This window comes from Shewanella vesiculosa, assembly GCF_009994065.1.
GTDB classification, from domain to species: domain Bacteria; phylum Pseudomonadota; class Gammaproteobacteria; order Enterobacterales; family Shewanellaceae; genus Shewanella; species Shewanella vesiculosa.
Genome location: NZ_JAACSD010000004.1, coordinates 264,529 through 322,199, shown reverse-complemented (window position 1 = coordinate 322,199; position 57,671 = coordinate 264,529). Strand labels below are relative to the sequence as shown.

At 42.0% G+C, this 57,671-nt stretch carries 58 protein-coding genes (2 of these 58 only partly in view); 32 read left to right on the top strand and 26 right to left on the bottom strand.

Features of this window, described 5'->3' with window-relative positions; genetic code table 11:
* Nucleotides 1–54, bottom strand: the 5' end (the start) of a protein-coding gene (locus tag GW828_RS03695) for a DUF1852 domain-containing protein (RefSeq protein ID WP_124015165.1). 921 nt of this gene lie to the left of the window's left edge; only the first 54 of its 975 coding nucleotides appear in the window; it begins with the start codon at nucleotides 52–54; the stop codon falls past the left edge of the window.
* Between the two features lie 795 nt (nucleotides 55–849).
* A complete protein-coding gene (locus GW828_RS03690) occupies nucleotides 850–1,341 on the bottom strand; it encodes a protein tyrosine phosphatase family protein (protein WP_273057866.1) in 492 nt (163 codons plus the stop codon).
* A gap of 568 nt (nucleotides 1,342–1,909) precedes the next feature.
* On the opposite strand from GW828_RS03690, the gene GW828_RS03685 reads away from it, so the two are divergent.
* Together GW828_RS03685 and GW828_RS03680 are read left to right on the top strand one after the other, a co-directional pair.
* Nucleotides 1,910–2,665 (top strand): substrate-binding periplasmic protein, encoded by a 756-nt coding sequence (locus tag GW828_RS03685; protein WP_124015163.1) that lies wholly within the window; start codon nucleotides 1,910–1,912, stop codon nucleotides 2,663–2,665.
* 455 nt (nucleotides 2,666–3,120) lie between these two features.
* The gene (locus GW828_RS03680) at nucleotides 3,121–3,915 is read left to right on the top strand and encodes a transporter substrate-binding domain-containing protein (RefSeq protein ID WP_273057867.1); all 795 of its coding nucleotides are present in this window, start codon (nucleotides 3,121–3,123) and stop codon (nucleotides 3,913–3,915) included.
* 80 nt (nucleotides 3,916–3,995) lie between these two features.
* On the opposite strand, the gene GW828_RS03675 is transcribed toward GW828_RS03680, so the two are convergent.
* From GW828_RS03675 to GW828_RS03660, 4 genes are all read right to left on the bottom strand, one after another.
* The gene (locus tag GW828_RS03675) at nucleotides 3,996–4,430 is read right to left on the bottom strand and encodes a dCMP deaminase family protein (RefSeq protein WP_124015161.1); all 435 of its coding nucleotides are present in this window, start codon (nucleotides 4,428–4,430) and stop codon (nucleotides 3,996–3,998) included.
* Nucleotides 4,431–4,641: 211 nt separating this feature from the next.
* Nucleotides 4,642–6,576, bottom strand: a complete 1,935-nt coding sequence (locus GW828_RS03670; RefSeq protein ID WP_182741220.1) for a B12-binding domain-containing radical SAM protein — start codon at nucleotides 6,574–6,576, stop codon at nucleotides 4,642–4,644.
* Between the two features lie 315 nt (nucleotides 6,577–6,891).
* On the bottom strand, nucleotides 6,892–7,569 hold the full coding sequence (gene mtgA / locus GW828_RS03665) for a monofunctional biosynthetic peptidoglycan transglycosylase (protein WP_273057868.1): 678 nt from the start codon (nucleotides 7,567–7,569) through the stop codon (nucleotides 6,892–6,894).
* A 205-nt stretch (nucleotides 7,570–7,774) separates the two neighbouring features.
* The gene (locus GW828_RS03660; protein WP_273057869.1) at nucleotides 7,775–8,413 is read right to left on the bottom strand and encodes a DsbA family protein; all 639 of its coding nucleotides are present in this window, start codon (nucleotides 8,411–8,413) and stop codon (nucleotides 7,775–7,777) included.
* Between the two features lie 163 nt (nucleotides 8,414–8,576).
* Between GW828_RS03660 and GW828_RS03655 the strand changes: the two genes are divergently transcribed.
* The 4 genes from GW828_RS03655 (at nucleotide 8,577) to GW828_RS03640 (ending at nucleotide 13,699) form a co-directional block, all read left to right on the top strand.
* Nucleotides 8,577–9,854 (top strand): glycerophosphodiester phosphodiesterase family protein, encoded by a 1,278-nt coding sequence (locus GW828_RS03655; RefSeq protein ID WP_182722408.1) that lies wholly within the window; start codon nucleotides 8,577–8,579, stop codon nucleotides 9,852–9,854.
* 329 nt (nucleotides 9,855–10,183) lie between these two features.
* Nucleotides 10,184–11,137, top strand: a complete 954-nt coding sequence (locus GW828_RS03650; protein WP_124015156.1) for a TAXI family TRAP transporter solute-binding subunit — start codon at nucleotides 10,184–10,186, stop codon at nucleotides 11,135–11,137.
* 100 nt (nucleotides 11,138–11,237) lie between these two features.
* Entirely contained in the window at nucleotides 11,238–13,295 is a 2,058-nt protein-coding gene (locus GW828_RS03645) for a TRAP transporter permease (protein WP_273057870.1), read from the top strand.
* Nucleotides 13,295–13,699 (top strand): DUF1850 domain-containing protein, encoded by a 405-nt coding sequence (locus tag GW828_RS03640; RefSeq protein WP_273057871.1) that lies wholly within the window; start codon nucleotides 13,295–13,297, stop codon nucleotides 13,697–13,699. Before GW828_RS03645 ends, GW828_RS03640 begins: the two co-directional genes overlap by 1 nt.
* A 93-nt stretch (nucleotides 13,700–13,792) precedes the next feature.
* On the opposite strand, the gene GW828_RS03635 is transcribed toward GW828_RS03640, so the two are convergent.
* On the bottom strand, nucleotides 13,793–14,716 hold the full coding sequence (locus GW828_RS03635) for a manganese-dependent inorganic pyrophosphatase (protein ID WP_273057872.1): 924 nt from the start codon (nucleotides 14,714–14,716) through the stop codon (nucleotides 13,793–13,795).
* A gap of 219 nt (nucleotides 14,717–14,935) precedes the next feature.
* Nucleotides 14,936–15,397, bottom strand: coding sequence for a NanQ anomerase/TabA/YiaL family protein (locus GW828_RS03630; protein ID WP_182696771.1), 462 nt, complete (start codon nucleotides 15,395–15,397; stop codon nucleotides 14,936–14,938).
* Nucleotides 15,398–15,502: 105 nt separating this feature from the next.
* On the opposite strand from GW828_RS03630, the gene GW828_RS03625 reads away from it, so the two are divergent.
* The 3 genes from GW828_RS03625 to GW828_RS03615 all read left to right on the top strand — a co-directional run bounded on the left by GW828_RS03625 (nucleotide 15,503) and on the right by GW828_RS03615 (nucleotide 18,442).
* The gene (locus GW828_RS03625; protein WP_273057873.1) at nucleotides 15,503–16,558 is read left to right on the top strand and encodes a patatin-like phospholipase family protein; all 1,056 of its coding nucleotides are present in this window, start codon (nucleotides 15,503–15,505) and stop codon (nucleotides 16,556–16,558) included.
* A 213-nt stretch (nucleotides 16,559–16,771) separates the two neighbouring features.
* Nucleotides 16,772–17,350: an LON peptidase substrate-binding domain-containing protein gene (locus GW828_RS03620; RefSeq protein ID WP_273057874.1), complete on the top strand. Its 579-nt coding sequence runs from the start codon at nucleotides 16,772–16,774 to the stop codon at nucleotides 17,348–17,350.
* Nucleotides 17,351–17,461: 111 nt separating this feature from the next.
* Nucleotides 17,462–18,442 carry a pseudouridine synthase gene (locus GW828_RS03615; RefSeq protein ID WP_273057875.1) on the top strand — a complete coding sequence of 327 codons (981 nt, stop codon included), beginning with the start codon at nucleotides 17,462–17,464 and terminating at the stop codon, nucleotides 18,440–18,442.
* Between the two features lie 92 nt (nucleotides 18,443–18,534).
* On the opposite strand, the gene GW828_RS03610 is transcribed toward GW828_RS03615, so the two are convergent.
* The 5 genes from GW828_RS03610 to metJ form a co-directional block, all read right to left on the bottom strand.
* Nucleotides 18,535–19,929 (bottom strand): tetrathionate reductase family octaheme c-type cytochrome, encoded by a 1,395-nt coding sequence (locus GW828_RS03610; RefSeq protein WP_182696768.1) that lies wholly within the window; start codon nucleotides 19,927–19,929, stop codon nucleotides 18,535–18,537.
* A gap of 62 nt (nucleotides 19,930–19,991) precedes the next feature.
* Complete coding sequence (locus tag GW828_RS03605) at nucleotides 19,992–21,704, bottom strand: DUF3373 domain-containing protein (protein ID WP_182755626.1); 1,713 nt, start codon at nucleotides 21,702–21,704, stop codon at nucleotides 19,992–19,994.
* Nucleotides 21,705–21,855: 151 nt separating this feature from the next.
* Complete coding sequence (locus GW828_RS03600) at nucleotides 21,856–22,185, bottom strand: c-type cytochrome (RefSeq protein ID WP_124015148.1); 330 nt, start codon at nucleotides 22,183–22,185, stop codon at nucleotides 21,856–21,858.
* A 309-nt stretch (nucleotides 22,186–22,494) separates the two neighbouring features.
* The gene (locus GW828_RS03595) at nucleotides 22,495–23,232 is read right to left on the bottom strand and encodes a sulfite exporter TauE/SafE family protein (protein WP_182696767.1); all 738 of its coding nucleotides are present in this window, start codon (nucleotides 23,230–23,232) and stop codon (nucleotides 22,495–22,497) included.
* 193 nt (nucleotides 23,233–23,425) lie between these two features.
* Nucleotides 23,426–23,740, bottom strand: a complete 315-nt coding sequence (gene metJ, locus GW828_RS03590; protein WP_011638970.1) for a met regulon transcriptional regulator MetJ — start codon at nucleotides 23,738–23,740, stop codon at nucleotides 23,426–23,428.
* 207 nt (nucleotides 23,741–23,947) lie between these two features.
* Between metJ and metB the strand changes: the two genes are divergently transcribed.
* The 10 genes from metB (at nucleotide 23,948) to GW828_RS03540 (ending at nucleotide 35,936) form a co-directional block, all read left to right on the top strand.
* Nucleotides 23,948–25,117, top strand: a complete 1,170-nt coding sequence (gene metB, locus GW828_RS03585) for a cystathionine gamma-synthase (RefSeq protein WP_273057876.1) — start codon at nucleotides 23,948–23,950, stop codon at nucleotides 25,115–25,117.
* A gap of 140 nt (nucleotides 25,118–25,257) precedes the next feature.
* Complete coding sequence (locus GW828_RS03580; protein ID WP_124015145.1) at nucleotides 25,258–27,651, top strand: bifunctional aspartate kinase/homoserine dehydrogenase II; 2,394 nt, start codon at nucleotides 25,258–25,260, stop codon at nucleotides 27,649–27,651.
* A gap of 480 nt (nucleotides 27,652–28,131) precedes the next feature.
* A complete protein-coding gene (locus GW828_RS03575; protein WP_273057877.1) occupies nucleotides 28,132–28,728 on the top strand; it encodes a 3'-5' exonuclease in 597 nt (198 codons plus the stop codon).
* 362 nt (nucleotides 28,729–29,090) lie between these two features.
* Nucleotides 29,091–29,576 (top strand): VOC family protein, encoded by a 486-nt coding sequence (locus GW828_RS03570; protein ID WP_273057878.1) that lies wholly within the window; start codon nucleotides 29,091–29,093, stop codon nucleotides 29,574–29,576.
* A gap of 540 nt (nucleotides 29,577–30,116) precedes the next feature.
* On the top strand, nucleotides 30,117–31,001 hold the full coding sequence (gene metF, locus GW828_RS03565) for a methylenetetrahydrofolate reductase (RefSeq protein WP_124015142.1): 885 nt from the start codon (nucleotides 30,117–30,119) through the stop codon (nucleotides 30,999–31,001).
* A 331-nt stretch (nucleotides 31,002–31,332) separates the two neighbouring features.
* Nucleotides 31,333–31,956, top strand: a complete 624-nt coding sequence (locus GW828_RS03560; protein ID WP_273057879.1) for a c-type cytochrome — start codon at nucleotides 31,333–31,335, stop codon at nucleotides 31,954–31,956.
* Between the two features lie 10 nt (nucleotides 31,957–31,966).
* A complete protein-coding gene (locus GW828_RS03555; protein WP_273057880.1) occupies nucleotides 31,967–33,064 on the top strand; it encodes a c-type cytochrome in 1,098 nt (365 codons plus the stop codon).
* A gap of 169 nt (nucleotides 33,065–33,233) precedes the next feature.
* Nucleotides 33,234–33,488 (top strand): cysteine-rich CWC family protein, encoded by a 255-nt coding sequence (locus tag GW828_RS03550; RefSeq protein WP_273057881.1) that lies wholly within the window; start codon nucleotides 33,234–33,236, stop codon nucleotides 33,486–33,488.
* Nucleotides 33,489–34,077: 589 nt separating this feature from the next.
* Nucleotides 34,078–35,442: an alanine/glycine:cation symporter family protein gene (locus tag GW828_RS03545; RefSeq protein WP_124015138.1), complete on the top strand. Its 1,365-nt coding sequence runs from the start codon at nucleotides 34,078–34,080 to the stop codon at nucleotides 35,440–35,442.
* Between the two features lie 95 nt (nucleotides 35,443–35,537).
* Nucleotides 35,538–35,936, top strand: a complete 399-nt coding sequence (locus GW828_RS03540; protein ID WP_259395240.1) for a hypothetical protein — start codon at nucleotides 35,538–35,540, stop codon at nucleotides 35,934–35,936.
* Between the two features lie 128 nt (nucleotides 35,937–36,064).
* On the opposite strand, the gene GW828_RS03535 is transcribed toward GW828_RS03540, so the two are convergent.
* Nucleotides 36,065–37,417, bottom strand: a complete 1,353-nt coding sequence (locus tag GW828_RS03535; protein WP_124015137.1) for a flavohemoglobin expression-modulating QEGLA motif protein — start codon at nucleotides 37,415–37,417, stop codon at nucleotides 36,065–36,067.
* A 234-nt stretch (nucleotides 37,418–37,651) separates the two neighbouring features.
* Here GW828_RS03535 and GW828_RS03530 point away from each other — a divergent pair, with 234 nt between their 5' ends.
* Nucleotides 37,652–38,629: a PDC sensor domain-containing protein gene (locus GW828_RS03530; RefSeq protein WP_182696761.1), complete on the top strand. Its 978-nt coding sequence runs from the start codon at nucleotides 37,652–37,654 to the stop codon at nucleotides 38,627–38,629.
* Nucleotides 38,630–38,713: 84 nt separating this feature from the next.
* Here the strand turns inward: GW828_RS03530 and GW828_RS03525 are convergent, their stop codons facing one another.
* From GW828_RS03525 to GW828_RS03505, 5 genes are all read right to left on the bottom strand, one after another.
* Nucleotides 38,714–38,890 carry a PA3496 family putative envelope integrity protein gene (locus tag GW828_RS03525; protein WP_165870035.1) on the bottom strand — a complete coding sequence of 59 codons (177 nt, stop codon included), beginning with the start codon at nucleotides 38,888–38,890 and terminating at the stop codon, nucleotides 38,714–38,716.
* A gap of 320 nt (nucleotides 38,891–39,210) precedes the next feature.
* The gene (locus GW828_RS03520) at nucleotides 39,211–39,897 is read right to left on the bottom strand and encodes a TorF family putative porin (RefSeq protein WP_124015135.1); all 687 of its coding nucleotides are present in this window, start codon (nucleotides 39,895–39,897) and stop codon (nucleotides 39,211–39,213) included.
* A 334-nt stretch (nucleotides 39,898–40,231) separates the two neighbouring features.
* Entirely contained in the window at nucleotides 40,232–40,504 is a 273-nt protein-coding gene (locus GW828_RS03515; protein WP_101033991.1) for an HU family DNA-binding protein, read from the bottom strand.
* Nucleotides 40,505–40,660: 156 nt separating this feature from the next.
* Complete coding sequence (locus GW828_RS03510; protein WP_182696760.1) at nucleotides 40,661–41,458, bottom strand: response regulator; 798 nt, start codon at nucleotides 41,456–41,458, stop codon at nucleotides 40,661–40,663.
* Nucleotides 41,459–41,576: 118 nt separating this feature from the next.
* Nucleotides 41,577–41,975, bottom strand: a complete 399-nt coding sequence (locus GW828_RS03505; protein ID WP_235781736.1) for a hypothetical protein — start codon at nucleotides 41,973–41,975, stop codon at nucleotides 41,577–41,579.
* 66 nt (nucleotides 41,976–42,041) lie between these two features.
* Between GW828_RS03505 and GW828_RS03500 the strand changes: the two genes are divergently transcribed.
* Both GW828_RS03500 and GW828_RS03495 read left to right on the top strand, forming a co-directional pair.
* Nucleotides 42,042–42,551 (top strand): DUF4240 domain-containing protein, encoded by a 510-nt coding sequence (locus GW828_RS03500; protein WP_124015132.1) that lies wholly within the window; start codon nucleotides 42,042–42,044, stop codon nucleotides 42,549–42,551.
* A gap of 219 nt (nucleotides 42,552–42,770) precedes the next feature.
* Nucleotides 42,771–43,295, top strand: a complete 525-nt coding sequence (locus GW828_RS03495) for a DUF3016 domain-containing protein (RefSeq protein WP_273057882.1) — start codon at nucleotides 42,771–42,773, stop codon at nucleotides 43,293–43,295.
* Nucleotides 43,296–43,523: 228 nt separating this feature from the next.
* Here the strand turns inward: GW828_RS03495 and GW828_RS03490 are convergent, their stop codons facing one another.
* Complete coding sequence (locus GW828_RS03490) at nucleotides 43,524–43,832, bottom strand: prephenate dehydrogenase (RefSeq protein ID WP_182696758.1); 309 nt, start codon at nucleotides 43,830–43,832, stop codon at nucleotides 43,524–43,526.
* 52 nt (nucleotides 43,833–43,884) lie between these two features.
* On the opposite strand from GW828_RS03490, the gene GW828_RS03485 reads away from it, so the two are divergent.
* Nucleotides 43,885–44,793 carry a TraB/GumN family protein gene (locus GW828_RS03485; protein WP_182755398.1) on the top strand — a complete coding sequence of 303 codons (909 nt, stop codon included), beginning with the start codon at nucleotides 43,885–43,887 and terminating at the stop codon, nucleotides 44,791–44,793.
* A 48-nt stretch (nucleotides 44,794–44,841) separates the two neighbouring features.
* Here the strand turns inward: GW828_RS03485 and GW828_RS03480 are convergent, their stop codons facing one another.
* Nucleotides 44,842–45,615 (bottom strand): methyltransferase domain-containing protein, encoded by a 774-nt coding sequence (locus GW828_RS03480; protein ID WP_182742305.1) that lies wholly within the window; start codon nucleotides 45,613–45,615, stop codon nucleotides 44,842–44,844.
* Between the two features lie 296 nt (nucleotides 45,616–45,911).
* Here GW828_RS03480 and GW828_RS03475 point away from each other — a divergent pair, with 296 nt between their 5' ends.
* The gene (locus GW828_RS03475; RefSeq protein WP_124015364.1) at nucleotides 45,912–46,745 is read left to right on the top strand and encodes a MaoC family dehydratase; all 834 of its coding nucleotides are present in this window, start codon (nucleotides 45,912–45,914) and stop codon (nucleotides 46,743–46,745) included.
* Nucleotides 46,746–46,844: 99 nt separating this feature from the next.
* Here the strand turns inward: GW828_RS03475 and GW828_RS03470 are convergent, their stop codons facing one another.
* A complete protein-coding gene (locus tag GW828_RS03470) occupies nucleotides 46,845–47,735 on the bottom strand; it encodes an aldo/keto reductase (RefSeq protein WP_273057883.1) in 891 nt (296 codons plus the stop codon).
* A gap of 271 nt (nucleotides 47,736–48,006) precedes the next feature.
* Nucleotides 48,007–49,647 (bottom strand): mechanosensitive ion channel family protein, encoded by a 1,641-nt coding sequence (locus GW828_RS03465; protein ID WP_124015126.1) that lies wholly within the window; start codon nucleotides 49,645–49,647, stop codon nucleotides 48,007–48,009.
* 124 nt (nucleotides 49,648–49,771) lie between these two features.
* On the opposite strand from GW828_RS03465, the gene GW828_RS03460 reads away from it, so the two are divergent.
* Nucleotides 49,772–50,101, top strand: a complete 330-nt coding sequence (locus GW828_RS03460) for a hypothetical protein (RefSeq protein WP_182696753.1) — start codon at nucleotides 49,772–49,774, stop codon at nucleotides 50,099–50,101.
* Nucleotide 50,102: 1 nt separating this feature from the next.
* Here the strand turns inward: GW828_RS03460 and GW828_RS03455 are convergent, their stop codons facing one another.
* A complete protein-coding gene (locus GW828_RS03455; RefSeq protein WP_259395238.1) occupies nucleotides 50,103–50,228 on the bottom strand; it encodes a hypothetical protein in 126 nt (41 codons plus the stop codon).
* Between the two features lie 212 nt (nucleotides 50,229–50,440).
* Here GW828_RS03455 and GW828_RS03450 point away from each other — a divergent pair, with 212 nt between their 5' ends.
* From GW828_RS03450 to rraB, 6 genes are all read left to right on the top strand, one after another.
* On the top strand, nucleotides 50,441–50,731 hold the full coding sequence (locus tag GW828_RS03450) for an ABC-type zinc uptake system zinc chaperone (RefSeq protein ID WP_273057884.1): 291 nt from the start codon (nucleotides 50,441–50,443) through the stop codon (nucleotides 50,729–50,731).
* A gap of 89 nt (nucleotides 50,732–50,820) precedes the next feature.
* Nucleotides 50,821–52,020 carry a porin family protein gene (locus GW828_RS03445; RefSeq protein WP_273057885.1) on the top strand — a complete coding sequence of 400 codons (1,200 nt, stop codon included), beginning with the start codon at nucleotides 50,821–50,823 and terminating at the stop codon, nucleotides 52,018–52,020.
* Nucleotides 52,004–52,909: a metal ABC transporter solute-binding protein, Zn/Mn family gene (locus GW828_RS03440; RefSeq protein ID WP_273057886.1), complete on the top strand. Its 906-nt coding sequence runs from the start codon at nucleotides 52,004–52,006 to the stop codon at nucleotides 52,907–52,909. Before GW828_RS03445 ends, GW828_RS03440 begins: the two co-directional genes overlap by 17 nt.
* 4 nt (nucleotides 52,910–52,913) lie before the next feature.
* On the top strand, nucleotides 52,914–53,687 hold the full coding sequence (locus GW828_RS03435; RefSeq protein ID WP_273057887.1) for a metal ABC transporter permease: 774 nt from the start codon (nucleotides 52,914–52,916) through the stop codon (nucleotides 53,685–53,687).
* Between the two features lie 168 nt (nucleotides 53,688–53,855).
* A complete protein-coding gene (locus tag GW828_RS03430) occupies nucleotides 53,856–54,587 on the top strand; it encodes a 1-acylglycerol-3-phosphate O-acyltransferase (protein WP_124015122.1) in 732 nt (243 codons plus the stop codon).
* Nucleotides 54,588–54,687: 100 nt separating this feature from the next.
* Nucleotides 54,688–55,125, top strand: a complete 438-nt coding sequence (gene rraB / locus GW828_RS03425) for a ribonuclease E inhibitor RraB (RefSeq protein WP_124015121.1) — start codon at nucleotides 54,688–54,690, stop codon at nucleotides 55,123–55,125.
* Nucleotides 55,126–55,207: 82 nt separating this feature from the next.
* On the opposite strand, the gene GW828_RS03420 is transcribed toward rraB, so the two are convergent.
* Both GW828_RS03420 and GW828_RS03415 read right to left on the bottom strand, forming a co-directional pair.
* Entirely contained in the window at nucleotides 55,208–56,164 is a 957-nt protein-coding gene (locus GW828_RS03420; RefSeq protein ID WP_182696748.1) for a sensor domain-containing diguanylate cyclase, read from the bottom strand.
* 15 nt (nucleotides 56,165–56,179) lie between these two features.
* Nucleotides 56,180–57,175 carry a response regulator gene (locus GW828_RS03415; protein WP_124015119.1) on the bottom strand — a complete coding sequence of 332 codons (996 nt, stop codon included), beginning with the start codon at nucleotides 57,173–57,175 and terminating at the stop codon, nucleotides 56,180–56,182.
* 434 nt (nucleotides 57,176–57,609) lie between these two features.
* Here GW828_RS03415 and GW828_RS03410 point away from each other — a divergent pair, with 434 nt between their 5' ends.
* Nucleotides 57,610–57,671, top strand: partial view of a crotonase/enoyl-CoA hydratase family protein gene (locus GW828_RS03410; RefSeq protein ID WP_273057888.1) — the start only. Its footprint extends 745 nt past the window's final position; 62 of the gene's 807 nt are visible here — the first part of the coding sequence; its start codon is at nucleotides 57,610–57,612; the stop codon falls past the right edge of the window.

The window sequence follows — 57,671 nt, the reverse complement described above, 5'->3', positions numbered from 1 at the left end:
ATAATTTTCATCGAGACAAATGCTCTTAATCGTAAATGTGAAATCTTTATTCATGATGATCTGGTATCCAATTTTGTGATTTAAAAGCCGGAATGTATGTTTTGCTCTTTATCGATATGTTCTATTCGTACTGATTTTCTGAGCAAGTCGCTGTTACAGCTTTGTTTGCTTGGTGCCTGATGGCTTACTTAGGGAGCAGCTGTAATATTGTTTGGCGCTAAAAGCATGAGTTATTTATACGTGGGTCGGAACATGAAGAAAAACGGTTTTATTTCACCTGCTACATGAGCAGGATTCATGATTATAATTAAGCGTGATTACCTAGACATAGTTTACGGTGTCGGATGACAATTTTGGATAATATGAGCATTGAATAACAGGCTATCTGACCTTGTTAGCCACTGCTTATTGAAGAGACTGGAGATATTTTTGTACTAAAACCTGCAACATTTTCACTATCTAACCAAACAACAGCAGCGAAAAAATGGTGACGAAATAGATCCCGCTTTTAACTTCATTTGTAGTCAGCTTCGGTCCATCTGATTTGTAAAGAGTGAAAATTCTAACGTTTTCCACGGGGAGCTGATGTGAATGGAATCACGAATGTCGTGGCGGCATGGTCAATAATGTTCTCTACATCAACTGACATTCCCCATATCCATATGGGTCAGGTGCCAAAGAGCGACCCTGCCACCGAAAACTAGCCTGACGTCTTGTCATTCTCAAGTATTCTTTTCTTTTATAAATAGTCTTCAATCCATTGTATTTTCATAGGTTTGAAGTTAAGAACTCTCAAAGAGGTAATCGAAAAGTTTGTCGGTTTCAGCTAATGTGCTCGCAATATTTACATTACTGTTGTTCGGCTTGATATTGCTGTTTAACGTCTTCAATCAGTTTTTGCCACTGAGGATATTCAGCAAAGCTTTGTTGTAAGTCGCCCCAAGGCGTTAGCGCATCGGCCATTGAAGGTGCTTTAGATTGTGTGGTTTGGTATAAATAATAAAATGCTGACGCACGATAATTTGCTGCGCAATGGACTAGCACTGGAGCGTCGCCATTTTGCTTCATCAGGCTAAAAAACTGCTCAACATCTTCTTTTGTAGGATGCTGCCAGTCCACGCTAATATTGTGATAATTCATCCCTAGCTGAGTCACTATTTGCTGCTCATTTTTTAATGCATTTGGGTTGTCATTAGGAATGAGATTAATCACCGTTTTGATACCTGCTTGAGCGAGTAGTGCAAATTGCTGCTCTGTGGGCAAACCCGCGGTAATCACTTGTTGGTTATTAAATTTAACCGCTTTTATGTCGCCAAGTTTACTGGTGTCAATATGAGTCATGCTACCTCCTTTGTTCATATCCGTACTGAACACTTGCGCACTAAAAAAGAAACAACAGATCAATAAGCTAGCTGACAGTACGCAATAGCGTTGCAGTATATTCATGTGGATCCCTCAGATTGATTGAATATGTAATAACACGTTTCGAATTTCCGCTAAGCTGGTTAATCATTGATGATAGTTAAGCGTGTCGGATATGCGCAATTATCTGCAATTAATACCAGTGATAGTAATCCTTAAATTGACAGTTAACGGGCACAGGCTATTTTTGTTGTCACTGCTGCTGAATCTCATTATTGAGCAATTGTTGTGTGAATAGTTGTATAAATTGCTCGGTATTTCAAGTTGTCCTTTCGCTTGAGTAACAATCCGTTCAGGGTTGGTTTTCTAATCAGTATCAAGGCTGTTTAATGTATTTTTCATCGTTAAACACAGTGAAATAGATATCGATTGGTTAAATATCATTGTCGAGTTAAAACTTGTCTATATCGACTCCAAATTGCTTAGTGTCACTATCCAGTCTACTTTTAAAGTAAGACAAGACAAAAAACTCATCAAAGGACGTGTTATGCAGACATTTACAAAGTCATTTATCTTAGTTTCTGTGCTTAGCAGTAGTGCAGTATTGGCGGATACCATTAGCATCCGAGCCGACAATTGGTTTCCCATGAATGGCCAACCCAATGCTAAGCAACCAGGTTACATGATTGAGTTAGCAACCAATATTTTTACTGCGGCAGGTCATACGGTGGATTACAAATTAATGCCTTGGGAGCGCGCTGTTGATTCAGTACGTAAGGGCGAATTTGACTGTGTGGTGGGTGCCTACAAAGATGACGCGCCAGATTTTATATATCCTCAGGTACCGTGGGGAATGGACAGTACGGTATTTTTTGTTAAAGCAGGAGGTAGCTGGACTTACACTGGACTGTCATCACTACAAGGAAATAAGATTGCGATAATTAAAGGTTATGCCTACGGTGATGAATTTGATAAATATGTGACAGAGAACCCCAGTGTGTTTGATGCCATAGGTGCCAATAATGGCCTTGAAAACAACATTAAGAAACTCCAGGCAGGAAGGGTAAATGCTGTTGCCGAATCTCCCAGTGTCATGGGGGCAAAACTTAAAGATATGGGCGTTAGTGGCATAGTTGCGGCGGGCTCTTTGGGCGAGGCGACAGAAATGTATATTGCCTGCAGTCCGGCAAAGGCAACGTCTGCTGGCTACATCAAGTTGATTGATGAGGGAACGGCAAAACTGAGGGCATCGGGCGAATTCAATAAAATATTATCATCTTATGGGATCAGTGATTGGCAGTAATTGTGTGCCGCTATAGTTAGTCATTCTACATCCATTCAGCCTTGTGCGAGCAAGATACTGAAGACAATATATAGTCACTCAAACATAGACGCTTTCGGTGAATTAAGACCATCGTCTCTCACCGAAGGCTCTTGATCTAAGACTATTGCCTAAGCTATCTATTTAACGGTTCTCCCTTGTTGTTACGTTTGATGCGACTCATCCTGCTATAAGCGATTGTACTGCGCTGATGTTCATCAAAGAGGCAGGCTATGCATGCATTCTTTTGAATGGGGTACCCCAATGAAATCCGTACCACTGTGCCTGTCAATTGTCACCCCCATGCGGATAACCTTATCCTTAGCCCATTCGGGCTAGTACGGGTTGGACTGTGTCACTTATTCATCGTAAACAGCAACCTTAGTGAGTTTGCAAAATTATACCGAGTTACCCTAGCTTGGTTTCTATTTGCGAAAATGAGCATTGTCGTTTATTGTTCAACGACTCTCCTCACCTTCGATTTTCTATATATGCGAAAGCTCGCACTTCTAATTCTTGTTTGCTCTACTCTGGAAGCTTGGGCTACGCCAGGGGTAAGAGTTGAGTATCGTGATAAGCCTCCTTACACTTATAGCGAAAGTGGTCAACCTCGCGGCTTTATTATCGATATGACCCAGGAGATCTTCCGCCGTGCCGGTGTTGCAGCAACTTATTCAGAAGTCCCGGTGAAGCGTATTTTTGCTAATATTCAGAACGACAGTGAAGCTATCTGCTCCCCCAGCTGGTATAAGCTGGCCTACCGGGAGTTATATGCAAATTTTTCTCTGGTGATCCATAAAGATAGGCCGCATATGGTGCTAGTGGCCCCCAGGGTTATCGAGCTTGTAAAACAACACCAGAGCTTAAGTTCATTGTTCGAAGATCCACGACTCAAGCTCGGCGTGGTTGCCCACGTGTCCTATGGCCCTGAGCTTGATCTGGTGATAGAGAGTAAAAGTCATTCTGTAACAGATTCGGCGCGATCCGTGGAGAGTTTGGCTAAGATGGTGTCACTCAATCATGGGGCCGACTATATGCTTATAGACAGGGAAGATTATGATTATATCAACCGAATGGGTGAAATCAGTGCCATGGGTTTGTTGCCAATGTATTATTCTGACATGCCGCCAGGACTTAATCGTTACCTTATGTGTTCCAAAAGCGTAGATGCAGAGACTATGGCTCGTCTGAATCAGGCAATACGTGAGTTGTTACCCGAACTCAACGACTGATGCATCGAGCTACCCACGGTTAAGTTTATTCACTTGGCTCATTCGTTCTGCCCCCACTTATGAGCATAGTCCCTGCTTAGTTAATCTAGCTGCATCCAATCGACTTGAACGCCAGCTTGCTCAAACATATCTTGGCTGACTTTAATCTTATCTCCCCAGCGTGACAGGTAATCCTCATTGGGTTGTGGACTATGCACGGCGCGCAATCCAGTTTGGATAATCTTGGCGGCGCAGTTTGGACAAGGGAAGTGGGTCACCCAAATCTCACAGCTACTGAGATCTCGTTTTGCATGGAGAATGGCATTTTCTTCTGCATGAAGCGTCTTTAGCAGTTTCATTTCACGGTTATCGGTTTCAGCACTATCAGATATTCCGTGAGGATAGCCATTAAAGCCTAAAGAGACGATGCGATTGTTTTCGGTGATTACTGCGCCAACTCGGGTGGAGGGATCTTTACTCCAAGATGCTACGAGCTCGGCCATTTGTAAAAAGCGTATCGCCCATTTTGTCATCATCTTATTGCTATTCCTATGCTTTATGTATCGCTTTAATTGGCAGCTATTCTCTATGCAGAACATTGATAAATCAACCTTCAACCTTCAATATTCTAATCTTGGACCCACTTATCCTTTGTTACATAAGTAGGGTCATAGTGCGCCTGTAAAGCTGAATTTGACTGCCAATTCTTTAGGTTGCGTTGACTTATTCCAATGAGAGAGCCCGAACTTACTCTTCATGGCTCAAAATAAAATTATTCACAGCTTTTGATATCAGGTCTTTTTTCATCGTAGTGCGTGCGAGAGGCTGGTTAAACCAAAAGCTCATCGGCTGATCAAAACCGATACCGTGCATATAGTTGTAAAGCGCTTTACGTAGCCCTTCGCCAAGCATGTCATGATCGGTACCTGTTGGGTCGGTGAAGTCGACATCGTTTTCAGCGAATAAGATTTCAGGACGTTCAGCAAGGGTGATGCCAAATTGCTCTGGGTTGATGCCGATAGGGCTGTGGATCGTGGCGACAAAACGGTGCCAGTAGGCGGACTGGAAACAACCTTGCTGCATCAACTGACGCACCATTTCCAATGAATCTATGGTTTCTTGTTCGGTTTGTGTGGGAAAACCATACATTAAATAGGCATGCACCAGAATACCCGCGTCACTGAAGGCTTTAGTCACGTGGGCGACTCGTTCAACACTCACGCCTTTTTTCATTAGTTTCAGTAGTCTGTCTGACGCCACTTCAAGGCCGCCGCTGACCGCGATACAACCAGAATCTGCCAGTAACTGGCAGCGGTCTGGGCTAAAGGTGCGCTCAAAACGGATATTGCCCCACCAACTGATCACGACCCCACGTTCTATAAGGCGTTTTGCAAACGCAAATAAGGTTTTTGGCGGTAAAGCTTCATCGACAAAATGAAAACCTGTTTGTCCGGTTTCTTCGATAAGCTCTACAATTCGGTCAACCAACACATCGGCGCCTGCGGTATCGTAGCGGTCGATGTAGTCCAAGCTAACGTCGCAGAAGCTGCATTTGCGCCAGTAACAGCCATGGGCTATGGTCAGTTTATTCCAGCGGCCATCACTCCAAATTCGGTGCATCGGGTTGAGCATTTCACACAAAGACAGGTATTCGCCCAGTGGCAGGCCGTCGTAAATCGGTGCGCCGACTTCGCTTTGCGGAATATCGTGCAGCTGATCATTCTGATTTAAGTGGACATAAGGTTGGCCATTTTCATCTTCGGCGAGAAAGTAAGTTCGCACTAACTCGTCTATCTCACGCTTACCTTCAAAGTACTCCAGCAGGGTGATTAAGGGACGTTCGCCGTCGTCTAGACAGATATAGTCGACAAACTCAAATACCCGAGGGTCTTTGAGTGCGCGCAGTTCGGTATTAACAAACCCGCCGCCCATGACGATAGGGATATCAGGGTTAATGGCCTTACAGGTTTGCGCAATCCGTAACGCGCCGAGCATATTACCGGGAAACGGCACGGTTAGTGCGACTACGCTTGGTTGTGTGTCTTCCAGATACATCTCGACCAACTGCTCTAAAATTTCAGAGCTGAAACTCGGTTCGCCCATTAGGGTGTCGTAAAGGTTGTCAAAGCTTGGGTTGGCCGCTGCTAATTTCTCGCCATAACGGCTGACTTCAAAATACGGGTCAACACCTTGGGTGATGACGTTCGACAGATCATTGATAAACAGGGTGGCGAGATATTTAGCTTTATCTTGTACGCCTAAATTACCAAAGGCCGCTTGCAACACATCGCCAGATACGGCTTCCATTTGAGCAATTGCATCAAACGCTGGGCCTTCAGGTAAGAAGCGGCGCGAGTTAATCCGCATCGCTAGGCTGGGGTCTTTACCCTGTAAAAAACGAATCGCGGGCTCTACGGTCAGATGATAACGCTCAAACTCAGCCAGAAAATTGAAGATAACATCAGGCAGTTCATCGTCTTCAAAATGCTCGAAGTTTTCTTCCACGTGCTGACGAATAATCTCTAGCGCAGGCGCCGTCATCATCTCAAGAAACAGCTCAATCGCAGGATCTCGTTGCACCGCCTCATAGCCTCGTGAGCGTAAAAAACCGGTCAAATACGCTGTTGCTGGATACGGTGTATTCAGCTGAGTCATAGGTGGAGTCATTAGAAGAACGGTCATAACCTGCCTTTAAATAGTAAAACCTGAATGCTTATTGCGAAGCAGAATAATGGCAGCAAACACTGCGGCCACAACATAATAATGAATTCTAACAAATGGCCTGTAAAAAAGCCCCGTAAATTAGATAATGGTTGATTGAGCATCAGCTCTTTAATTCATCAGGATTGACTCTGTGCAGCATCACTCAAGGATGAATAGTCGTCAGTGTCAACTTTATAGTTTGCGAATCATGCGATTAGGATACTGAGGCTTGCCGATAAAGTGTTCGAGTCAGATGGACTCAATCTTCATCTGACCCTTTTTAAGGTGTTAGCGTTAATCAAGAATAGGGCGTAAATAGCCTGCGCCAAGTTGTTTCATTTGTCGTTCAACCCAGACGACTCTCTGGCGAAGGTAAGGGGTTAAATTATTGGGATCGCGTTTGCGAGGGCTTGGTAGTAGCACTGCCAGCCGCGCGGCTTCATTACTGGTGAGATTGCGTGCCGATTTATGAAAGTAATGCTGGCTGGCTGCTTCTACGCCGTAAATTCCTTTGCCAAACTCAGCTACGTTTACATACACCTCTAAGATACGTTTTTTACCCCAAATCACCTCAAGGCTCAAGGCTAAACCCGCTTCCAGACCTTTACGAATAAAGCTTCGCCCCGGCCATAGCAAAAGGTTTTTGGCCGTTTGTTGGGTTATAGTGCTAGCCCCGCGAAGGCCTTCGCCATCGTCTGACTGGTTAAGGGCTTTACTGATAGCAGTGAAATCGACACCGAAGTGCTCTGGAAAACGCTGATCTTCTGAGGCAACCATCGCTAGCGCTATTTGCGACGGCAACTTATCAATGCTGACCCAGTGCTGGGTAACTGGATAAGGGCTTTGCAGCATAAATGACGTAGTCGGTGGTGGCACAAATCGTAGCAGCAATAATAATAGCGTCAGTAATAGCAACAACCGCCACATGACAAACCATGTCCAACCGAAAAAACCTCGTTTACGATTTGCCATTCACTGCCTCTTGTTATCATTAGCCTTTTGGGCTGTGTCGTTTTCGACGTGCAAGAGTATAGGATATTAACCATCAATACCAAATGCTAATCAATGTCGTGCAGATTATATATCTAAAAGGCAGATTATCTGGTCTCAGTGTACCGATTGGATTAAGCCACAACAGTAAGCCATGGCATAAAAATGTGTTCTTATGACAACCTCATCAAGCTGGAGGATTTGCTAAAATAGTACGGATGTCGGCTAAACTCGTTTGCCATTGTTGGTAATCAAGCCTAATAGGATAGGCGTTGTTAGCAGCCATCAATACTAACGAGGGGAATCCTTGAATAGGCAGTTGGCGGGCAAGGTTAATTTCTGTGATTAATTGCTCTTCTGTTTCACTGGCGTTTAGTTGCTGGTTAAAAAGATCTGCCGGGATGCCTAATTGAGTGGCGATAGATGTTAAGGTGCCAATATCAGATGGATTCCGCACGTGCAGGTAATAAGCCTGTTGGATTGAGTTGATCATTTGCTGCTCAAGTCCATATTGGCGTGCAACTATAGTGGTTCTGCAGGCTAGATAAGTTGATCGTCTAGGTTGGCAGTGCTGCCAAAAGTCGTGATTAAATTGAGTCCCCAATTGTTGAGCTATCTTGTGCCAAGTTTGTTGGAGCATTTGCTGCATGGATTGTGGCATAGGCAGTTCAGAATCGGGTGCTAAACCGCCAACTAAGTATTTTATTGTCAGTTGTTGGTTAAATTGCTGCAGCAGTTGGGCTTGGAGGGTGTCCCATGTTGGGCGATATCCCCAACACCAGCTGCACATAGGGTCGTGCACATAATAGAGTGTTGTATCTGACATTATGGTTCTCTTTATTAATTGCTTTGCAGCCTAGCAACTCAATCTATCTTAAATACAGTAGATACTAATATTGTCATATTAGTTCGCTATTTTAGTCATATTCATTGCGTAAGATAATTTTAACAAACAATGCATTACAGCATTACTACACGGAGGTACTAAAATGACAGGGCAAAAAAGTATAACACTGGGCATTATTTCTATTTTAACCAGTATGTTATGGGTCTCAGGCTGTAACAGTAACGACAATAATGACACGGCTTCAGCAGTGGTAGATAAAAGTGTTGTCGCGCAAGTCGGCCCTAGGCCGTTATTTTTAGTCGATCAAATGCAAGACAGTGAATTAAAAACTCAATTAGCCCAATGCGAGACCGGACCATTTTACCGCACTGACTTTGCCATTGGCCATCGTGGTGCCTCGATGCAATTTCCTGAGCACACCAAAGAATCTTATCAAGCAGCTATTGATTCCGGTGCCGGTATTGTTGAGTGTGACGTCACTTTTACAGCCGACAAAGCGCTGGTATGTCGCCATTCACAGTGCGACTTAGCAACGACGACGAATATTCTCGCAATCCCTGAGCTTGCCAATAAATGTTCGGTGCCGTTTTCACCTGCCGATGCCGCTAACGGCGTGAGTGCTACAGCAACCTGTTGTACAAGTGATATTACGCTGGCTGAATTTAAAACCTTAAAAGGCAAAATGGATGGCTTTAATCCTAAGGCCACCACGGTTGCAGAGTTTATTGATGGTACACCAAACTGGCGCACCGATTTATATGCGGGTAATGGCACCTTAATGACCCATGCTGAGAGTATAGCCTTGTTTAAAGCCGCAGGTGTAAAGATGACCCCTGAGCTTAAATCGGCCAGTGTGAGCATGCCTTATGATGGATTTACTCAGCAAGATTATGCCCAAAAAATGCTAGATGAATATGCCGCCGCAGGTGTCGATGCATCACAGGTATTCCCGCAGTCATTTAATTTAGACGATGTAAAATATTGGATAGCCAATGCGCCAGAGTTTGCCGAGCAGGCGGTTTACCTTGATGGACGTGATGAGCAGGCTGGATTTGATCCGCAAAACAGCGCGACTTGGTCACCGAGTATGGATGCCTTAGCCGCTGATGGCGTGAAAATTATCGCGCCACCTTTATGGATGTTAGTCACCTTAGATAATAACAAGGCCATCATACCTTCTGAATATGCTAACGCGGCTAATGCAGCAGGCTTAAAAATTATCGCATGGTCTCTTGAGCGTTCCGGCCCACTGAGTCAAGGTGGGGGCGGTTGGTATTATCAAAGCATTGCTGATGCGATAGATAACGAAGGCGACACTTTTGAGTTATTAGATGTACTGGCTAAAGATGTTGGTGTTATTGGTGTGTTTTCCGATTGGCCTGCAACGGTAACTTATTATGCAAATTGCATGAATATGTAATGTTTAACAGCATGCTTATCCCGCGTTTAAATGGGGTAAACAGGATTGACTTAAAAGGTGCCAACATTGTTGGCACCTTTTTTATTCTATTCACTATACTCGTTATGGTGCGGTATTAATCACTCACGGTTCGATTAGCGATACACAATGGGTGATGATCATTGCCTAGGTTACGTGTCGAAGCATTATTGAAGTGACTGAAATAGTAAATAAATTCAATCTACAACCATGTTGTTAGCCTTTAGTCTATATAGGCAGTATTGGATGACAGTGGTAGTGTTACAGCACAATAATACTGATAACAATATAAAAAATAAGGATATTGCAGGATGAAATTAACCAAACGTTTTTGCATGATTGGCGCAGCTGCTGCGCTGTCTATTAGTACCGCTGTTATGGCTGCGCCGACATTTATTAACATCCTCACCGGCGGAACCAGTGGTGTGTATTATCCTATTGGAGTTGCACTTTCACAACTCTATAGCAAGGGTATTGAGGGCTCTAAAACTTCTGTTCAAGCGACTAAAGCTTCTGTTGAAAATCTTAACTTATTACAAGCTGGACGAGGTGAGTTAGCCCTTGCATTAGGTGATTCTGTGTCTGCAGCATGGGCTGGTGATGCTGACGCTGGCTTTAACAAACCACTGGATAAGTTACGTGTGATTGCGGCAACCTATCCAAACTTTATTCAAATTGTCGCCAATAAAGACGCTGGGATTAATAGCCTTGCAGATTTAAAAGGTAAACGCATTTCTGTCGGCGCCCCTAAATCAGGTACTGAGCTAAACGCACGCGCTATTTTCAGCGCTGCCGGCCTAAGCTATGACGATATGGCTAAAGTCGAGTTTTTGCCTTATGCCGAATCTGTTGAGTTGATTAAAAACCGTCAATTGGATGCGACGTTGCAATCATCTGGCCTAGGTATGGCAGCCATTCGAGATTTAGCAGCAACAATGGCGATTAACTTTGTTGAGATCCCTGCTGATGTGGTGGCTAAAATCAATAATCCTGCTTACCAAGTCGGAGTGATTACAGCCAATACTTATGAAGGTCAAACGGAAGATGTCAGTACCGTTGCGATTCAGAATTTACTTGTAAGCCACAGTAAGGTCTCTGATGAAATTGCTTATCAAATGACTAAGCTGATGTTTGAAAACCTTGACCGTTTAGGCACAGCGCACTCTGCGGCAAAAGATATAAGCTTAGAAACGGCTACTAAAAACTTACCCATCCCATTACATCCAGGTGCTGAACGTTACTACAAAGAAGTGAATGCACTGTAATCTTATGCTTCTTTTTGTGAGCGCTTGCTTAACCTTAAGCAAGCGCTTAGTTGTTTTTTAGACACACCGATTTTAGCTGTAGTAAGTGTAGAGGCGTACCATGAGTGATCCATCCAATAACCAGACTACTATGTCTGAACATGGCTTAAGTGCAGATACCCGCGATTGGCCAAAAGCATTGTTTTTTGTGGCGCTGATTTTTTCAATTTTTCAAATTACCACAGCTGCATTTCATCCGGTTTCAACCCAAGTATTACGCGCAGTGCACGTGGGTTTTTTATTATTAGTGGTGTTTATAAGTTACCCCGGTATGGGCAAGAGTCAGCCATGGCAACCTTTGGCGTGGCTACTCGGTTTAGCGGGTATGGCAACTGCTGTGTATCAATGGGTGTTTGAAGCAGACTTAATTCAACGCTCTGGTGACTTAACCCAAAATGACATGATAATTGGTGTGGTATTAGTTGCGTTAGTGTTTGAAGCGGCTAGGCGAGTGATGGGCATTGCACTGCCTATTATCTGTGGTTTGTTTTTAGCTTATGGTTTATTTGGTGAATATTTACCGGGTGAATTAATGCACCGGGGCTATGGTTTTGACCAAATAGTTAACCAGTTAGCCTTTGGTACAGAAGGCTTATATGGCACACCAACCTATGTTTCAGCGACTTATATTTTCTTATTTATTTTGTTCGGTGCCTTTTTAGAACAAGCCGGAATGATCCGTTTATTCACCGATTTTGCCATGGGCTTATTTGGTCACAAAGTCGGTGGGCCAGCAAAAGTGTCTGTGGTGTCATCGGCACTCATGGGCACCATTACCGGGTCGGGGGTTGCTAATGTTGTCACCACTGGACAGTTTACTATTCCGCTTATGAAACGCTTTGGCTATCGTTCAGCTTTTGCCGGCGGGGTCGAGGCCACGTCCAGTATGGGTAGCCAAATTATGCCGCCGATTATGGGCGCTGTGGCTTTTATTATGGCCGAAACCATTAACGTGCAATTTATTGAAATTGCTAAAGCGGCGATGATCCCTGCGGTATTGTACTTTTGCTCAGTATTCTGGATGGTGCATTTAGAGGCCAAACGCGCCAATTTATCTGGCTTACCCAAAGATCAATGTCCTGATCCATGGGCGGCGATTAAGTTACGTTGGTACTTACTCATTCCGTTATTTATTTTGATTGGCTTGTTGTTCTCTGGGCGTACGCCACTGTTTTCAGGCATGGTAGGTTTAGCACTGACCGCCATTGTGATTTTAGGTTCGGCGATAATTTTAAATGTGTCATCTGCTGTGATGCGTTTTGCTTTTTGGATAGCACTTGGCGTGTTATGTGCTGGCTTCTTTCAATTGGGCATAGGGGTGATGTTTGGCATCATTGCCATACTGATGGTGATGTGTTGGTTTGTTAAAGGCGGCAAAGAAACCTTAGCATTATGTTTACATGCATTAGTTGAAGGTGCCCGTCATGCCGTGCCTGTAGGTATTGCCTGTGCGCTGGTGGGGGTGATTATTGGTATCGTCTCACTTACGGGTATAGCCTCTACTTTTGCTGGATATATCTTGGCGGTGGGCCAAGATAATCTGTTTTTATCGTTAGTATTGACCATGGTAACTTGTCTTATTTTAGGCATGGGGATCCCCACGATTCCTAACTACATTATTACCAGTTCAATAGCTGCTCCAGCATTACTCGACTTAGGTGTGCCGTTAATTGTGTCGCACATGTTTGTGTTTTATTTTGGCATTATGGCTGACCTGACTCCACCGGTTGCGCTAGCGTGTTTCGCGGCCGCGCCAATAGCAAAAGAGAAAGGCTTAAAAATCAGTTTGTGGGCTATTCGTATTGCGATTGCTGGGTTTATTATTCCTTTTATGGCGGTATACGACCCCGCGTTAATGCTCCAAAGTGGCGGTGTGCTAGAGACTATTTTTGTAGTGCTTAAAGCAACCGTTGCTATTGGTATTTGGGGGGTGATTTTTACTGGCTACTTATTACAAAACCTTTATTGGTGGGAACGTATTTTAGGCTTTGTTGCTGGTGGCTGTTTGATTTTAGCAACGCCATTAAGTGATGAATTAGGCTTTGGTTTAGCTCTGGCATTTATTTTACACCACGTATGGCGCGCTCGTAAGCTCAAACGTTTAGCGCAGGACCAATAATGCTAGGGTTATGTTTAGGGCTAGCTGGTACTATTTGGGCGCAAGTGCCGGCTGAACAAATGACTCTGTCTTGGACGCACACGATTGAAAAAATTCGTTGGGCCGAAGATTATCGTTTAACGAATGAAGGTTTTATTTTAGAACAAGCCAGGGTAAAAGGCAGTGGCGCAGGGATGGAAATTCCTGCCGATGCGGTGTTAAAAGATGGCAGTTGGCACTACAAACCCAATTTACCTATTTTGCCAATCCTAAAGTTAGGCCGAACTCCAGAAGCGGGGGATTATCAGTTATGTGTTTCATCGGCTCAGGCTGGGCAACAATGCCACCCAATGAGCTTTTGGGTCGGTGAGCCTACCACTAAACAGCCCTCCATTGAGCTATGGGGCTGTGATATACCTGTATGAGTTTGGTGTGTTAACCATGCCGATAAGATGTATTAGACATAAAAAAAGCTGAATCAATTGATTCAGCTTTTTTATTGAATTTTTTACCACGACTTACTTTGCAAACGCATCTTGTAGTGCAGGTACAACTTGTTTTTTACGGCTTAATACGCCATCTAACCATACGCGGCCATCAACGGTAGGCTTACCGTAAGCACGCTCGGTTAAATCTGCTGAATCAGAAACCACTAACATTTCTGAACCTTCTTTCATGATATCGGTTAACAGTAATAATACGCTGTGACGATTGCCTTCAACTTTCAATTTAGCTATATCAGCTTCTAAATCAGCTTTGATGTCGTCAAATACAGCCAAGTCGATCACTTCTAATTGGCCAATACCAACCAAGTTACCGTTCATGTTGAAGTCTTTAAAATCGCGCATAACTAGGTCACGTGCTGGCGTGCCTTCAACTGCTGATTTTACTTTAAACATGTCCATGCCGACTTCTTTAAAGTCTTCAACACCCGCTATTTCAGCTAATGCTTCGACACAACGAATGTCTGCAGTGGTACAGGTTGGTGATTTGAAAATGACAGTGTCACTTAAAATGGCGCACATCATGATGCCAGCGATGTTTGCTGGAATTTTTACTTGGTAAAAATCGTACATCATTTTGATCACTGTGTTGCTACAACCCACTGGGCGAATCCAACATTCTAGCGGAGTAGAAGTGGTGAGATCGCCTAATTTGTGGTGGTCAACAATACCGACGATAGTCGCTTGAGCAATATCATCTGGTGCTTGAGTAATTTCTGAATGGTCAACAATGTAGACTTCTTCACCAGCATAGCTGGTTTTGTATTCAGGTGCTTCAAAACCAAATTTCTCTAAAATAAATGCGGTTTCTGGTGATAACTCACCTAAACGGGCAGCAATAGCTGGTTCACCGATTTGGTTTTTTAAATATGCTAATGCGATTGCACCACAAATTGAATCTGAATCAGGGATCTTGTGACCCACTACATACATTGCCATTGAAACACTCTCCTATAAAGTTACCATGATTTTAACAAGGATTAATCCTGATAGCATTAAAAAATACCACTTGAGTTGTTTAGCGCATCACCGGAGTATTATTACTAATGATTTGAGTCATCCATTAATAAAAAGCCCCAAGCTAAGAGTCTCAAGGCCTATTGTATTCTATAACCTAAAATAGCACATATGAACTTAGCTATCTTTTATGTAAGGCCATTAAATTCGAACTTTAATGACTACTTTGCGAACTTTCTGTGGGGTTGCGCTCGTACCAGGCATATGAATGTCACCAGGGAAAAATAGCGCAAACATCCCCGCCTTTAGCGGAATAAATGCTGCGTCATCTTGGTTCGATTGAAAATCGAATTCGGCGTAATCATGCTTATCAAAATATGGCTTAGAAGGGGTTTGATTGGCTAAAGGTAAATAGCCAAACTCTTCTTCACCGCTAACCACATATTGCACATCAATATATTGACGATGAACTTCAAATGGCTCTGTTTCTTTGGGTTTAGTTTCATAATCATTAATGATAACGAAAATATCTTTGCCTTCGATTGGGTAGTTTCCTACCTCAAGTTGGCTAAAGTCGGTCTCGGCAAGATGGGCTAAGGCTTTGGCTAATCTCGGGCTGAGTGACGTATATAGGTGACGGTTAGTTAAAGTATCAACAATCATAAAAATTCCGTAAGATAATAATCACAAAAACATCATAGCGTGTTAGCGTTAAAGCATACAGTTTTAGCAAGATATCAGCATTACAAATATAAGAAGGATTGTACATTGCCTGCATTACGTTTACTTGCTGGACCAACTGCTTACGAACAACTTGAAGCGAACGGCTTGCAACAATCATTATTTACCCAGATTTTTGCTGCTTCAGGCGGGCCTAAATGGTTGGCGATAGCGGGTTTAGATAAATATTTATTTAGTGAGTTTTTTAAACAACGCCAAGATCCGCTCTATACCATGGGCGCCTCGTCGGGCGCATGGCGCTTATCTTGTATGGCACAACAAGACCCCATAGCGGCTTATGAAAGATTAGAACATTTTTATATCCATCAAGATTACCAAAAAAAACCAACGCGTGAACAAGTCAGTGCCCAAGTATTGCACATTGTGGATGGTATTCTGGGTGAGCAGCAAGGCGCTGATATTATTGCTAATCCGTTAATTCGCCATCATATGGTGGCGTGCCGCGCTCGGCATTTAAATCGCATTCAGGCCAAGTTTGGCTTAATGATTGGGCTGTCGATGGCGGCTGTGAGTAATGTGGTTAATCGTAAAAGCTTAGGTTGGCATTTTGAGCGGGTCATTCTGAGCCATAAAGATGATGCATCACCTTTTAGGCGCTTAAAAGATTTGCCGACTAAGCATGTTGAATTAACTCAAGACAATATTCGTCATGGACTATTGGCCAGTGGATCGATCCCGTTGCTACTTGATCCGGTTAAAGATCTGCAAGGATCGCCAAAAGGCCATTATTACGATGGCGGCATTACCGATTACCATTTTGATATGCCATTACCCGCAGCAACTGGCTTGAGTTTATATCCGCACTTTTATCCTTATATGAGCCCCGGCTGGTTTGATAAATCCCTGTTATGGCGCAAGGCCAAAGCCAATTACCACAATGGCTTAATTTTAGCACCGAGTAAGCAATTTATTGCCAGTTTACCCTTTAGTAAAATTCCAGACCGTGAAGATTTTAAGCATTTAGATACCCCAACTCGTATTGCTTATTGGCAGCAAAGTGTACAACAAAGTCAAATATTAGCGGATGAATTTGCCGAGATAGTCGCCTCTGGCACGATAATGGATCGTATTGAACGTTTGTAAAGTGGCCACTCTTTGAGTGTTTTTTGTGCCGTTTGTGAAAGATAGTCTTATTGAACTAGGTCTATTGAAATAAGATCAAGTGTAAATGGCTGGTGACGTCGGTAATAAGCATTATTTACACTGCTTAAGTTGTTGAAATATTAACCACTGCTACACTTGTCTTATTGATTTGACTTTAGTTCAGTAACTTCACCTATGGTGTAGGAGGCTGTTATGCAAACAAAAGAAGTGGCATTACTTATCCAAGATGGAGTGTTATTGCCAGGTGGTCGACTTGAAATTCGAGTGGTGACACCGAGCGATTTACGCATGGTTGCCGATGTACTCAAAGGCCACTATGGCTTAGCATTCGCGCCATTGAAACTCAATAGTGAGCCGCCTTGTTACATTGCCGTTACCCAATGTAATATCATTGATTTCAACCAGTTAGATGATGGCTCTTTAAGCATTATTATTGAAGGTTTACAGCGGCTTAAAATATTATCTGCAGTAAAAAAACGCGACGGTTGCTGGATAGCCCGCGCGCTTCCTTGCGCTAATTGGGATCATGAACCCATTGCGGGCGAGTTTGAAATTATCAGTGCCGCACTGGACCAATTTTATCAAGTGAATCCAGATTTACTGGAATTGTATTCACAAACTCATTTAGAAGATGCTACTTGGGTTAGTCAGCGTTGGTTAGAAGTCTTACCTATGTATAATCGCGATAAGTTGATTCTTGTCGAGCAACCTAACTGCCATAAAACCATGGATTTTGTCCTGCAGTTGCTCAAATCGCATGTGGATGTATGACGCATGACGTGGCTTATTGAGATAGTGATAATCAAGATACAATCTGGGCCTAGCCTGATAAGATAGCGTTATCATTTTGCCATTTGTTATCTTCATATAGCCAAGTTATTTATGCCTAATTCAGCAAACTATAGCAAGAGTCACACTCAATCAGCCTCCAAAACAGCAACCGCCGCCATTGCCGCTCAACCTTCGTATATTGTGTTACCACGCGCGACTGAGTTAGCGGGCAAGCAATACCAAACTGTGTTGGAGTTTTTGGTTGATCATTTTCAGCAAATCGATATCAGCGTATGGCAACAGCGGATTAACGATGGCAAAGTGCATTGGCTAAATGGTGAATTAATTACCGCTGACAGTGCTTATCAAGCTACTGCGCGGGTATATTATTACCGTGAAGTGTTAGCCGAAACGCAAGTGCCGTTTGCAGAGCAAGTACTGTATCAAGACAGTCATACCATTATCGTCTACAAGCCGCATTTTTTACCTGTAACGCCAGGTGGTAATTACGTTAACGAATGCCTAGTACATCGATTACGTATTTCGACACAAATTGACACTGTTGCACCCGCTCATCGGCTCGATAAGGACACCGCAGGGGTGATGTTAATGACACTCAATCCACAAACTCGGCATGCTTATCATCAATTGTTTTTAGATGGCAACATCACTAAAAACTATCAGGCCATTGCAAAGATAACCCCGCAATTATTGACTCAATTAGCTGATAATAGCTGTGCATTACCTATCCACTGGACGGTGAAAAATCGTATCGCCCCAGCTAACCCAAGCTTTACTATGCAGGTGATTGAAGGTGAGGCCAATAGCCATTCTGAAATAAGCTTAGTGGCAGTAAAAGGTGATTTAGGATTATTTGAGTTAAGCCCGATTACTGGCAAAACTCATCAATTACGAGTACATATGCTGAGTCTGGGCATGCCTATCATCAATGATCGCTTTTATCCGGTGTTACAACCTAAAGGGCCGGATAATTTTGATAAACCATTACAGTTATTGGCTAAACGCTTGCGTTTTATTGATCCTGTCAGTGGTATTGAACAAGATTTCCAGTGCCAAGGTTTAGCTTTTTAGTCCATTTTTAACGACTAAAAAAACCGCCATCAATATGTTGATGGCGGTTTTAGGTTTGATACTCGTCTTTTACACTAGAGATTTATGCGACTTTATTCTGCTTTAGCGTGCTTAATCCCTTTGCTGTTTTTCATTGGGTCGCCATCATAACCAAGGGCTTGCCAGTTTAAACGTTGGCCTTTGTTATGGCAGTCATTACACTGTAATGCTTTATCTTTTGGTGACACCATATGGTTGATACGCCACCACATTTCGGTTTCAACAAAACCATGTTTACCGCTGTACTTAAGTCCTTTTTCTACCATGGTTGGGTTCGCTTCCATACCCAGTTTGGCCGCTAAGTCCCAATCAAAGTCAGTCCAGTAACCACCTTTACCGTATGTTTTAGGGGTCAGTAATATGTTGAGTTCGGTGTCGTATATTTGCTTACCTGTATGCACTTTAAATGGATAGATTTTAGCTTTAGGGTCTTTTATATCACCTAATGGAAAAGCTAATTTTACCACTGTAGTTGGATCAATTTTGTCGCCCGCCATGTAGGCATCTGCGTGACCGTTAAACCAAGCGTATTGTGGTGGAACGTCTTTTTGCCAAATAAAGCTGCCTTTCTTTTTCATAAAGGTGTGCTTGCCATATTGGTCTGTAGTTTCAGGAAGATCTTGTCCTGCCTTTGACCAGTCCCAACGCATTTTAGTGGGTTCATTTTTAGCAAATGACGGTATATGACAGGTCTGACACGCTACTGTTGCAGTATGTGTATTAAGCTTTTTATTTTTGTGAGGCGCGGCATCATGGCAGTTTTCACAGCCAATTTTGTTTTCACCACCAGGTGATACGCCCATAGCGTTACCGCTGATTTGATGATTTTCAGTGACGTGACAAGTTTGGCACTGGAAGTCATTACCGTCGGTGTCCATGTGGACATCGGTTGCCTTGTCTGGGTAAGCCATTGATGAGTCTAAATCACCATGTTTAACGGCATCACCACCGCCGCCGTAGAAGTGGCAACTGCCGCAATTATCACGTACGGGCGCTCCCACATTCTGTGCTACGTTCGTTAAATTGACTTTGGCTAACGGTTCACCTGCACCAGCTGGATCTTTAATGTACGTCCCTGTTGTGTCATGACATACCAAGCAATCGACTTTGGTCATGTCTTTAAAATCAAATGTAGAATCTTTCCAACCATAACCCGCATGGCAACTGGTACAACGTGGTTCATTGCCAGAGATCGACACACAAAAGTTGTTGATGCTATTTTTCTTGCCTCTTTTAACTGTGCGACCTGGCAGTTTTTGTTCTAACTCCCAAGTCCAGTGCGAAGATTTCATAAATTCTTCGGCATGTTCTTGATGGCAAGTTAAGCATTGTGTTGTCACCTCGGTGCCGCTGGTAAAAGGCCCTTGTAACGCCTCTTTGTGGTTAAAGGCAGCCTGCGCACTACTGCTTAATAACAATAATACAGCCAGTGCTGATAATAGTTTCATGGTGTTTGTCCTTACCCCTGAGCTTGTGATCAGGGGGGCCAAGTTAGAAGGTTAAGTGAGTGTTAGAAGTTAACGGTCAGTGAGGCATTGACGTCATAAGCAGTGTCAACCACAGGCAACATTGAGTAGGCACTACCGGCAATCACATCGTCAATTTTCTGAGGAGCACCCACTGGTGAGCCACTTCCGGTATATTCATAGTCGTAATACAAACCGGCTAACTTGATAAACATTTTTGGATTAATATCAAAGATATAATAGGCTTCGGCAACATGACCGCGGGTGGCTAACTTACTGCCGATTGGGTCGTCTTGTGCTTGGGTGAAGGGACTCCAGTATTTAGAACCATAGTTATATTCCAAGCCGAATTTACCGAAGGGGGCAGGGATTTGCATACCCACATAAATGCCATAACCGTCTTTGGTGTCGCTATCAACGGTTTCTTTTGGCACCATAATGATTTCAGTACCTGTGCTATTAAGTTCGGCTTCAAATACCGCATCGCTTAACATGCCGCCGAATAAACCGGCATTGCCGTTAGGTTCTGCACGAGTCCAGCCGAGTGAAGCAAACACTTTCATATCGTCATCGGATTCATAGGCATAACCAAGTCCACCTAAGTACATATCACCAATCACACCGCTTGGTTGCACGCGGGTGACGAAGTTAAAGTTGTCAAATTTTTGCATGTCTTGATACATGGTTGGGGCAAAGATGCCTGCCAGTTGAGTTGGGAATGCCATGGTGCCTGTAAAGCCATCATTGACATCTTTAGCGCCGAATAAGGTGAACTGTAAGAAATGGTTACCGTCATTAATCACGTCGATATTAAACCCGCCGAGGTGGGTGTCTTTAGTGATGATGTCACCAAACAATTCGCCATTACCGTACTGTGACTCAAAGCCTTGACCGTAGCAAAAACGTACAGTTTGCCCTTCAATACCTGTGATATCACCTAAGTTGTAACCTAAGGTAAGACCATCGAAGTTGAAATTGACTAAGTGGCCTGATGGTGTGCCGCCTCTGAGTTCATTTTCACGATAATGACTTGGTGGGCCATAGGTAGAAGGACGACGCCCAATAGAGAGGTAAACGCCACTATCGTTAATATCTTTCCAGTTAAAATAGGCGCGCTCTACTTTTAACTCATCACCACTGGTGCTTCCGCTACTGGTGCCATCCATGGTGAATGAGTTCCACGAGTCGAATACTTTAACCCCAGCTGAGTCTCCCCAACTCTTAAACATGGTTAAGCGTCCAGCAAAGCTGACGTTGTCCCATACTTTGGCGTCAATGTTTAGGCGTAACCGGGTTGTGTAAAATATGTCGTTATTAATATCTTGTTGGGTTTTCTGGCCTAACACCATTGGCATAATGCCTTGCAGCATACCGCTTTGAAATGCGCTGGCTAAATCAGGATTAGCCATCATCATTTGGCCCAATGGTGAGGTGGCACTATTTGGATCGCCAAATGCTCCTGACATGGCTTTCGCGCCAAAATCAGAAAAGTTAACGTTCATGGCAGGGTTCCATGTGACATTTTGATAATGTAATGAGTGTGCTTTGGTTCTAAAGTCACCAGTGATGGACACTCTGTCCAGTGCCGTATGGCGCTCGGTTTTATCAACCCGTGAGTTTAAGTCGTCAAGATCTTCGGTAATGGTGGCCAGTTGTTGTTTAAGATCGGCAATTTTTTGTGCATCGGTGTCTGCCGCTAAGCTAGCGCCGCTCATGAAAAGCGCATTAGCTACAAGTATTGATATCAGAGTTCTCATCATCTTTCTCTCCCCCTAAACTTGCCAAATGTATAAGCTGATGTGGCAAATTTTTGGTGTAAAAATCCCTGAGGCTAAGCCTCACTATTTTGTCAGTTTGGTTATTGGCTGATGTGACGCTTAAGACGACAAGGCCCTAAGCTGTAATGACTTAGCCACAGGTTGCTGGTTGGTCTGAATCGGCTGCGTGGTCATATAAAAACTGTTGAATATCTTTCAAGTCTTTTTCTGATAGCGCCTCGAAAACAGCAGGTTTGGCTTTATGCATATCACGGGTGAAAAAGCGATCCCACTGGCTCATGGTTTTGGTCATAGGGGTGAGCTCTTTGCCTTCACTATTGGCACTGTGGCAAGCTTTACATTCTTTTTTATAAAGATGTTTACCTTTTTTAGGGTTACCACCTTCTGCAGCCATTACTTGGCTACCAAGAGAAAATGCAATCGCGATTGCAATACCAACTTTAACGTAAATGTTCATCATTTTATCCTCTACAAAGCTTTTTATGGCTGGTGCCTTAGCAACATATATTTATTGTTTTGCTGTAAATAATGTTACCTAAAAGGGGGTAGTGTTAATTTGAAGTAGATCATATCCATGAGAAAAAACTAATTGAAAAAAAGTTAATTGATAAAAATCTAATGTAGTTGGTGTGATGCAGATCTATTGTCTAGAGGGTAATAGTTTGCTAGAGGATAAATTAACGTTTGGTGACAGGGATTCAGCCACATAAAATAATGCGCAGCCCTGTTTATTGGAAGGTCATTTGATAAAGAGAATCAGTGAGTGGCGTTAAATTAATGCGATTGTCGACTTTATTACTAATATTGTTGCGCTAATGCTACACAATATTAATGTCGCAGCCCGGGTTTTCTCTTTATCGACACGGCCAATTAATCGACCAGAGACAAGGTAGCCAGCAATGACTGAGGGGAGTAATAGCAGTGATAGCCATAAATGTTTTACTTCAACTAAGCCGACAACGGCTAAAATAGCCAATGCGATTAATGAGCTAAAGACAAAAAAGGCTGATAGCGCCGCTCTAAATTGACTGGCATCTTGACCGGCAAGTAAAATGGCCATTGGTGGGCCGCCGATCGCAGCGATATTGCCAAATATGCCCGAAAATACCCCAGCGATAAATAAACTGATGCGATTGATTGGTGCGGTAAAGCGAAAGACGCTTAGGATAACGGCAATAAACACGATTGCTGCAATCACCAAGCCTAGTATGGCTTGTGGTGCAAACAGTAATAACCCAGCACCTAAAAATCCTCCTGGAACACGTCCAAGTAAGGCATATTGTAATCCATTAAACTGTAGGTGGCCGCGCTCTCTAAACAAGGTCATTGCAGAGATTGCAAAACCCATGGCAATAATAGGAACGGGAACTAATTGAGGATTAACAATATACAGCAGTGGGCTTGCTACAACGGCTAACCCAAAGCCAATTAAGCTTTGGGTTAGCGCGCCAAAAAATACAATAATTGATGCCAGTATCAAAGTGGTTGGATCGATAAATGACATCATAATTTCTCTTTAAAATATTACTGCTTATAGCAATCCACATTGAAATTGGATCTATTTTAGGCGTACAGCAACTATGCCTTTAAAGACTGCCTCGAATACCACGCTAATCATTTTCGCTAAAAGAGCAAACTTCAATAAGGATTGGTATCAATGGGCAGTTTTAAAGTAGGTGAGGGATTCATTAACCTGTAGGTTATTCGAGCTCTTCCCATTCGATACCCATATCATCCATTAACTTTTTCGCTTCACTTGGAATGCTATCAGGCTGATCTTTTGATAAATCACCGTCATAAGGTAATGGTTGACCTGTGTACGCGTGCAAAAATGCTTCGCATAGCAGTTCACTGTTAGTTGCATGGCGCAGATTATTTATCTGGCGACGCGTCCGCTCATCTGTCAGTACTTTTAATACTTTTAAAGGGATAGAAACCGTAATTTTTTTTACTTGTTCATTTTTTTTGCCGTGTTCGGCATATGGGCTGATATATTCGCCATTCCATTCAGTCATTAACTTACCCTTAACGATAAATACGCTGCAGATTTTAAACCGTTACAATCTCTAGTCAAATTATTGCTACTATTTAATCCCGATGCAAATAGATTTCTCGATGTTTAGACGTCTAAACGTCTATTTTGGTTGACTCGGGGAGAACTCTTCGGTAAATTTGGACGTCTAGACATCTATTGTGTGTTTGTGACTTTTTAGGAATCAATTATGACTCAGTATCAAAGTGCCACTTTGGCCGTTCGCCAGGGTATAGAAACAGACACACAACATGGTGCTATCGTGCCGCCGATTTATTTATCGACCAATTATTCATTTGATGGCCACACTAATCCTCGCGAGTTTGACTACAGCCGTTCAGGTAATCCGACGCGTTGTATATTAGGTGAGGCGATTGCAAAACTTGAGCAAGGTGTAACTGGTGTGGTGACATGTACCGGCATGGCGGCCATTACCTTAGTGACCAGTTTGTTGGGCCCAGATGATTTATTGGTTGTGCCGCACGATTGTTATGGTGGCAGTTACCGTTTATTTACTAACCTGGCCAAAAAAGGTCAATTTAAGTTATTGGTTGTTGATCAAACTGATGCGCAAGCGCTGGGCAACGCGATAGCGCAAAATCCCAAAATGGTCTGGTTAGAAACGCCATCAAATCCATTACTGCGGGTAGTCGATATTAATGCGATCAGTATCGCTTGCCATGAGGTTGGCGCGTTAGTGGCGGTTGATAACACTTTTTTGTCGCCAATATTACAACAACCTTTGTTGTTGGGGGCCGATATCGTTATTCACTCAACCACCAAATACATTAATGGTCACAGTGATGTGGTCGGTGGCGCTGTGGTGGCTAAAGATGCTGAAGTGGGTGAATTATTACATTGGTGGTCAAACACCCTTGGATTAACCGGTTCTGCTTTTGATAGCTATTTAACCTTACGTGGCTTAAGAACGCTGGCAGTCCGCATTCGTGAGCATCAACGTAATGCGCAAAAAATTGTAGAATTACTCAATGCCAGTGATGTGGTTGCCAAGGTGTATTACCCAGGGCTAAAAGACCATCCGGGTCACGAAATTGCCGCAAAACAACAACAAGGTTTTGGCGCTATGTTAAGTTTTGAATTAACCGGTGGCGAAGCTGAAGTGGTGGCCTTTTTACAGGCATTATCTTTGTTTAGTATTGCTGAAAGTTTAGGCGGAGTGGAAAGTTTAGTTGCTGTTCCTGCCACCATGACTCACCGTGCAATGGACCCACAGGCAAGGCAACAGGCTGGTATTAAAGACACTTTACTGAGATTATCTGTCGGTATTGAAGATGCAGATGACCTGCTCGTGGATATTCAAGCCGGTCTCGCCGCTGTTACAGCGATAAAATCAGCTTGAGTTGGCTTAATTCGAGTTTAAGTTTGCTGTGGTTACGGCCAAATAAAGTAAAATAGAAAATATGCACTTGCCACACTATTTATTTCAAATTAGAAGTATAGCCGTCGCAATAAAAGTCTTAGTTGTTTAAGGAGTTAGTAATGACGCGAAGTCATTTACATAAGTTTGGTGGTTCAAGTTTAGCGGATGCAGATTGCTATCGCCGTGTTGCCCATATTTTGCTTACACATGGTCAAAGTGATGATTTAGTTGTGGTATCGGCCGCCGGCAAAACGACTAACTTTTTATACAAATTACTCACTCTGCGTGACAGCGGTCAGTTATGGCAAGAAGAGCTTCAAGTGCTGATCAGTTATCAGCAGACATTAATTGAACAGTTATTATCAAATGAGCTGGCTCGTGACCTACGTGAGCGCCTGTCGACTGACAAATCGCAATTAGTTAGTTTATTGTCTTTAGAGCAGCGTAATGACTACCAATTAAACCAAGTGGTCAGTTTTGGTGAGCGTTGGTCTGCACGCCTTATGGCCGCATTGCTGAGAGAAATGGGTGTAACAGCCACTCATGTGGATGCGTGTTCTATTTTGGTTGCAGACGAAGGTGCTATTCCCAATATTTTAGTGGCGCAATCGCGTGAAAAAGTACAAGCCTTACTCGCTTTGCATCCGCAAGAGCGTTTAGTTATTACAGGTTTTATTTGTGCTAATCGTCATGGTGATACGTTATTGCTGGGCCGTAATGGTTCAGATTTTAGTGCTACCTTAATTGCCAGTTTAGCCGACATTGAGCGTGTGACGATTTGGACTGATGTTGAAGGGGTATTTAACGCCGACCCGAATAAAATTAATGACGCTAAATTACTCAAGAGTATGTCACTAGCAGAAGCGGATCGCTTAGCTCGTCTGGGCTCGCCTGTATTGCACTCGCGTACCCTACAGCCATTGTTTAATACTCACGTAAGTTTAGCCGTGCGGTCCAGTTATGCTTCACACACTGACTTTACCTTGATTGCTCCACTGAGTTCATCAGCCAGTGCACCCGTTGTGACTAACTTAAATGAAGTGGTGTTGTTTAGTTTTAAAATGAACGCTGACATTGAGCCGTTACTGACTATTTTAGATAACGTTGGCATTACGCCTTTAGCTTATTGGTCGCTAGCACAGAATAAGATTGAACTTGCACTTACCCTAGAGTGCCAGAAACAAGTACAGGCCTTATTGACGCAATACAGCAGTGAGTTTGGTATTGACGAGTTAAGTGCCCAAACTGATTTAGGTTTAGTGGCCCTTGTCAGTGCTGATGCGCATCACTTTAGACGCAGTTTTGCCCGATTACTTAGCCGCGATGCTAAACCTGTTTATCAAGATTCATTGAGCTTAGTCACCTTAGTGCCGCAAGCTCAAGTGAGCTTATTGACTCAGAAAGTGCATCGTCGTTGCGCTGGGCCAAGAATGCGCATCGGAGTGTTATTGTTGGGCGTGGGCAATATAGGTGAGGCGTGGATTGATTTATTTAAACGCGCAAGCCCTGCATTGGATCACGAACTTGAGGCTACTGTTGAGTTAGTGGGTTTAGTCGGCTCGAAAAAAGCCTTAATCTCTAATGACGGAATTAACCTCGAGCAATGGCAACAAGATTATCAGCAGCACGGCATTGAATGGGATTATGACAAATTGTTTGATCAGTTGGCGCTGTTGTCATGCGATGAAATCGTCGCACTCGATATCAGTGCCAGTGCAGCGTTAACCTTACAATATCCAGAGTTATTTGCCCGCGGTATTCATGTGGTGAGCGCGAATAAATTAGCCGGCTCTGGGCCATTACCTTTTTATCGCGAATTAAAACTGCAACTCAGTAATCGTCGCTTGTTTTGGCGTTATAACGCAAGTTGTGGCGCCGGTTTACCAATACAACATGCATTAAATGATTTACGTAACAGTGGCGACACAATTGAGGCCGTTGGTGGCATATTTTCCGGCACCTTGTGTTGGCTGTTCGAAAATTATGACGGCAGTAAACCGTTTTCTGAATTAGTACTCCACGCTCGAAGTTTAGGTATTACAGAACCTGATCCGCGTGATGACTTGTCGGGCCGCGATATGCAACGTAAGTTGTTAATCTTGGCGCGCGAGATTGGTTTGGCGATAGAATTAGATGATATCAGTCTTAACTCGTTAGTGCCCAAAGCCTTAGCAGAGTTATCACTTGAAGACTTTTTATCACGCATCAGTGAATTAGATGATGGTTTGTTGCAGCAATATGTCGCCGCAACAGAGCAACATAAAGTACTGCGCTATGTGGCTTCGTTGGATAAAGTGGAAGGTAAGTTACAAGCTGAAGTGAGTTTGCAGTGGGTGGATAATCATCATCCTTATGCCAATTTAACCCCAGGCGATAATGTGTTTGTTATTCGCAGTACGTTTTATCAAGGTAACCCTTTGATTATCCGCGGACCAGGGGCCGGGCGTGAGGTGACTGCTGCTGCGGTGCAGTCCGATTTAGTGCATATCTGTAAAGACCTGTTGCAAGAGTAGGTCAATTAAGTTGTCATCCCGGTAACACTTTGGAGCCGGGGTTTAGCTTTTTTGCCTGCGGCCATCAACGTCAGCCCGACACTTCACTATTTCGTCAGCCCGACACTTCACTATTTAGTCATTTTGATATTTCACTATTTCGTCATTCCGGCAATGCTTGTGAGCCGGAATCCAGCACTATTATTTATTGCTTTGTACTTATAGCCAGCGGCCAGCTTAGTGGTGCTTGGCTCATAACAGAGTAAAGGGGTAGGGCGTTTATACCCTTTTGCAAACCCTTAGCGCCCGATCAACATTTCCTGGAAAGCGAACACTTCACGACAGGGTTTTATCCTACTGTTCACGTATTCTGTTATGGAAAGTTTTCAACGACCTCAATGTTAGTTAGCATTACCGTTATGGATAAAGCCAACTAGCGATTTATGCTCTTATCAATATCGCCACACATGAATACTGACTCTCTGGGCAAAAGGATATCCAATGCAAAGGCCAACAAAGGAACAAATTCGAGATTTACCCCTTTATGACGGTATTAGTTTAGAGAATATCATCGTCGTTACAAACAAAGCCGACTCTATAAATGCACTAGCGGAGTTAAGAACTCATTCTTGTTTAGGGTTTGATACAGAGAGCAAACCTTGTTTTGTAAAAGGTGAGGTCAGTGATGGACCTCATTTAATTCAGATAGCCACAAAATCTAAAGTATTCTTATTTCCTACAAAATTTTATGAAAACTTTACTGCAATTGCTGAAATATTATCTGACCCGACAATAAAGAAGGTAGGTTTTGGATTGAAAGAAGATAAAAAACTTCTTTTTAGAAAATTTGGCATTAAATTAATCAATACAGAAGAACTATCTTCAAAGGTGATGCGTTTTGCGCAAGTTAAACAACGCGTTGGCGCTAGAGTTGCGGTTGCGATGTTTTTTAATCAACGGCTATCTAAGAGTGCACAACAATCCAATTGGTCAATATTCCCCTTACACGATCATCAGAAAAGATACGCCGCAAATGATGCACATAGCGCATTATTAATTGCTCTCGAAATAGAAAGACAGAGCCATTCATCTCCCTAAAGAATATGAGCCTCTCACCAATTAATTTAATAGACAACATTAGCTTATTTGACCAAATAAATAAGCTTGTTGACAATTAGTTAGGGTCATCAAGTTTCCTGCACTGCCTCTGCGCTTAATCACTCACCTATTAAACCCGTTGCTTGATTTCTACTCGTTTGTTCTCAAGCTTTTTTGCTATGTTGAATTTGTCTTTTTAGCTAAAGCTAACCATTGCTTGAGAATCTCTATTTTGTGATTATCAAAGTGTTATAAATTTAAATTATCAATTAGATAAGTTTTGATAATTTTTATTCATTCACTGTCCGCCGTAAGATTACGCCATCGAACAAAGACGAATCAATAGTATTTAGGAGTAAGTTATGAAAATGAATCATGTAGGTTTGATGGTTGGCGACATGGATAAAGCGGTTGATTTTTATACTAAAGCGCTGGGACTAAGAGTGGTGATGGGTAACACTAAGGTTCAAGAAGAACGTAAAACCGCTATTGGCAGAATGTGTGTGGCCGTTTTTGGTGAAGGCTTTAAAGGCTTTAACATTGCACACTTAGTCACGACTGATGGTATTGGTGTGGAGATGTTTGAAATGATCGACCGTCAACAACGTCACGAAGTTGATTTTACCCGTCTTGGTATCTTCCACTTTTGTTTGCAAACAGATGACTTTGAAGGCGCTATTGCGCGTACGGAGCAATATGGCGGTAAAGTAAGAATGGACATTATGCGCTACCACCCAGAAGACGACAGTAAGCTAGCACAAATGGTCTACTTAGAAGACCCGTTTGGCAACTTGTTTGAACTTTACTCGCACAGCTATGAAGAAACTTACTCTACTGATTACGAGTAATTTGTTTAAGGATATCCGTATTACTTTAACGCTACCTAGATGGTAGCTTTTTTATGTCATGGGAAACATTTCTGAGGTTACTTTTAGCATTTTTGCAGAGAAACTTAAAATATATCAAATGATTAAATAAGCTAACCAGCTTCATTAGAGTAACACTCGCTTTTTATTAACCGCATAAGAAACTCATTTATTGTCAGTTTGATGGTTTATCACACCGTGATTTGATAAAGGCTTGCAGACATATGCAGATGTCTGCGTAACTGATTTGAGCTGTTATGCACTAAAAGGAATACAGTGAACACTTATAGTCGGTCTGTAGTCATTTTTATTGTGGTTCAAAGGATTTGGCTGGTTTCGTTAGCGCTCGCGTTATTGCTTGCGATTGAGCTGTAGACTTAAATTGGTTAATTGATGGTATTTTAGCTTGACTTAGGATGCAGTTAAACTAGTATATGGACATATAGACGTCCAAACGGCTAAATTAAAAGTTAGTTAATTGGTATTGGCTCCTAAGTTTTACAGAAGTTGAAGGAATACATTATGGCTTTTCATCATGCGCAACATGCCCAGTCGTTAAATCAGAGCTTGTCTGAGCTGAATGATATTAATGTTTCTTTTGAATTCTTCCCGCCATCAACGCCAGAGATGGAAGAGATCCTGTGGAATTCAGTTCGTCGTTTAGAGCCGTTAAACCCTAAATTTGTCTCTGTGACTTATGGTGCCAATTCCGGCGTACGTGATCGTACTCATAGCGTGATTGAACGTATTCAGAAAGAGACGAATCTTCTAGCGGCACCGCATTTAACCTTGGTTGATGCTAGTGATGAAGAGTTAGTTGAACTGGCAAAGCATTATTGGAATTCAGGTATTAGAGACATTGTCGCCTTACGTGGTGATTTACCTGAAGGCAGCCCAAAACCAACTCGCTTTGCTAATGATTTAGTACGTTTATTACGTTCAGTGGCAGATTTTGATATTTCGGTTGCGGCGTATCCTGAGGTTCATCCAGATGCGCGTAACGCTCAGGCTGATTTAATTAACTTGAAGAAAAAAATTGATGCGGGCGCCAACCGTGCCATTACTCAGTTTTTCTTTGATGTTGAATCCTATTTACGTTTTCGCGATCGCTGTGTCACCGCTGGCATAGATGTTGAAATTATCCCTGGCATTTTGCCGGTGACTAACTTTAAGCAAACTAAACGTTTTGCTGGAATGACTAACGTGGCGATTCCACATTGGTTACATCGCCAATTTGAAGGTTTAGATGACGACCCTGCAACTCGTCAGTTAGTTGGAGCCAACGTTGCGATTGATATGGTAAAAGTATTGTCTCGTGAAGGGGTTAAAGATTTTCATTTTTATACTCTTAACCGTGCCGAATTAACTTATGCTATTTGCCATACGTTAGGTGTGCGTCCAAAGTAAACAGGCATAACGACTCTACGCCTATTTTATCGTTGCAAAAATGCTCATTCATTTAAACCATTAAATTGCGCCTTTTGCCTTGAACTAAGCGTAAATAGCTTAGCGTTGAATAGGCCGTCCTATTCAAAAAAGTTAAATTAGAATGGCTGCTAAGTCGATAGCAACAGACGCAGTGGTCATAGTCTCTAACCCCGTTAATGATTTCATTAGCGGGTTTTTTGTTTAATATTTATGGCCTTTTGTGTGAGTATTCGACGTTTGCCGTATTCTTTTTTTCATATTTATAGCCTATGGTATATTAACAACAATTAATAACTAAAAAGGTGTGATGATGAAAACATCCTTTTATGTACTCACTGTATTGGCTGGCTTAACCATAGTTAATATTGTGCAAGCAAATGCTGCAGAACCTCAACAAGCCATTCCACCCGCCGCTCAGTTATGTACTTCTTGTCATGGTGCTCAAGGTCAAGGAATTGATATCATTGGCCCTCGTTTAGCTGGTTTATCGGCTGAATACATTACCAATCAACTCAAGTTGTTTCATGCCGGTAAACGTCAAAACCCCACCATGCTAGCAATGGCTGCCACGGTACAAGGTGATAATATTGGCCTAGTGGCACAATATTTTAGCCAACAGCCAGTTGCTGATATTTCGCTGCAATTTCGCGGTGACAAGGTTGCCATTAGTGATCCCTCTGAAAGATTAGCCTTTCAAGGCGATTGGTCGCGAACTATTCCGGCGTGTACCAGTTGTCATGGGCCATCGGCAATTGGCGGAGGCAATTTCCCTCGCTTAGCAGGCCAGCAAGCCAGTTACATCAAGACCCAACTATTAGCTTGGCAAGACGGCACTCGAACCGGTGATGTTGACAATATGATGGGTAATATTGCGCGGAAATTAACAGCTGCCGAAATCGATGGTTTATCGCAGTATTTTGCCAATATAAAATAAGGACATGGCTATGAAATTATTATCGCTATTGAGCATTGGTGTCCTGTTTAGCTTGCCTTTACAGGCCAATGAAATGTTAACTGAAGTCCCTGCTACAGCTTCAGCAGCACTACCTGATCGCCAAGCGGCATTGCCTGCAGTACCTAAAAAAGTGGGTGAGAACTATCTACAACCTGCGTCATTAACCGATATTCCTGCGGGAGTTTTTGGTGACAAAGTTCGCCTAGGTTATCAATTGTTCGTGAATACTCAAACGCTTAGAGATAAGTACGTTGGTAATCAACTCAGTTGTGCTAATTGTCATATGAATGCAGGGCAACAAGCTAATTCGTCGCCTTTATGGGGGGCATATTTTGCCTATCCGGCCTATCGTAAGAAAAATGATAAAGTGAACAGCTTTCAAGAGCGTGTTCAAGGTTGTTTTACTTATTCAATGAACGGTAAAGCGCCCGAGTCTGGTTCTCCTGAGTTAGTGGCAATATCTGCTTATTCATACTGGTTAGGCATGAGTGGATTAATGGCACAATATAACGTTAGCGGCCCTGTGCCTGAGTTATCTGATGCTGAATTAGTGAAAGGTGCAATGCGGGATGATTTCCCGATGCCAGAGGCCATTGCCAAAAATTTAGATACCAAAGCGCTAAGTCAGTTACCTGGACGGGGCTTTCCTAAAGCGCCAGATCCAGAATTAGCCTATGCGCCGGAGCGCGGTATGATTGTTTATCAAGCTCATTGCCAAACTTGTCATGGCGAAGATGGTCAAGGACAAATAATCGCTGGGGTTGCTGCCTTGCCGCCATTATGGGGACCTCAAAGCTTCAACTGGGGCGCTGGAATGCATCGGGTAAATACGGCTGCTGATTTTATTTATGAAAATATGCCGTTAGGTAAAAGTGTCCCGCTTACCGTTCAGCAAGCTTGGGATGTTGCCGCTTATGTTAATTCGTTTGATCGCCCACAAGATCCTCGTTTTGATGGTGATGTGAGTAAGACTCAAGCCACATACCATCAGCACCAGGGCTATTATGGCCAATCGGTTGCTGGTAAGCCTATTTTAGGGACTGATTCGTATCCGGTTTTTCCGCTTAAAAATACAGTTAAACCTTGATATCTATCTGAATTAAGATGAACCTATGAATGATGCCCATTGAGTGAACGCTTAATGGGCTTTTTTGTAAGTGTACACATTACTTAGACAGAGCTTATTGAGCATAGCGATCAGAAATGGCAGTATGTTGATCTTAGCTTTTATTTATTATTACCTCATAGGTTGGGCAATGACATTATTCACCTTTGCTGCACAATTGTGCCCACTGTGCCAACAAGATAATGCTTGTGCCATGGAGCAAGGATTAGCCATAGATGCATGTTGGTGCGCTAAGCAAACAGTGGATATGCCCTCAGTTATTGCGCAGTTTAACGCAACATCTTCTGGGGTTGATTTACCCAATAATCAATGTGTTTGTCAGTCTTGTATGGCTAAATTAGTGCAACAATCTGATATTGATGCTGTTGAAACTTATTCACCCTAACCTTAGATTGCTCATTAGCGAAATCTCAATGCTATTTGAGTGATGGTTTGTGTTACCGCTTCGAAGCGGCTTAACTTGGCATATAAACACTTAACGCCAATCAATAGCTGCTTTGATGTCCTCGTTCTTGTCCTTCCCAAGTAAGCTAATATTTTTATTTATCGACCTATAAACCAATATTGGTACTTATTTATAACCGTCTCTGAATGCATATTTGTGTCATGGCAGAACAATGCGCGATTTATATTAATGGGGGGATCTTCTGATGACTTTAGGACGGTATTATTGAAGTCGGCGCTAGTCACATATACATGGTTGCTATGATTAACGAAATCGAGGTAATCTAAAATGATTGTTTTTCAACGGAGTTGGGCTGTTGAGGGGGGAATCAGAAGATAATTAACCTCAGTTTTGGATAATAAACGGTTTTCAAACAGCCTTGTGAGTAAAGCACAGTGTAGGTTTGATTTTGTAGATTTGGTATGACTCCCGTTTAAACGTTTTATCCTGTCTATTATCCGCGAGGTGAGGTTAGTTAATAATAATTATAACTTTAGACATAAATCATTACTCATTATGAGGTTTTTACATGGAAGCAGTCACACAATTTGTCAATATGGTTAACGGTATAGTATGGGGTGTTCCCATGCTAATTATGATTTTAGGTGTCGGGCTATTTCTGTCGATTGGCTTAAAATTCATGCCTATTTTAAAGCTAAATCGAGGCTTTAGATTGTTATGGGCGGGTCGTCAGGTTACAGATGATAGCGAAAAGGGTGATGTTAGCCCGTTTAATGCATTAATGACCTCATTATCAGCCACTATTGGTACCGGTAACATTGCGGGTGTGGCAACGGCGATTTTTATTGGTGGTCCGGGTGCGCTATTTTGGATGTGGTGTACGGCGCTCGTGGGTATGGCGACTAAGTTTTCGGAAGCAGTTTTGGCGGTGAGGTTTCGTGAAACAGATGCTAATGGCAACCATGTTGGTGGCCCTATGTATTACATCAAAAACGGTTTAGGCAGTAAGTGGGCTTGGTTAGGTACTGCATTTGCTATTTTTGGCTCTATTGCTGGTTTTGGTATTGGTAATACCGTACAAGCTAACTCGGTTGCGGATGCGATGAGCAGTAATTTTGGCGTGCCTAGTTGGGTGACAGGCGTGGTGTTAATGGTGCTGGTTGGTGCGGTACTGATGGGCGGTATTAAGCGTATTGCAGAAGTAGCTGGTAAGCTAGTGCCATTAATGACAGTGTTTTATATTACTGCGGGTTTAGCGGTATTGATTGTTAATGCAGCGCAAGTACCCGCGGCTTTTCTGTTAATTATTGAAAGTGCTTTTAACCCGGTCGCAGCCCAAGGTGGTTTTGCAGGCGCAGCGGTATGGGCTGCAATTCGATTTGGTGTAGCGCGAGGCGTATTTTCCAATGAAGCTGGTTTAGGTAGTGCCCCGATTGCTCATGCCGCAGCACAAACTAATAATCCTGTAAAACAAGGTTTAGTCGCTATGTTAGGCACGTTTATTGACACCCTTATTGTGTGTTCAATTACCGGTTTGGCTATTGTGGTTTCTGGTGCGTGGACATCAGGTGAAAACGGCGCGGCGTTAACCTCATTGGCATTTTCAAATGCATTGCCTATGGGAAATTATATTGTGGCAATTGCATTGGCTATATTTGCCTTTACCACCATTTTAGGTTGGAGTTTTTACAGTGAAAAATGTGTCCAATACCTTTTAGGTGATAAAGCCGTCAAACCATTTCGTCTAATTTGGACCTTAGTTGTACCGATAGGCGCAGTCAGTTCGTTAGAGTTTATTTGGTTATTAGCTGACACATTAAATGCGATGATGGCGATTCCAAACTTAATTGCGTTGGTGTTGTTAAGTCCTGTGGTGTTTGGCTTAACTCGTGAGTATTTTATTAAGCAACGAGCTTTGAAAGCTAACGCTTAAACTCGTCTAGTTAACGACTCACGTTAATATTTCGCAATCGTGGTTAAGCATGTTCATTGGTAAATAGATGAACATGCTTCCTTAAAAGGATTTTTATGAAACATCTTACTTTTGCTGTATCAAGCGCAGCGTTATTGATGGTGATGCTCTTGTCCGGGTGTTCTAATCTGTCGCTGCGAACAAATGCGGGTACCATTGCGCTTGGCAATGCTAAGATAGCAGAGATTGATACTTATACCTCTGGAGAAATATCCCGGTTCAAAGCAAAGTTTCTAGGCGATGTGACCACTTCATATTGTGAAGTCTCATCGGATCCTGATAAGTTAGATGATCTCCCTAGCTTGTCTTCAATGACTAAATCGCTCAAATTACAAGTGAAACAACGTGGTGGAAATGCCATTGTTATGAAGCAATGCGGCAAAGTTAATTACCCATCGTGTGCTGTGTATTTAGAGTGTAATGGTGAGGCGTATGTCATCGACCGAGGTATTTAGATAGATTCGTTACTTAGTGTCTATTAGTGCAATATAGTGAGCGTTACCTGCATCATTTAAAAGAAGTTTATTTTTAATAGGCTAAGTGTGACTATCGCGCACTTAACCTATTACATTACCACTGTGGTTTATTCGAAATTGTTATCAAACTCTGAGTCTTCAAATAAGTCGACGGCAGAACTTGGAACAACATTTTTGAATTGGCGAGCAAAATGGCGTTGCACCCCTTTTAGGTCGATATTGCCTATTCCTGAGGCAAAACCAAACCAAGCATAAAGCCCGCTAATATCTTCAAACATCGGAGGTAAATACTTAGGGTGGGCAATAATACCTTCTTGATAAGCTTGGTACAGTACCGGAATATCCTCAATGGCTAATTTGCCTAAAAATAGCATAGGGATTAACTCAGGTAGCCCAGTGCTGATGGCACTACGAATAAAGTTAATATTTTCTACATAACCGCGCACGTAAGAGATGTCTTTAGTAAAAAAGCTACCGCCGCCTACCATGCCACCACGAAATACCCGTTGAGTTACCCGATAGCTGTCTTTTGAGCTTAAATTAAGGTCTCTGAAATAGCGGTACACTTCAATAAAATCAGCCCCTTTCTCTGCCATGTCTACCGCAGAGACTCGATCGCTAATACGTCGAGCGCGGCCCGGATTTGAGCTTAAGGTGAGCATTTCCATGAGCACAGCTAAGCCTTCTTGCGAAGCGGTAACGCGTGGTGATCCAACGCTGAGCCAAGTGGCATGAGGTTGAGCACGGCCATTGAGTGTGGTGCCCACATGAACCCAGCCTTCATGCACTTCATAGATATTCAGATCAGATTCGCTGAACATGGCGCGAGTATTGAGCTTAACCGTATCGCCACCGACGGCGGCATCGGACACAATACCATCACTCAATTTAACGTGAATTTCATCATTATGAAAATACTTCACTAAGCGTTCGCTGAGGACATTTACCGCTTCTGGTGCTGTTACAATCTTAGGATGGCGGCTATTCATGTGGCGCGCCGCTGGCAAAGAAAATATATGGCTTAAGCGATCGCCCAGTTGGCGTAATGTATGGCGATCGCCATGTAATTTGTGGCTGGCACTGCCGTAAAGCTCTTGGCTAAGTTTACCAAACATCGGCTTGCCACGATTATGCAGCATGTCTATTACTATGCGATATTGATCAATATTGGCCAGTAAAATTTTACCTAATTTATCGCGTTTACCTAAACCACGCTCAACGGCAGTTTTTAAACCTTGCAGGTCTGTTTGAGTTTGATCTGCGTTAAACGATAGCGGAATTGACTGATAAAAGTCATTACTAACGTTGGGTAATTGTTTACTTTTTTGCGCTAAAAAATCATCTTCAATTTGTCTTGGCCATTTTATTGAGTCTAAAATTTTAATTGGCGCTTGGATGCGAATTAATTCATCAGAAAAACGACGAATATCTTGTTGATAACGCAATAAAGAGTCAGACATTGTCTTTTCCTAATCTAGAGAAGTTGTTAGCAGTGCTAGCGGCCATATTAGCAGATGTTGATCATAAAACTGCAATGAAAAAATAACCATCTAGTCAGCACTATTTTAGTGCAATTTATCATGGCGTATAGCAATGTATTAAGGGTGGTTTTTTTAAGTTACTAAAAATATTGAATTATTTTCTTGGCATTAAAACTGCTTTACCTAAAGTAGTAATAATTAAAAGGAAAATTTATGGCAGCGATGAGCTATTTAAGTGTGATTGAGCGTTATCATGAATATGAGCATTTAGTGCACGAGCTACTAGAGTCTATTTTGATTGGTGTGGGCGATATTAATTTATTCGAGCAACCTATATCGGCTAAAATTTTTGAAGATATGGCGATAAGCTATCCCTTCGTGGAACTGATTTATTTATTGAATGCTCAGGGCATACAGATTTGCCCCAATATCAGCGTCATTAACCAGCAGGTTAAATTAATGAATTGCGGTGACCGTGCAGATCGAAGTCAGCGGCCTTACTTTACCCAATTGACTGCGGTTGATACTGTGCATATTACTCGACCTTATTTGTCTAATTCTGGTGGTGGCTTGTGTTTGTCTGCATCACAAATGATTAAATCTGCGTCTGGGCAAGTGGTAATTGTGGTTATTGATGTCAACTTAACGCGCTTAATTGAGTTTATGATGGGTGACAGTGCTAGACGCAAAATGTCGCCTTTTTTTAAAAGTATTTATGCTGCAATTGTACTGGGCCTTTTTGTGTTAGTGAGCGTGCTAATGTGGACTGTAGTTCGTGACATTTATACCCTTTTTAGCCAAATTTCTGCTACCCATGATCCATTGCAACCCTTCGGCATTATTATTTTTCTTACCTTGGCATTAGCCATTTTTGATTTGGGTAAAACCATTTTGGAAGAGGAAGTATTGATGCATAAAGATATTTTTCGTCACAGTTCAACTCGACGAACGATTACGCGGTTTATTTCGACCATTTTGATTGCGATTTCAATAGAAGCCTTGTTGACTATGTTTAAAGCGTCGCTAGGGGAAAAGCAATATATTGAGCCAGCAATTTTAATGATGTTAGCCGTAGTGGGCTTGTTGGTCGGGCTGGGAATCTATGTCTATCTAGGGGCCAAAGCCGAGCTGCTGCTCACCCAAACCCAAGCGGGTAAGCATATGCGGCGCGAACAAATTAAAAGCGTATAGCATATTGATCAGCGCCTAACATCCACTGAGATAAAGATGATAAAACAGACTGGGATAAACGATATAAGCGTTTATCCCTATTTTTTAGAAAAAGTCATCGTCACCAATTGCTTTGCGTAATTGGGCTTGTTCGAGAAAATCTTCTAATCTTCGTTTCACTTGGCGTTTATGCTGTAAACTTTCGGCAGACTTAACGTTTCTAGGCGTCGTCATCGCATCTATTTCTGTGTCATCAGGCACTATTTCACTAATATTAGCCATCACAAAACCCTCATGTAAAATAAAAGCGTGGTATTAATTCAATGAGCATTTTCTAACTAAAAAAACGTTAATAGGGAAGTAAAATATTTTTCCTTAATTGGACAGCTATTTTTACCCTTCGTTTTGAGCTTAGCAGTAAATGTATTTCTTGCTAGTAAAACATAAAGCCAAGTGCGAAGAGTGTGTGCTTAAACTAGTATTATCTATGCCATGATGTCGCCAGATAATACTGCTTCTATCTGCTACAGATAGAAAAACGCCACCTGTTAATGAGGTGGCGTTGATATACTCATAAAGCGAGTCAGTAATGGTGTTACTCGTTATAGTGTAAACCCGTAAGAGTAGCCTAAAACAACTTTTGCATCATTGTCTGGTAAGTCAGTATCAGCCGCCATGAATGATACGGTACCTATGTCTGTTTCAGCACTTAATGTGACGTTGTAGTCTGCATAAGTGTCACCGAATAAATCTTCAACGACATCGCCTTGTGAATAACCATAGTGGAATGCGACACTGAGCTTTTCTGTTAACGGGAAGCTGGCATTGGCCTGGATATAGCTCCAATCTGTTTCGTCACTGGCACCAGAAACACCTGAATCAGCATTAATTACTTTAGAATAGCCAACATCTAGCCATTTCCATCCAAGAGTGAGCGCGACTTCACCAAAATCAATACTGCCACCAGCATCTGGGTAAGCATAATAAAGGTAGCTAATGTCGTAAGTTAAGTCTTCAGTAAAGTTACCACCATAACCGCCGTACAAATCTAACTCGTAACTGGTTTCATCACCAAAATCGACATTAGATACCCAAGTGCCAGCATAAAAACCAGAGTCATGAGCATAATCAATGCCACCTTGAACCGCAGCCGCATCATTAGTTTGTGTGGTACCACGCCATAAATAGTTTGATGTTGCGCCAATATTACCCGTAACTTCAGCAAGGGCAGAGCCACTCAGTAATAAGCCTGTTGATAATGCAATTGCTTGATATAGTGATTTTTTCATCTTCATCCCTTAACGTTTTATTATCAATGAGGCATTTATGTGTCACTAAATGAACTCAATGTTGGTTTGTCTGAAGATTAATTAGCGAATCGCATGCCAACTCTATTTTCCTATTAAAGTCAGTTGCTTATGTATTTATGGATCATTTTGTTGCATATTTGTTGCAACTTAATGATGCAAGCTCGCCCCTTTTTTGTGCAACAGTGCTCAGCATCCTAATATTCGTTGATGTTGAATTAAGAGATAATATTGTTTGCAGAGGATAAATATAAAAAGCAGGCAATAAAAAACCTCCATAAAGGAGGTTTCTAGCAAAAAAAGAGTAAACGAATAATTAATTAACGCTATCTTTTAGTGTTTTTCCAGCTTTAAACTTAGGCACTGTAGCTGCTGCGATTTGAATTTCTTTGCCAGTTTGTGGATTACGACCAGTACGCGCGGCACGTTGAGTGGTTTCAAAAGAACCAAAGCCAACAATAGAAATTTTATCACCATTTTTCATGGCTTCAGTTACCGCTTGTTCGAAAGACTTTAGAGCGCGGCCAGCTTCAGCTTTTGTTAGTTCCGCATTTTCAGCGATTTTTGCAATTAATTCACTTTTGTTCATATTGATATTCTCTGCTTTCCATAGAAGTGTTTTTTTAAAACATGATTAACATGCCACAAGCGATGCTGGTTTAAAAGCACTTTATCCCATAAATTCAGTATCTGTAATGGTTTTAAAGCAAAATTAGCACAAATAATGTCTTTATTTGCCTTGTTGTTACTCTTCTAAGAGCTGATAAAGAATTTTCTTAACTAACTGCGGCTCAAAAGGCTTGTCACAAAGCGCATTGACGCCAGCACTAAATACATTACTCAGATGAGTGTCGTTGGCTTCTGACGATACCATTAGGATTGGAATATGAGATTGTTGACTGTGGTTACGGATGTACTGAGTCAGTGCAAGTCCGTCTACCGAGGGCATATTGTAATCAGTGATCACTAAATCATACATATTGTCTTTCATTAGGCTAATCGCTTGTTCACCATCAACAGCCTCAGTAATTAGCTGTATGCCTAAATTGCCTATGGTGCGCTTAATAACATTTCGTGCCATTCGGCTATCATCAACCACCAATACTCTAATGCTGTGAACATCAAAGTGGGTTAAATCGAGCTCGTCATTGCTCAGTAAATCAATGGTTGAGTTAAGTGCCGTAGCTAAGTGTTCGGCATTAAATGGTTTTGGTAAAATAGCCACCACGCCTGATTGTCTAAAAATTTCTAGCTGTTCACGACGACACTCACTGGAAACCAGCATAAATTGAATATCACTCAATGCTGGAGTCATTTTAATGTACTGCAATAACTCAGTGGCTTCGCCATCGATAAAATGGAGTGCGCTGGCAATTAAGTCTGGTTTATGGCGATGGATTATCTCTTTAGCTTCAGCAATGGTTGCGGCAGTTTGGATGCTGCTGACACCTTCTTGCTGAAGGCGAGTAATAATGATCTTACGCTGAGTCTCGGAAGGCTCAAGTAATAGGATGGATAATTCACTTGGAGATAAGCTAGTCATAATTCACGTTCCACAGATATTTATTATTAGTATTATTTTAATGTTGCATGTGTGAGTAAATTGTACACTAAAAAAATGCTAGAGATGATAGTTAAGCTAGGCCTATAGCACTTGGTGTTTATTTTTGAGCAAGATAGTCTCTGGTCGCGTTCGACAGACCAACCCACCATTGAAACACCACCACACTTAACAGTAATAACCATAGCGGAATTAATGGAATATTATAGCCTCGAAATACCAGTTTGACGTCTTCAGGGGTGATTTGATAGGCAATCAACGCCGTTGTTGTCATTGCAACTAACCCTAGGCTTTGTAAGGCGACATAGCTGAGTAGCAGTACTTTTGTCCATGGCGCACGTATTAGTAAACCAATAAAAACCGGTATCACTCCCAGAGTTAATAAGTCAAAGGCTTCAAAGGTGATCGCGCGCCAAATAGCAACAAGAGTGAGTACAACATACAGTGAGATAAGGATCATCACTCTAACGGGCATTCGTTGGGCTGAATTTTGGTTCATATTGATCATAGTACTGGAGAATTTGAGGTAGAATATCGCACAAAACAGAGTGATGGGTATATTTTGATGACAGAAACACATTTTTGGGCGCTAGTGACCCGCGATAAACCTGAGCAGTCTTCTGCAGATCTCACCCTGAGTTTACGCCAGCAATTAGAAAGCTTGGACGATGAAGCACTCAAGGCATTCGATAAAATATTAGGCCAACAATTACGTCGCAGTTATTCCTGGTCGATTTGGGGAGCAGCATACATAGTGACAGGTTGCGATTCTGATGATGCTTTTACTGAGTTTAGGTGTTTTTTATTGTCGTTAGGTCAGCAATGGTACAACAAGATTATCGCCAATCCAGATAGCTTAGGGGAATTAGAACATTGGCCGTTAGTGGACGATTATGCTTACCCGTTTGTTGAAGATTATGATTTGATTGCAGGACAAGTCTACGAAGACCGCACTGGCTTAGAGCTGCCATTCTTACCCTCAGGACACAGTACCCCAGAGGGGAAAAAATTTAGCACTAAGCCAAAAATTATGCGTCAAACCTATCCTTTATTGAGTGCGCGTTTTCCATTTTAGTGGACCGCTTGATCTTAGGCGTTGTTAAGCTTTGGTTCAGCTTATGAGGACTATAGTCAATTTATAGTGATGATAGCTTAATGGCTAACATTTGATTTGATGATAAGTATCGGCGTGCAAATATGGTCAAAGTTGCTTTAACAGAAGCTGAATAGCGTTATCTGAAGCAGCCGTTGAAACCTGTGTTATCACAAGCGCCTAAGTCCCAGGAGGTCTATTATGAATGTAAAATATATAATGCTAGCTTCGGTATTAGTATCCCAAATTGTTATGGCTGAAGATGCGCCACCACCTAATCCTGTTACTGAAGTTGGGCTGGTAAAAATTGAATGGCAAAATCCAAAAGATTTCAGTGATATCAGAACTTCTAACGAGCTTCAGTCACGATTTGAAAACCGTTTATTTGACACTTTAACCAAGAACATCAATAAAGAAGCCGAAAAAACCCTCAAGCCAGGACAGACACTGCAAATGACAGTGACTAACTTTGATCTAGCGGGAGACATGCGACCAACATTTGGTGCCACGCCGGGTGATTTACGTGTTGTAAAAGATTTATACCCACCCAGAGCCACCTTTAGTTACACGATTAAAGAAGGTGACCAGGTGATTATTGTTGGTGATGAAAAAATCACAGATATGAGTTTTATGTCTAACTCACATCGCTTTAATGACCGACCATTTCAGTACGAAACAACTTTATTTACTGATTGGTTACAAAAGAGTGTCGCACCTAAACTATAGCCCTTGGCGGCAGTGCTTAGGATTATATCGATAAGGTTGATTTAGCGCAGGGGTTGTCTGTTTTATCTGTAGTGACTTGATGAATCGTTGTTGATAACCAAATGTACCAGTGACGCTGGTTACGCTTGATTGTCGCCATTGGGTTTTATCAATGATTGTCGCCGCAACATGTAAAGGTCATATCAACTAAGGTTGCTCCTGCATGAAGATTCCGCAGGAGCATAAAGATTATTTAGACAGTTTAAATACTTGCAGCGTTTGCAGTAAAGTCGCAAGTTTTTTGACAAAGGCTTCGAGAGTTTCAGGTGCGACATGAGTACTACTCTGCATCGCATCAAACTCAGCTACCAATTCTTGTACATAGGGCAAGAAACGGTTGCTACTTTCCGTAAATCCTTGATCTTCAGTAAAGATAGCCACAAACTTACCATGTCCTGCTTTACGTAATTCGTCAAGGCGAGCATCAGAGTCAATCGCCTGTCTATAGGCTATTTGCAGGTTTTCTTTTATCTGTAGAAAAACATTGGTGTACGGCATAATTGCCTCATAGTGCATTTGTAAACAATAAAGCTAATTATAAGGAGCCGCTATGCTGGCAACAAGGAAAAGTCCGCTTATTTTTAATATAGGGATGATTTATCGTCGTTTACAGCGATATAGCTTTAGTTTAGTGGTATTTCTACTGTGTTTTGGCTCTACATCGGCAACGGCATTGGATTCGCCAGTATTTTATAAAATTGAGTATCAACAACAGCAAGCGTATTTACTGGGTTCAATTCATATCGGTCGCCAAGATTTTTACCCATTAGGACAACATATTGAGTCGGCATTTAAACAAGCAGATGCACTCGTGGTTGAGGCCGATATTAGCCAAGGTGACACGGGAGCGCTATTACAGCAGTACGGTGCGTTGTCTGCCGATATTGCCGCAGACGTTAATGTGACACGCCAAGTTTATTGCCAAAGTCATCAAAGTTTGTGTCAGGCATTAGCACCATATGCTCCCTGGTTACAGTCAGCACAAATTAGTATGGGCCGTTATGCGCAATTGGGTTATAGCGCAGACCAAGGCGTCGATGCTTATTTTATGGCCAATCGCAGTGACAAAGCCCTAGTTGAACTTGAAAGTATGCAGTTTCAATTTGAATTAATTTCATCATTTTCAACCGCGACCCAAATGCAAATGCTGGATGATTCGATCAACGTCAGTGATGCCGAAATGCTTGATTTAATTTATGCTTGGCGCCAAGGCGATGCCAGTGCATTGGCAACCATTATGGAATCGCAAGCGGGCGATGCCGATGAATTGCTTGAAAAATTACTGTGGCAACGCAATCACACCATGACGCAAAAAATTATCCAGTTGCTACAACAGCGTAATTATAAACAGCTGTTTATTGTGGTTGGAGCAGGCCATATTGTTGGTCAGCAAGCCATTCCTGACTTACTTAAACAGCAAGGTGCAACGGTCACCCCTTGTACCTTTTTGCAGTGTTAAGGAGAATGTTGTGCGTCCACAAGGGCCGATAATAGTATAACTTTATGCTTATATTGGCTTTGATTGACCAAGAAAATGAACATATCGACCTAAAGATAAATATGGCTCACGTTGTGAATAAGCCAATTCCATTTCAATAAGCTGATGTTTATCGAAGTTGGGCGGGAGATTATTTTTTAAGTAATCATTAATCACCCTAACCCCAGACTGACTGATCATCGACAGTTGCCATTGGGCAAACCAAGCGCGAACATCTGCAATATACAGGGGATGGTTGGGGGTTAATCCAACCTTCTTTTTAACCTTAAAATCACGCTTAACATAGTCAAAGTTGCCTGAAATTAAACTGTGAAAGCGCAAGGCTTCCTTATTAAAAAACATCAGCGAAAATAACCCATTCGGTTTTAGCAGGCTTAATAACCCATGCAAAGTCGATTCAGCATCAGTGAGCCATTCGGCTACAGCGTGGCATAAGATGACATCAAACTGACCAAACTGCTGCACGGTTAGTGCTTGAATAGGGCTATGCACTAACTCGATTGATAATTCTGTGTCTGAGGCGGCAATCTGTTGTTGGGCTATGGCCAACATTTGCTCAGAAATATCACATAGCACCACATCATGGCCCAACGCAGCCAGTTTTTGGCTCAAAAAACCAAATCCTCCCCCAGCATCTAAAATGCGTAATCGTGGTTTATTCAAGCGAGTTAATGCTGGGATTAAGTCCCGCCACAATACTGCAGCACGGATTTCACCTTTAGTGGTGCCATAGATGTTTTGCGCAAACTTTTGACTAAGAGTATCGAAATTTTTATCTTGCACGATTTAAGTTACATCACGTTATTGAGCCGATATGGAGTAACGTAATTGTCGCACTGTAGGCTGAAAAAGGTAAAGACAAATCAGTGATTGTGTATAGAGGGTAAATAAAAGTTTATCGATTAATCAATATAAGCAGCAATGACAACCTACTTTAAACGCATTTTATAATTAGCGGTTTAGCAACAGTAAGAGTCTAAGGTATAATGATCGACTAACCATCTTTGCAGCGCATACTTTTTGCTGCCTATTTAGGGTACAACATTGTGAGTCACGACTACGCTATCGAATTACAGGCGATGCCTTCGCTGTTGTCTTTGTATCGAAAAATCCTATTTGGTCGTAAACCGGGATGGGATCAACAACCGCTGCCGAATATTTATGTGCAAGCTTCTAATGTGGTGCTGTCGCAAGAGAAAATTCGGCAATATGCCGCTGTATGTGGTTTTGAATACGATGATAGGGTGTTACCTCCAACGTATTTATATGTGTGGGCATTTCGTTTGCATGCGATGATTTTTACTCATAAAGCCGTGACATTTCCGTTGCTTGGAATGATCCACTTAAAAAATAGTATTAGTGTATTTCGTCCTGTACGTACTGATGAAATATTGACTGTGCAGTGCGAACTGTCAGCGAGTCGCACTACAGATGCTGGACTTGAGTTTGATTTAGTTTCAAAAGTGTTGGTTGGTGAAGAGCTTGTATGGCAAGCGTTATCAACATACTTATATCGCATTGAGTCTGCTGGGCGGCGGGCTCGTCCGCCTAAAGCGTCTGAGATGGCATGGGAAAATGTCCAGCAATGGCGTTTAACCGATGACTTAGGCCGTCGTTATGCCAAAGCTTCGGGCGATTATAACTTGATCCATTTGCATCCTTTATTGTCAAAACGCTTTGGTTTTGAGCGAGTGTTGGCCCATGGCATGTGGTCTAAAGCGCGTGCATTATCTCAGTTGATGACTTATATCGGTGATCGACCTTTTCAGGTTGATGTTGAATTTAAATTACCGGTATTTATGCCGTCTGAAGTGACATTTGCATTTGAAAGTACTGAGAATGGTAAACGTTTTCAAATACGTGATGTCAAAGGTCGTCGACCGCATTTGCAGGGTGATGTTACCTATTTATAAGCAGATAGACCTCGCTGAGGTGGCTTAAACGTCAGTGGTAAGTCAATTGCGAACATAAAAAAAGCTCAGGTTAATACCTGAGCTTTTTTTATGGCAGACTTAAGGTACCGAGTGGCCCATTGCCGCTTCCCAAATGCTAAACCATTGTTGTCGATCAAGTTCAATGTTAGCTGAATTTACCGCGCTGGTGATACGTTCTAGATTACCACTGCCGATAATAGGAGCAGGGCGACTTGGATGCATACGAACCCAAGCATAAATCACTTGGCTAATGTCTTGTGCGCCAACTTGCTGAGCAATATCGTGCAGGGTATTGCGAATTCTCAGTGCTTGGGGCGTGTTCGCTGAAAGGAGATCTCCACCGCCCAAACAAGACCATGCCATTGGGGTGATGCGGTGTTGTTGACACTGATCAAGCACACCATCATGCAAGCTCTGCATGGCTAAAGGCGATATTTCAACTTGGTTAGTGATCAACGGAGCATTGAGGCGTGATTGCAGTAAATCAAATTGGCTGGTGGTAAAGTTAGATACACCAAAGTGGCTGACTTTACCTTGGGCATGCAATTGCTCGAAAGCGGCAGCCATTTCGTCAGCATTCATTAATGGATCGGGGCGATGGATGAGTAACACATCTAAGTGATCAGTTTTTAATTCAGTAAGTGAATTTTCAACACTTTGAATAATATGCGCTTTACTTGTGTCGTAATGATTAACATAACGACCATCATAGCCATCAAACAAGGGTTTAATGCCACACTTACTGATCAACTGCATTTGCTGACGTAACTGTGGTTTTAAGGCTAACGCTTCACCAAATAAGGTTTCACACTGATACATACCATATATATCAGCGTGGTCCATGGTCGTGACGCCAAGATCAAGATAATGCTCAATTAAGCCAAGCAGTTGCTGTGGCGGCATATTCCAAGCATCAGCACGCCAAAATCCGGCGATAAAATCAGAAAATCTAAAAGTAGATTGGGTCATAAGTTAATTTTAACCTTAGTTAGGGGTAATAAATGCTTATTAAAGCACTTTTAGATCGACATTGACTGAAAAGCAACTCGCTATCAAAAGCCAACGAATCTTAGCAAGACAGAACAAAATCACTGAGCCAGTGTTATTTTTAGCTATTTACCTCATCCGCTAAATGGATGAGGTCAGTTAATCATTGTTGTAGCATACTTTGACACAATGTTTGACTACATTAGGCGACATAGCATGCCATTGATTTAGCTTGATTAGCTTAAGCACTGGGTTATTTTTGATAAATATGTACATCGCGTTGTGGAAACGGAATACTAATGCCTTCAGCATCAAAGCGTATTTTCACTGCACGAGTAATATCCCAGTAAACCTCCCAGTAATCATCAGGGTTAACCCAAGGCCTGACAACAAAGTCGACTGAAGATTCACCTAATGTGTGCAGTTTTACAATTGGTTCTGGATGTTCTTGCACCTTAGGGTGTTGCTCAACAATACTTTTTAAAATGGTTTCAGCATGTTCAACATTGTCGCTGTAACTAATACCAAAAATCATGTCTACGCGGCGCTGATGCTCGGCAGTAATATTGTTAATGGTATCACCCCAAATTTTATTGTTTGGCACAATCAAGCGTTGGTTATCGAGGGTTTTGATGGTTGTTGATACTAAGCTCATGTGACTCACACGACCGGTAACATTGGCTGCATTAATTAGATCACCGACATCAAATGGACGATAGATTAAAATCATCATCCCAGATGCAAAGTTTGATAATGTGTCTTGTAATGCAAAACCAATAATCACACCGGCAATACCAAAACCAGCGAGCAAAGGCCCAAGCTCAAACCCGAGCTGTGATAAGGCAATTAATAATCCTAATGCAAATACCACCTTACTGGACAACGAAATAAAGAAGTCTTGCAGTAATTGGCTAAATTGTAATTTTGATGCTTTTACTGTTTTCGAGATGATTTTGGTGACAATTTTGGCCACTAAACTGGCTAAAAATAAAATAAATACAAAGACTAAAATTTTGAAGGTTAAGCTAGGACCATTATTAATGGTTTGATCCTTGATGACGTTAAGCCAGCCTTGCAGCAGATTAGACGCGACACTGAAGTTCAATACATCTTGGGTAATATCACCAGACACGCTAAACAAGGTTTGTTTAAAAGCCGTGACATCTTGGCCTAGTGTTTCGAGCATTCCCGCTGATACAGCTAGGCTTGAGCTACTTTGATCTAAACGTTCTTTTAGTGCCATCACCTCTGCTTTTTGTTCGGCAGTGATATCGGCCCCAGCGCTTTCAGCTTCTGAAACGGCTTTTTGTAATTCATCTTGTGTGTAATGCACTAAACTGTCGAAATGATCGGCGCGTTTGAGCATAAAATCGGTTAATTTCTGTTGTTGAATACTGACATCCATATTCAAGGTTTTAGCCCATTGCAGCGAGGTTAATTGTGCCTTGAGATAGTGGTCTCGTTCAAATTCTCTTTGTGATATAGCTAAGACAACCTTACTTTCATCACCTTGCTTGATATCAAGACGCATAAGCATAATTTGATCGTCTAAATAGCTTCCGACACTGTTTAAAAAATCCAGCTGACTTTGAACTAAAGTGATTAGGTATTGCGGGTTTTCATCTGGAGTTTTGATCAGCTGCGCAATTATATCGCGTAATTCAGATGACTTGTTCTTAATCCTATATTCAGTAAAGTTACGTAATTCACCTTTTGCCTTAAACAGTAGGAGGGTATCTTGATCAATTGTTTGTTGTAATCGGCTGATTTTATTTTGAGTGTCGGTTAACTGACTGGTGGTGACAATCGGTGCTGTTGCATCTTGTTCTGCGCTAGCTGTTGGCGACATAAACACCACTAAGGTGAATAATATCGTAAATAAAATCCGTAGCATGAAAGGTCGTCCTTTGGCGTTGAGTTGTGCCTATAATAGTGGAAAACGCCTATAGTAGCCAAGTACAGCAATTCTTAGGGTTATTTGTTACACTTGCCGCCATTATTGAACTGAGGAAATTATCATGTCGCTGCAATGTGCTCATTGCTATAAATCTTTTTCAATTGCGAAGGTCAATGACAGTCGTGGTAAAGGTTTGTCGGTTGAGGTGCAATGCCCTCATTGTGCTGCATGGCTTGGGCATAACAAGTTGTTATCAATTGCTAAGATGTTTGGGTTTTATGGTGGTGTAGTTGCCGCTGTAGTCGGTTATTTTTTTGACAATGTAGCGTCGATCACCACGCCATTGATTATATTAGCGGTTATCATTGTTGGTTTATCGCATATTATGGACCATTTACAGCTGATCGAAGCCCCTGAAAATGATCCTAGTACAGAACCTGGTGCAAAATAGGTTAATTCACCTCAATCACTTGGCTTTCTAATGAGGCTTCAACGTAGTAAATACCGCCTAGTACAACAACAGCAACAATGGCTATTACTAAAATGATGCCAATGTTTTCACGAATAAATAGTGCCATGGTGTTTGTCCTGTAATGATGATGTTTACTCATGCATTATGTTATGGGTAATAGCTTAAGACTATCTTAAAAATAACGACTTAGTTATTTGTCGGTAGTTTATGATTTTACTGTCAATATGTCGCCATGATTTATCACAATCTAAGTGTTGCTTTTTATTGGTGGTCTTTTACACTAATGGCCACTTTTATTAACCTGATGGATTTTTACTGGTGAGTTCCCGCATCAAAATAAGACAAACTATCGCAATCTGGCTTAGTGCCATTTTGATTGTGTTGTCTGTTGCTGCGTCAGCGCATTCAGTTAGACATCTCGATGACGGTGTAAAAAATCACTGTACCTTGTGTTTTCACCAACTTCATCTTAATAAAACACTGCAGTTTGCTAGTTTTGTGTTTGCCGTTACTAAGCAAACTTTTGAACTTCAGCAGTATACTCTACCTCCTTTCTCATCGGTTTTTCATCGCTATTACCACAGTCGCGCGCCACCACAATCCCTGTAATTCAACACATACATTTATTAATTTTTCCGTTATCGGATAGTTCATATTGAACAGCGATAGGCGGATATTTGTTGTATTTTGGAGATTTTATGTCTGCGTTAAACACCCGTGTGTCAATTTTAGCATTAGCTTGTGCTGTGAGTTCGTATTCTGTCATGGCAGAAGATTCTAGTTTAACCAACCCTAATGTAAGTGCTGTACTTGATGGTTACTATCAAACAGGTGACCGACCATTAGCTGAGCGTGCAGAAGGTTTTGGTTTAGGTGAAACTGAGTTGGCCTTGAGTGCCAATATTGATGAAATGTTTTACGGTAAAGTGACCGCCATTATTGAGTCACATGACGGTGAAACAGAGCTTAATTTAGAAGAAGCCTTTATTCAAACATTAGCTATGCCTTATGGTTTATCGGTTCGTGCAGGTCGTTTTTTATCTGACATTGGCTATTTAAATAACCAACATTTACACACAGACTCATTTTCTGATCGTCCAGCTGCTTACCGTGCATTTTTAGGCGGACATTATTTTGATGATGGTATTCGTTTAAACTATGTCGCGCCAACCGATCTCTACTGGACTCTGGGTGTCGAAGCGTTTAAGGGAGAAAGTTTACGTGCGGCGGATGCACATGGTGAGCGCGATTTTGATAACCTTGGGGTGTACAGTGCGTTAACCAAGATGGGGGGTGATATTGGTATAGAAAGTTCTTGGCAGTTAGGCTTAAGTTATCTTCGCAATCAAAATGGTCAAGCTTATGCCGAAGATGAGCATAATGAGGAAGAAGAGGGGCATGATGAAGAACATGCTGGACATAGCCATAGTGCTTCTTATACAGGTAAAAACACCTATATTGCTGATGTTGTTTATAAGTGGGCACCTAATGGTAACTACAAATACCAAAATTTAACTGTCAGTGGTGAATATTTTAGAGTGACTGATATTTTTGCTATGGAACCTGGTCATATTGTTGAGGCCGACCATGAAGATATAAGTAGTGATGACTATCACCAGGGCTGGTACGTCAGTAGTGTGTATCAATTTTCTCCTCGTTGGTCTGCTGGGATTCGTTATGGTCAAGTGGATACTTATGAAGTCCATGGCGATCACCTTCATCCACAACAATTGAAAGAGTCAGAAGTCAGTCTAGCATGGCACAGTAGTCATTTTTCGACAGTGCGCTTGCAATACACTCATCAGACTGGGACTAATTTCGATGGTTTTGAAGATGATAATATCCTTACTTTACAATATGTCATGTCATTAGGAGCTCACGGTGCGCATCAATACTAAATTGCTTTTAGCAGTGGCTTCAATGTCACTGCTGTTTACCGCGACAGCACAAGCGGAACTCAATGTGTTTGCATGTGAACCTGAATATGCAGCACTGACATTAGCGCTAGCACCCGATGCAAAAGTGTATTCGGCAACAACAGCGATGCAAGATCCACATCAAGTACAAGCAAGACCAAGCCTGATTGCGAAGATGCGTCAAGCTGATGTAGTGGTTTGTGCAGGGGCAGACTTAGAAATAGGTTGGCTGCCTATGCTGCAAATGAAGTCGGCGAATCCTCAGGTTAGGTCGACAGATAAGGGCTTATTTTTTGCTGCAGAGCATATTGATACCTTGGATAAGTTAGTCTCAGTGGATCGTTCAATGGGCGATGTTCATGCAAAGGGAAATCCCCATTTGCATCTAGATCCGCAGCGGATGTTAATAGTTGCACAGGCCTTGAGTACCAAATTTACTCAAATCGATCCTGACAATGCCAGTCTTTATCGTCAGTCGTTGGCCGATTTTAGCCAAGCTTGGCAAGCTAAAATACCGCAATGGCAACAGCAGGCTAAAGATTTAGCTGGTAAGAAGGTTATTGCCTACCATTCAAGCTTTCGTTATTTGTTCAAATGGATTGGCATTGAGCAAGTAGCCGATCTTGAGCCCAAGCCGGGTATCGCTCCTACGAGTAGTCATTTAGCCTCTTTGCTTACTCGTGCGGAAAAAGGCGATGTAATGGCGATTATTGTGGCGTCATACCAAGATGAGCGTGGGGCAAAATGGTTAGGCGAACGCGCTAATCTGCCAGTATTGGTGTTACCGATATCGGTGGGTGGCAACGAAGAGAGTAAAGACCTGATTAGCTTATACGACAACATACTTAGCCTATTGAATAAGGTGAAATAACACTATGTTTGATGTTGAGCTACTGTCTATCCTGTTGCCTGCGTTAGCGGCAGGGTTATTGGTATTATCAACCCATGTGCTGTTAGGTCAACAAGTGCTTAAGCGTGGCATTATCTTTATTGATTTGGCTATTGCTCAAGTTGCAGCCTTAGGGGCGATAGTATCGCACATTGATCATAGGCTAGAGGATTTACCCTATGCCCATGTGTGGATGCCTGCGTTGTTTGCTCTAGGCGGTGCAGGCATTATTGCTTGGATGGCAAAGCGGTTAGTCGGTGAGCTCGAGGCATTTATTGGCTGCTTTTATGTACTCAGTGCGGTGGCGGCAATGTTGTTATTAGCCAACGACCCTCATGGTGCTGAGTTATTAAAGCAATTAATGTCGGGGCAAATATTGTGGGTGAGTTGGTCTCAGTTAGCACTACCGGCAGTGGTTTCTGCTGGTATTCTGGGGATTATTATCGCAAAACCGCGAATATTAGATGGTGCTGGGTTTTACTTTCTATTTGCCTTAGTGATTACTTTGTCGGTGGAGCTCGTGGGAGTGTATTTAGTGTTTAGCACCCTAATTTTGCCGGCTTTGGCCTTAAACCAATATCATGGTAAACCCAAACTCGCTTTGGCGTATGGGGTCGGTATTGTGGGTTATATTGCTGGGTTGCTGTTGTCTGCTAGTTATGACTTACCCAGTGGTGCAGCCATAGTGGCAACATTAGCGTTAAGTGCATTTTTATTTAGAATGTTGCTAAAACTGCGATTGCCAGTATTAGCTGGTTAAGCCACTAATAATTAACTTGTTAACCCAATGGCTAATCTTTCATAGAAAGCTTGTTACTCTGCCCCTGCTCACAGGGGCAGAGTATTTCAGCGTACATATGTAAACAAAACGTTGAGTCCCTAGACTAGCATCGCTATACTGACGCCAATTTTATTGCAGGAGTATGCTGTGCTGCTTATCGCTCGTTCAATCATTCTCGCCGTGCTATTATTTTTAGCCTTTATATTTTCGGTTGTCATTTGCCTATTTCGGCCTATGCATCGCGACAATGTACATTTTGTGGCCCGTTTTTTTGGTTCCGTTGCGCCAGTATTGGGCATTAAAGTCATTAAACGTGTTCACTCTGCGAGTGCTACTCCGCAACCTTGTATTTACTTAGCTAATCATCAAAATAATTTTGATTTATTTACCCATACATCAGTGGTGCCTAAAGCGACAGTGAGCTTAGGTAAAAAAAGTTTGCTATGGATGCCGTTATTCGGGCAAATTTATTGGTTATCGGGCAATATTCTTATTGATCGTAAAAACCGTCATAGTGCGTTTGATACTATGGCGAAAACAGTCGATAAGATGAAAAATAAACTCCTGTCAGTGTGGATATTTCCTGAAGGAACTCGTTCTCGTGGTCGTGGATTATTACCCTTTAAAGTGGGTGCTTTTCACACTGCGATAGCTGCCCAAGCACCCATAGTGCCAGTCTTAGCGTCTTGTCAGAATCATATAAACCTAAATCGTTGGAACAACGGTGTGGTGATTGTAGAAATGATGGCGCCAGTAGCCACGGCAGGTTTAGATAAAAATGATGTGAAAGCATTAAATGCTAAAGTGCATCAATTAATGTCAGCACGTTTGGTCGAATTGAATAAAGAAGCACAAGCATTAATGCTACAAGCGCAATAATATTGTTATCGGTCGCCTAACATCGCTCATAAACTCGCAACTTGTGTCAGTTTGGGTATAATTGAATAAATTTTTACAGGTCCTATTTACGGAGTAATCCATGTCTGTTGAGCGTCAGTTAAAAGAACAATTTGCTGAAAATCTTGAAATTGTTGATGCCTTACTTGCCGATGGTTCAGAGCCTGATGCGGAATATACTATTGAACATCATTTTTCTGCGACCAATTTTGATCGTTTAGAAAAAGCCGCTGTTGACGCATTTAAACTCGGTTTTGAAGTGAACGATGCCGAAGAAATGGAGCTTGAAGATGGCTCGATTATTTTCTGTTTTGATGCTATCGCTAAGCATAAGTTAGAAGTGCCTTTATTGGATAAAGCCTGTGAACAGTTAATTCAACTCGCCGCCAAGCAAAAAGTAGACTATGACGGTTGGGGAACTTACTTTGTTGGTGATGAAGTTGAAGGCGACGAAGAAGACGATGAATTTGAAGATGATGAATACGAAGATGATAATGACTCAGATGATAAATTTCACTAAGTAATCATTTGCTGAATACCGTAAAAACGCTCATCCATGATGAGCGTTTTTTTATGGCTGAATAGCAATTATTGATAACCTATTATTTATTAATAATGCTTTGATTACGACCTTGTTGTTTAGCAAGATATAGTGCTTTATCTGCACCGGATAACCAGGTAGAGCTATTGTCTATTTCTGAATCTAAATCATTAATCCCTATACTTATAGTGACTTTTATCAGGCGATTTTCGAATGCTATTTCAGATTCTTCAATGCGTTTTCGTAACCGTTCGGTAAAGTTCAGTGCATCTTCGGCTGTGGTTTTAGATAACACCACGCCAAACTCTTCACCACCATAACGGCCGGCACAGTCGGTTTCACGTAATGCTTGTTTTAACAGATAAGCGATATGTTGGATAACTTTATCGCCAGCAGGGTGACCATACTTGTCGTTAATCAGTTTGAAATTATCGATATCAATCATGACTAAAGATGCCGCATCACCGTAACGTGAATAGCGATCAAACTCTTTTTCCATACAATCTTGCCAGTGGCGACGGTTATGTAGCTGGGTTAAGCCATCGGTTTGGCTTAATTGCTCCAGTTGCTCATTGGCCGATTTTAATTGCAGTTTATTTACCGCTATATCGGTTACATCATAGACAATAATACTGATGTGGGTGATTTGCCCTGTTAATGAAGCTAATGGTAGTAAGGTAATGTTCTGATACATAAAATCAGCTCGTCCCGTTACTGGCCGATAGTTTTTAAACTTGAATACGTATGGACGTTGTTCCCAACTAATAAAAGTGCGATTTTTTAATACAAATACCGATTCCATTTTTTTCTTCAGCCAATCAGCCTGTAAATCTGGAAACTGTTCGAACAGATTTTTACCCTTAATGGAGTTCGGTGATACGCCGCTGTGGTTTTCCATAAAACCATTCCAAAGCTGGATATTATAGTCGCGATCGAGCACAACTAAGCCTACCTCAATGGTTTGCACCATATCGATTAGCCAGTGAAGCTCATTCATCGCACTTTGGTCATTTGACATAAAGAGTATCCAACATTAATCGAGTAAGTAGCCAAGCTTATAGTTAAGCGTAGGAATAGAGTCTTCAGTAAACAGCAGCAAAAGATCACATTGAATATTGTAATCTTCGATTCGATAGTTGATTTCCATCGCTAGAGTTCGTTGCCATTTGTCTGAGTTGTCGTGAATGAGTTCATTGACGCTGCAATGTCTGCCAAGTACAACCGGATGTGCCTGACTGAATTTCATGTCAAGTTGTTCAGATATACCATTTAGAAATGCTCCTATGAGCACGTTACCGGTATCCATCATCACTTCTATTTCTGTGGTGATGTCTTCTGGATTATCTAAGCCCATCAATTTGGCCATGTCTTCAAAGCTAGAGTCATGGAACAGCAATAACGCTTCACCAGCGATTCCTGCACCAATAAATCCTTGGCACAGCCCTGAGACAGTTGAGTTTCGCTCGGTGGCTTTTAAGGCCATGGTTAATTCACTAACTTCTAGCACGTTCACATTTGGGATTGGTAATAATACAAATACATCTAGAAGTTTAGCGAGTAAGTCTGCGGCTCTACCCATAGCGACGTTAGCGATTTCTTGGCATGCGTCACGCATATCAACTTTCATCATTGGAGTGTCGTCAGCTTTATTACCCTGAGTAAGGGTTAAAATGCCGTACTCTTGTAAAATATGGCTGATAGCTTCTGCACTAACGGGTTTTTGAATAAAGTCCAGAGCACCTAAAGCTTTGACTCGCTCATGGGCCTTAATTTGAATATCACCTGACACCACAATGATCAGCGCGGGTAAATCTTGCTGTTGTACCGCTTGGAGTACTTCATAACCATCCATGACCGGCATGTTGAGATCGAGAAAGACAATCTCACCTTTACCTGCGCGAATGACCTCAAGCCCTTCGGCACCATTGGTGGCGTAGCTAATTTCAACGTCCCAGTCTTTGGGGAGAGTTCTTGCCATTTGTTTTCTGGCGAGTGCAGAGTCGTCGCATATTAATATTGGAATGGTCATTGTTGCTGGTCTTCCTTATTTCGCCTTTAAGAAAAAAACACCCATTAATGCAACCGCGAGTGGTATGAGGCGGATAGTTATAATTATAAGACTATTTACAGCGATTTTTTGTTCGTTAGCTCATTATACGTATTTGCTTACAATATTGATAACTTAGTTTTAACATTTAATTAAGTTGGTAACATTTGTATAGCTGTTACCACAATGTCATCAATGTCATATCAATCTGGCGTTATATTTAGTGTAGAAGCATGAAGATTGGATGGTTACGCCTAAATTAATACTGTATCAGGCTAACACTCAATGGAATATTGTTCAAAATAAAGCGTGGCAACATTTTGACCAATGCTGATTATTTGTCATGTTATTACTATTCGGCAGATAGTCCAGATATGTTAGTCTAAAAACTGGACTGACCAGTAGTAGGGTGCTTTATGGAAAAAGAGTTAATTAAGTTCAGGGTTGAGCATGGTATTGCCCATGTTTGCTTAAACAG

Coding starts and splice junctions, on each gene's coding strand:
- GW828_RS03525 (WP_165870035.1), bottom strand. CDS start 38,890: ATGGCTAATATTAGTGAAATAGTGCCTGATGACACAGAAATAGATGCG.
- GW828_RS03615 (WP_273057875.1), top strand. CDS start 17,462: ATGCCTAATTCAGCAAACTATAGCAAGAGTCACACTCAATCAGCCTCC.
- GW828_RS03620 (WP_273057874.1), top strand. CDS start 16,772: ATGCAAACAAAAGAAGTGGCATTACTTATCCAAGATGGAGTGTTATTG.
- GW828_RS03550 (WP_273057881.1), top strand. CDS start 33,234: ATGACATTATTCACCTTTGCTGCACAATTGTGCCCACTGTGCCAACAA.
- rraB (WP_124015121.1), top strand. CDS start 54,688: ATGTCTGTTGAGCGTCAGTTAAAAGAACAATTTGCTGAAAATCTTGAA.
- GW828_RS03420 (WP_182696748.1), bottom strand. CDS start 56,164: ATGTCAAATGACCAAAGTGCGATGAATGAGCTTCACTGGCTAATCGAT.
- GW828_RS03470 (WP_273057883.1), bottom strand. CDS start 47,735: ATGACCCAATCTACTTTTAGATTTTCTGATTTTATCGCCGGATTTTGG.
- GW828_RS03605 (WP_182755626.1), bottom strand. CDS start 21,704: ATGAGAACTCTGATATCAATACTTGTAGCTAATGCGCTTTTCATGAGC.
- GW828_RS03600 (WP_124015148.1), bottom strand. CDS start 22,185: ATGATGAACATTTACGTTAAAGTTGGTATTGCAATCGCGATTGCATTT.
- GW828_RS03445 (WP_273057885.1), top strand. CDS start 50,821: ATGTCTGCGTTAAACACCCGTGTGTCAATTTTAGCATTAGCTTGTGCT.
- GW828_RS03510 (WP_182696760.1), bottom strand. CDS start 41,458: ATGACTAGCTTATCTCCAAGTGAATTATCCATCCTATTACTTGAGCCT.
- mtgA (WP_273057868.1), bottom strand. CDS start 7,569: ATGGCAAATCGTAAACGAGGTTTTTTCGGTTGGACATGGTTTGTCATG.
- GW828_RS03460 (WP_182696753.1), top strand. CDS start 49,772: ATGTCGCTGCAATGTGCTCATTGCTATAAATCTTTTTCAATTGCGAAG.
- GW828_RS03545 (WP_124015138.1), top strand. CDS start 34,078: ATGGAAGCAGTCACACAATTTGTCAATATGGTTAACGGTATAGTATGG.
- GW828_RS03595 (WP_182696767.1), bottom strand. CDS start 23,232: ATGATGTCATTTATCGATCCAACCACTTTGATACTGGCATCAATTATT.
- GW828_RS03690 (WP_273057866.1), bottom strand. CDS start 1,341: ATGACTCATATTGACACCAGTAAACTTGGCGACATAAAAGCGGTTAAA.
- GW828_RS03455 (WP_259395238.1), bottom strand. CDS start 50,228: ATGGCACTATTTATTCGTGAAAACATTGGCATCATTTTAGTAATAGCC.
- GW828_RS03540 (WP_259395240.1), top strand. CDS start 35,538: ATGAAACATCTTACTTTTGCTGTATCAAGCGCAGCGTTATTGATGGTG.
- GW828_RS03520 (WP_124015135.1), bottom strand. CDS start 39,897: ATGAAAAAATCACTATATCAAGCAATTGCATTATCAACAGGCTTATTA.
- GW828_RS03635 (WP_273057872.1), bottom strand. CDS start 14,716: ATGGCAATGTATGTAGTGGGTCACAAGATCCCTGATTCAGATTCAATT.
- GW828_RS03485 (WP_182755398.1), top strand. CDS start 43,885: ATGCTGGCAACAAGGAAAAGTCCGCTTATTTTTAATATAGGGATGATT.
- GW828_RS03610 (WP_182696768.1), bottom strand. CDS start 19,929: ATGAAACTATTATCAGCACTGGCTGTATTATTGTTATTAAGCAGTAGT.
- GW828_RS03415 (WP_124015119.1), bottom strand. CDS start 57,175: ATGACCATTCCAATATTAATATGCGACGACTCTGCACTCGCCAGAAAA.
- GW828_RS03650 (WP_124015156.1), top strand. CDS start 10,184: ATGAAATTAACCAAACGTTTTTGCATGATTGGCGCAGCTGCTGCGCTG.
- GW828_RS03515 (WP_101033991.1), bottom strand. CDS start 40,504: ATGAACAAAAGTGAATTAATTGCAAAAATCGCTGAAAATGCGGAACTA.
- GW828_RS03655 (WP_182722408.1), top strand. CDS start 8,577: ATGACAGGGCAAAAAAGTATAACACTGGGCATTATTTCTATTTTAACC.
- metF (WP_124015142.1), top strand. CDS start 30,117: ATGGCTTTTCATCATGCGCAACATGCCCAGTCGTTAAATCAGAGCTTG.
- GW828_RS03575 (WP_273057877.1), top strand. CDS start 28,132: ATGCAAAGGCCAACAAAGGAACAAATTCGAGATTTACCCCTTTATGAC.
- GW828_RS03530 (WP_182696761.1), top strand. CDS start 37,652: ATGGCAGCGATGAGCTATTTAAGTGTGATTGAGCGTTATCATGAATAT.
- GW828_RS03675 (WP_124015161.1), bottom strand. CDS start 4,430: ATGATGACAAAATGGGCGATACGCTTTTTACAAATGGCCGAGCTCGTA.
- GW828_RS03490 (WP_182696758.1), bottom strand. CDS start 43,832: ATGCCGTACACCAATGTTTTTCTACAGATAAAAGAAAACCTGCAAATA.
- GW828_RS03670 (WP_182741220.1), bottom strand. CDS start 6,576: ATGACCGTTCTTCTAATGACTCCACCTATGACTCAGCTGAATACACCG.
- GW828_RS03560 (WP_273057879.1), top strand. CDS start 31,333: ATGAAAACATCCTTTTATGTACTCACTGTATTGGCTGGCTTAACCATA.
- GW828_RS03640 (WP_273057871.1), top strand. CDS start 13,295: ATGCTAGGGTTATGTTTAGGGCTAGCTGGTACTATTTGGGCGCAAGTG.
- GW828_RS03570 (WP_273057878.1), top strand. CDS start 29,091: ATGAAAATGAATCATGTAGGTTTGATGGTTGGCGACATGGATAAAGCG.
- GW828_RS03555 (WP_273057880.1), top strand. CDS start 31,967: ATGAAATTATTATCGCTATTGAGCATTGGTGTCCTGTTTAGCTTGCCT.
- GW828_RS03475 (WP_124015364.1), top strand. CDS start 45,912: ATGCCTTCGCTGTTGTCTTTGTATCGAAAAATCCTATTTGGTCGTAAA.
- GW828_RS03680 (WP_273057867.1), top strand. CDS start 3,121: ATGAGCATTGTCGTTTATTGTTCAACGACTCTCCTCACCTTCGATTTT.
- GW828_RS03660 (WP_273057869.1), bottom strand. CDS start 8,413: ATGTCAGATACAACACTCTATTATGTGCACGACCCTATGTGCAGCTGG.
- GW828_RS03435 (WP_273057887.1), top strand. CDS start 52,914: ATGTTTGATGTTGAGCTACTGTCTATCCTGTTGCCTGCGTTAGCGGCA.
- GW828_RS03580 (WP_124015145.1), top strand. CDS start 25,258: ATGACGCGAAGTCATTTACATAAGTTTGGTGGTTCAAGTTTAGCGGAT.
- GW828_RS03495 (WP_273057882.1), top strand. CDS start 42,771: ATGAATGTAAAATATATAATGCTAGCTTCGGTATTAGTATCCCAAATT.
- metB (WP_273057876.1), top strand. CDS start 23,948: ATGACTCAGTATCAAAGTGCCACTTTGGCCGTTCGCCAGGGTATAGAA.
- GW828_RS03685 (WP_124015163.1), top strand. CDS start 1,910: ATGCAGACATTTACAAAGTCATTTATCTTAGTTTCTGTGCTTAGCAGT.
- metJ (WP_011638970.1), bottom strand. CDS start 23,740: ATGACTGAATGGAATGGCGAATATATCAGCCCATATGCCGAACACGGC.
- GW828_RS03645 (WP_273057870.1), top strand. CDS start 11,238: ATGAGTGATCCATCCAATAACCAGACTACTATGTCTGAACATGGCTTA.
- GW828_RS03465 (WP_124015126.1), bottom strand. CDS start 49,647: ATGCTACGGATTTTATTTACGATATTATTCACCTTAGTGGTGTTTATG.
- GW828_RS03505 (WP_235781736.1), bottom strand. CDS start 41,975: ATGAACCAAAATTCAGCCCAACGAATGCCCGTTAGAGTGATGATCCTT.
- GW828_RS03630 (WP_182696771.1), bottom strand. CDS start 15,397: ATGATTGTTGATACTTTAACTAACCGTCACCTATATACGTCACTCAGC.
- GW828_RS03535 (WP_124015137.1), bottom strand. CDS start 37,417: ATGTCTGACTCTTTATTGCGTTATCAACAAGATATTCGTCGTTTTTCT.
- GW828_RS03500 (WP_124015132.1), top strand. CDS start 42,042: ATGACAGAAACACATTTTTGGGCGCTAGTGACCCGCGATAAACCTGAG.